Source organism: Porphyromonas somerae (assembly GCF_022845615.1).
Classification (GTDB): domain Bacteria; phylum Bacteroidota; class Bacteroidia; order Bacteroidales; family Porphyromonadaceae; genus Porphyromonas_A; species Porphyromonas_A somerae.
Window position 1 is genome coordinate 1,440,919 of the sequence record NZ_AP025559.1, and the last position, 57,671, is coordinate 1,498,589.

A 57,671-nucleotide genomic window follows, 5' to 3' on the forward strand; every position below is an offset into this window, starting at 1 on the left:
CGCTACTACTAGTTTAAGTTGAACTCTCATCTCTTGTACAATCATTAATTTAACATCTAAAAGCAAAGCTACAAAAAATATCACAGTTGCAGAGGCATAACTCCAACGCTTGCAGGAGTTACGCATTAGGAGTATATGTATAAGTTAATGACCCTATAAAATAGGAGGAAGTAGTGGTCCAAAAAGTCCATTTATAACAAACTGATATTCAATACTATATAAAAGATAAAACTGAGTTGCAACTAAGCGATCGGCGAGATGCAACTAAGCAAATGCCGAGATGCAACAAAGCAATTGCTTAGTTGCAACTAAACTTTTGGCCACTTAGCTGTTGCTTTTTTGGGCAGTTGTACGAAGACCAGCAGCCCCCTTATTTGTGGTATCGATTTATCCGTGGATGTTAATTATGAACTCAGAGTAACAATCTCCTTATTCATAGATACTCCGATAACTACCACTTACAAGACTATTCTAATGCGTAACCCCTGCCAACGCTTATGGGCGTTGGATTAGCCTACCTCATTTTATTTCTCTAAATTTGTAAAAAGTTTAGACCAGCAGGTCAATAGTTATAGAGATAGATAGAGCATGAACCCAAAAAGGATTTTAGTGACCGGTGGAATGGGCTACATTGGTAGCCACACTACGGTGGAGCTTCAGGCCGTGGGGTATGAGGTGATCATTGTAGACAACCTCTCCAACTCCAATCGTGAGGTACTGAATGGTATCAAAGCGATTTCGGGTGTGGAGCCAATATTTTACCAAGTAGACTGCAACGACCAAGCAGCGATGCGAGAGATATATGATCGTCACCGCCCAGATGGGGTGATTCACTTTGCTGCCAGTAAAGCGGTGGGCGAATCGGTAGAGAAGCCCCTCCTTTACTATCGCAATAATATCCTCTCGCTCATCGTGCAGCTGGAGCTGATGAAGGAGTTTGGCACCAAAGGGATCGTCTTCTCCTCCTCTTGTACGGTCTACGGTCAGCCTAAGGAGTTGCCCGTAACTGAGGAGGCACCTATCCTACCCGCCACTTCGCCTTATGGCAATTCAAAGCAGATCAATGAGGAGATCATTCGTGATACCATCCACTCTGGAGTGGACTTTAGAGCCATCTTGCTACGCTACTTCAATCCGATCGGTGCTCACCCATCGGCAGAGATCGGGGAGCTTCCACTTGGAGTCCCACAAAACCTCATTCCTTATTTAACGCAGACGGCAGCTGGCATTCGGAAGGAGCTGACGGTATTTGGGGACGACTACAATACACCCGATGGTTCTTGCATCCGCGATTATATCCATGTGGTGGACCTTGCGAAGGCACACGTGGTGGCAATTGATAGGCTACTAGAGGCTAAAGCAACTGAACCTCTGGAGGTATTCAACATCGGTACGGGGCGTGGAGCCAGTGTATTGGAACTGATCCATACCTTTGAAGAGGCAACCGGTGTAAAGGTGCCACATAAGATAGGGGCAAGACGAGAAGGGGACATAGAGCAGGTGTGGGCCGACCCAACTAAGGCGAATGAAGTACTTGGTTGGAGGGCACAGAGCACGCTCCAAGAGGCGCTAAAGAGTGCATGGAAATGGCAACAAAAAATCACTAAGCCATAAAACTAGAAAACAAAGAAACAAAACTACATAACAACACAACTTACAACAAGCAATGAGACCAAATGAATTTGCCGTTTTCTCGGGAACTAAGAGCCTATATCTTACCGAGGAGATTTGCAAGAGCTTAGACTGCGAACTAGGGAAAATGCGTGTAGATCGTTTCGCCGATGGCGAATTTGCGGTCTACTATGAGGAGTCGATCCGCGGAAAGGACATTTTCTTAGTACAGTCTACACAACCCACCACTGACAATCTGATGGAGCTCCTCCTGATGATTGACGCTGCCAAGAGGGCAAGTGCACACTATATTACTGCGGTTATCCCCTACTTCGGTTGGGCACGCCAAGACCGTAAGGATAAGCCTAGAGTATCTATCGGTGCCAAGCTCATCGCCGATCTACTCCAGACGGCTGGTATCTCTCGACTGATTACGATGGACCTACATGCCGACCAGATCCAAGGCTTCTTTGATGTGCCAGTGGACCACCTTTATGCCTCCAACATCTTCGTTGACTATGTAAAGGAGTTGATTGAGAAGAATGAGATTTCTCACGAAAACCTGGTGATTGCTACTCCTGACGTAGGAGGTACTAAGCGTGCCAACACCTATGCCAAGACTCTCGGGGTACCTCTCGTGATCTGTCATAAACTCCGTCTACGTGCCAATGTGGTAGCTGAGATGCGCATTATTGGCGATGTAGAGGGCAAGGACGTGCTACTAGTAGACGATATCGTAGATACTGCTGGCACAATGACCAAGGCTGCTAACCTGATGATAGAGAATGGTGCTCGCTCGGTAAGGGCACTCGCTAGCCACCCAGTGATGAGCGATCCTGCCACCTCCAGAATAGAGGAGAGTGCACTGAAGGAGATGATTTTCACCAATTCGATCCCTTACACCAAGGGTGGAGAGAAGATCAATTGTCGGTCAGTGGCTCCCATGTTTGCCGAGGCGATTCGTCGTGTGGTAGAGCATGAATCTATCAGTGACCTTTACTCTATGTAATCAATAGTGGCTTCAAAAGAAGTTCATAAGAATAATGAAGAGAGACAGTGCTCCCAACGATCACAGGGAGAGCTGTCTCTCTTCCGATTAAAGCTACTTGAGTGGTTTGATGCCCATGGGCGTATCCTCCCCTGGCGTGGCATAGACGACCCCTACAAGATATGGGTGTCGGAGATTATTTTACAACAGACGCAAGTGGCACAAGGGTGGGACTACTACCACCGATTTATCACCGCCTACCCCGATGTGCAATCCCTAGCCAAGGCGAAAGAGGAGGAGGTGCTACTCTTGTGGCAAGGATTGGGCTACTACTCTAGAGCCCTGAATATGCTCACTGCCGCCCGCCAGATAGTGGATGCATTTGGTGGCGAGTTCCCAAGAGAGGAGCGAGAGGTGGCCTCACTTAAGGGGGTTGGTCCCTACACTACAGCAGCGATCATGAGTATCGCCTATAATGCCCCTTTGGCAGTGGTAGATGGCAATGTATACCGCGTCCTTTCTCGTGTAGAGGCGTGTGAAACTCCAATTGATACCACTCCTGGACAAAAGTATTACCGTGCCCTTGCCCAAGAGTTTCTTGACCCTGAAAGAGCTGGGAAGTACAATCAAGCCATGATGGACCTAGGGGCTACTATCTGCACACCCTACAACCCTGATTGTGCCCAATGCCCTATAGCCCAACTTTGCCGAAGCAAAGAGAAGCCAGAGCTATTGCAACTACTCCCTATCAAGGCAAAGAAGACAGCTGTAGAAAACAGATACATTGACTACTTCCTACTCCTTGATGGCGATAAAATGTGGGTGGAGCGACGGGATAAGAAAACGATTTGGAAGGGGCTCTACCAATTCCCCATGCACGAGCAGAAGAAAGAGATTCTCACCGAGGAGCAACTTCATAAGCAGTATGGAGGAGAATGGAAACTGGTAGAAACGATAGATCTGCCAGACCATCGGCTCACACATCGGCTACTACATATCAAGGTACATACCTATCAATGGCAAGGGGAGCTTCCTCCATCACTTCCTGCACCACTAGAGCAAATAGCAATCAGCGAGCATCATCTGTATGCTTTTCCAAAGCCATTACGAGCCTTTCTGAATAGCCACTTCAAGTAAAAACATTTGCATTGAATTTGCATTGACGAGCAGAAAGTCTTATATTTGGTCATTAGATAATTAGTAAACACCGATCAATAAATCAAGTAATCTATGTCGACAACAGATCTAAGCCATTACGACCCGAGCCAAGTACCTTCGGGAGAGAAGAAGAAAGTCACCATCATTGTCTCTGAGTGGAATAGTGACATCACCTTTGCTCTAAGAGATGGGGCAGTGAAGACCCTCCGTGAATTTGGTGTGAGAGAGGATGATATCGTGGTACGCTACGTACCTGGTAGTTTTGAGCTACTTTATGCCACCGCCAAGACGCTCCAATTTGGCAATTGTGATGCGATCATTGTACTCGGGAGCATCATCAGAGGCGAAACCCCTCACTTCGACTATATTTCGGAGAGTGTGATGGTGAACCTGGGCAATCTTAATACCCATACCAAGCAACTATCAGGCTCCACCTATGTGCCTATTATCAATGGTGTGCTAACTACCAACGATAAGCAGCAAGCGCTCGATCGTGCTGGTGGCAAACTAGGCAATAAGGGGGTAGAGGCAGCTGTCACTGCCCTCAAGATGCTAAGATTCTAAAAGCTACTGACAAAAAAGAGGGACCTCGTCGAGGTCCCTCTTTTTTATCAGTAGTTTGGGTAATTATAAGTTGAGAGTGTTGCATGCGTGGCACGCATACAACACTCTCTTTCATATTAACTTATAACCGTAAAAGGCTCTAGCTGTATTCTAATTTCTCCTTGGAAGTCAATAAGTCTATTTTCACGAGTGGAAATGGTAAAACCTCCATCCTGACAGTAGAATAGGAACTCTGCAAGAGTCATCTTGACTTGTAGCTTTCCTAAACCCTCATGACCAGAACCATAGGCACCTGAGTGATTGAGCTCGAGATCAATTGTTACCTCTTGATTAAGTTTTCGCTCCATAGAGAGACGACTTCCAAACATAGGGATTTTTATCTCGGTAACTTTAGTGAAATCAAGGCGGCCACTAGGCACTACAAATTCATCCATTCCCTTCTCAAGATTGAGATAGGAACTCTGAGGAATATTCAAGAACTGCTGGCGTCCCCTTCCTGGAACAGAGATGTATCCCTTTCCATAGACACGAACTTTACCAATACCCTTAAACCCTGCTGTAGCACGGATACCTGAAGCATTCATCTTCACACGTAATTCCTTACACTTAGGAATGAATATGCTCTCCTTGGTATTGGCTGTGCCAGTGTAGTGGACCTGAGCAGGAGCATTGTTGTCCACGAAGTTGAGCCCTATAGCAATTGGCTCAGCAGCAGTAAGTGGAAATTGATTGGCTAGTGATTGCTTAAAGGCTTCCCACCCTTGTGCTATCAGCACACCATGATCAAAACTAGTACCGCCTACCATAGAGGCATTGACAATGGCTTCGTCACGGATCTTCTTGTAATAACTCTCGGAGAAGGCACTCCACATAGATCCTTCAGTAGCTCCCTTACCACTTAGATTAAAAGCAGCTTTGACCTCATCGCTAGAGTAGTTGCTAGAAATCATAATATAGTAGGCTCTTCCATACTCGATATTACTAATGTAGAGCGGACGACTACGATCTTTCAAATAGGCTTGTAAGTCGTAATCCATCACGAGACAACCATTGGGTCGGTCCATAGCAACGCTATAAGCCGATTGAATAAACTTCACCAATATATTGGTACGCCTCTTAATACGTGCAATTTCTAGCTTAAAGCCAATACTCTGCAGATATTCAGATAGCCCATCAATATTAAAGCCACTATTGGTACCACTCTCTTCTGAGATCTTGATATCTCTAATCTCAGTGCTAGTACGTGCTGCAGAAGGCTTAAAATCATTACTCATCCAGCCATTTACCACATCGCGGTACTGACTAAGCTTTGGCATAATAATCTGTGAGTGAATAGGATTACCTGTAGAGACAAGGGCTGTAGAGATAGTAATAGGCTGAGTAATGACCCCTGCTAGAGGGACAAAACTACCATCGGATACCGAACGGCCTTGCAACACATTTCCTAAGAAGATTTGATCGCTCTTACGATCAAATACGAACTGCTCAGAGTAGAGGAAGTCATCTCGATTGGCATTGCGCGTTCTAGAGATGGTCACCCCATTTCTATCGGACTGTAATAGCATTTGGCGGAATGCTGCACCATTATTATCAAATGTAATAGGTGGCACTCCTACTGCATAATCGTGGAATAGATTCATATCACTTCCACTGTTATAATTGAAGTAGGTGCGCTGACCGCCCTTAATCTCTTCAACTCCAGGAGCAGCTCTTAGGCCCTTAAGCCCAGCTGGTACAGGTATTGGATTGACAGGAATTTCAGGTTCCACACCAGGTGTATTGTCATTATTATCACCATTTTCTCCTGGGGTGTTACCTGGGTTATTCTCTGGGTTATTTTGCCCTTCACCATCCTTTGGCTCCTCTTTATTGACCTCCTCCTTCTTCTCTTCTGGAGTTACAATAATATTTTGAGTACAGCCAACGGACGAAGCTATAAGGGCACCTGTTAGCATCAATGCTAATATATTATTCTTTTTCATACTTTTCCAGTTATAATTGTTGGAAAAAAGATTGTGCTCGTCTATAGGTTGGATTACTGATAATTACCAGTAACTACAGGATCTAGCCTAATATCAAGGGCTACGCTATAATTAATGCCAGCACCAAGTCCCTTGGTCTCAACCTGAAGCACCCCATCCTGACAGTCGAAGATAAAGTCGCGCAGAGGCTTCTTGATATTGAGCTCTATAAGCTCCTTGCCATCAATCAGACCATTCATTCCGGCAAAGTTGAGCTTCACATGTATCTCGACAGGTTGATCGTAATAACCCGCCTTATCTTTATTGGCAAAGCTAGAAAGTAGGATACGGGCACTTTCCTTATTGGTACTATTGCGTACATCTCTAAAGCTATCACCCGTCTCAATGATAAGAGGATTTTTCTTGGTGTTGTTGAGCAACGTAATAGTTTTATGACCTACAGCTGTAGGAATCTTGATGGTCACCTCTCCAGCCACATTGGCCTTCTTGAACTTGGCGTAAGTAGCTTTGATACCAGTAAGCTGTGCTCCGAACTCAAGTGTATTTTGCTTGTTTGGAATAAAGATCGCCTCTTGTAGTGGCATCTCAGTAGCCTTCATCACACGAGCACGAGAATTATCATCAACGAATCTAAGATTAATAGCAATAGGAGCTGCATTACGGATATTGATAGGCTGTGCAAGGATGTTCTTAAGTCCTGTACCAGATGTCATCAATGCTGTATGATCTTGCTGGCTACCACCAATTACCACATATTGCACCTGTGAATTGTCCATAACATGGCTATAGTTGAAGCTACCACCACCTCCTTGGCTCATACCAAAGATCATCTTTTGCATTGCCTCGACACTAGCACGTAGGTCTACTGCAAGAGCATCGCTAGAGAAGAGTGCATAGCAAATACGTCCGTAGTGGATATCACTCACATAGACTGGCTTATAACCATTAAGCCCCTCAGTATTAATATTGTGCAGGAGACCAAACTGTGGTAAATCCATAGACACGGTAAATAGATTTTGCACAAAGCGCACTAAGAGATGGCTCTTATACTTTGAAACATTAGCATCAAGTTCGAACCCTAGATCCATCAAGGTCTTCTGATTATACTTTGCAGAGATACCCCCTTCGTGGCTGATATCAACCTCCTGAATATCAAGAGTAGTCTTTACAGCTGACTCCTCTGGGAAACCCTGAAACACATCAATCAAAGCGTCTCTATAAGTAGAGGTAGAAGGCACGTCGATCACCTTTGACTTGAGAGATGTAGCATCAGTCCCTTGAGTAGCAAGCCAGTTACCGGAGATCGTTATAGGATTCACTGCGTATTGTGCCACGGTAGCAAAAGCACCATTGGTGATCTGGTCACTCTTTAGTACCATACCTGGGTAGACACTCTCCAGGTACTGAGCTAGCACCAATGGCTCACTATAGGTAGCTTTTTCGTAGCGCTTCTTATTACGATATAGCTTTACGCCATCTAGCAGTTTATCACCTTCGTACCCGCTACCAGGCTCATTACCGATATTAGGGTCGGTAAGCACTCCATTATTATTGTAGATTTTGCCATCACCGGGCAGAGACTTTGTCTCCACCACTTTTTTGCCTTGGGTATCATCACCTGCAAACATACCATTAGGAACGGCATAAGTTCGTAGTGTGTTGATTATAGCATCACCCGTAAGGAGGTTAGGGTTGTTGGGGTTATCAGGATTCTCTCCAGGAGTATTAGGAGTCTCATCCTCAACTTTCTTCTCGTCGATCTTCTTCTCGACCTCCTCCTCAATCTCCTTTGTAACTTGAGTAGGAAGATTGGTACATTGCACTAAGCCCAAAGAGAGCGTTGCAGCCAATAGGGTCCATTTGAATGCTTTCATCTTTTTCAACATCTATCTATCAGTTAATATGAATATTGTTAGTATTACTCTGGTATTAGTATCCAAATTAATATCTTTGCATTTATTTTATGATGCAAATATTATAATTATTAATAACATAGCCAAGAAAAAGGCAGTAAAAATCAACTTTTGGCAACAAATAGGTCGGCAAAAGTCTGTTTTATTTAACTTTATACATAATATTAATACATTTAACCTACAGATGGTGCATATAGCAAATCTTAAGGCAACATATAATGGAACATAAATCACAAAACTAGAGAGCGTTCCACGTACGTTGTCATTTTGAGTAAGGATCTCTACCGAAGTACTAACTCTAAATGGTGTCCTTCGTTTCGTCAACAAACCCCTCTTGTATCAACCTCATATTCCGTATGCGTGCGGAATGGATTCCGCAGGGCTACGGAATACGTTCCGCACGCATACGGAATGCATTCCGCACCCTATGCGGAATATGAGGTCGGTATATTATCGCATTCCTGAAAGGGTAGACACTATGTCTCCTCTATTCCTGAAAGAGTAGACAAATTGGGAATGATGTATGAAGGGGCTATCTCGAACTTTTGGTCGAATGTGCTGAGACTTTGCACTAAGGCGATCAGCTTCGTTGCTTTCGTGAAACAGTCTCAACAAAAAAGGCGAAGCATAAGCCTCGCCTAACTTGTCTGGAAATATATATCTGGATTTAATTATCGTTCACCAAAGTAGAGTGGATAGAAGTACTCTGGGCGATGGAAGTCTGGTTTATCAGCCTTTACAGGCATCCAAGAGACGAAGTGTGGAGCTGCTGTCTTATCGCCACACTTGTAGAGATTAGCCAAAAGATGATTGGGAAATGGCTCTCTATTAATATCCAATCCCAGAATCTCGAATGGGATAAATACCGAAACCCAAAAAGTATGCACCCCCTGTGGACGGTCAAATATTAAGCCCATTCGCTCACTCGTTACTCGCTTGATAGAGCTATACTCTGCACTTGAAAGAGAGGAGCTGACGTACCGACTAGCTCTATGAGCCGCATCACAAGTACCGATACAATTGAATTCAAAGTTATAATACCGCTTCTCGCCCGGCACCTGTAAGAATATCTCTACACAGCTATCCTCGTGCACTCTATTGCCATCCTCAGCGTAGCTAGCCTTAAGACCTATCCCTTTGCTCCAAAAGCGACAGTAAATACCCTTAGTAGAATAGGCTAAATCTGCTATTGTCACTGGTTTATAAGGATATTCATCAGGCCAATTGGCTGTCATAATGGGCAGACGCAATGCTTTGGTCTCCATCACCATTTCTTGAGATGAAAGATCCAATGCATCCAATACGGGCAGAAAAGGTATGACATACTTAAATGAATCCATGGCAATATAAATATTATTTGATTATCTAAGATTTGCTCCAAATATACTTAAATATCCGACATCTCCACTATTTTATTCTAAAAAATAACTAACCACGAGATATAGGCGCCTAGTTACGTGTAATATATCACATTTGAAGAACCCAGTGGATAGCCATAGAATACCCTTCCCCAAAGATTTCCTCTTTTGGAGAAGGGTATTGTATCATTATTAAAATAGAGGGTGAGATCAGTACTCCTCTTCATTAAAGAAATTTATCCACATTGATTATCAATGTATTATGCAGTAATCAATGTAATTTGCGCAAACAAACTACACTGTCTGGGACGGGCTAGGGCGATGGGGGGGGGAAAATTTAGACAAACAAATACTATTCTTATTGTAAAGATGGAAACACACAACAGCTTGTCATTTTAATTTTGCCATTTCAAGTTTTCTTTGATTTCCGAAAAAGTCGTAATGAGTTATAATCGTCCACGTCTTTAGCATCTATTATCATTTCTATCGCATAAATACCAGATACTATTGGAAATCCAACGAGCCACTCTCCGTATTGCTTGGCAGATGTATTTCCCAGATCGTCAACCTTTGATACTAGTAAGGCCATAAAGTTCCAACTTTTGTCTTTAAATATGAAAATCAATAATCCTAGAACTATTGATATTAATAGGACAACTATCCAAATGACAATTTTTATTGTTTTCCACTTTTTCAATTTGTTCGTGTCAATAATTTTTCGCAAAAGAGCATTGTCTTTCTCTACTGTTTCTTTAGCACGCCTTTCTGAAATTCTTTGCTGCTCAATTTTTCTTAGTTCATTGGCGCTTGTTCTTTTTACTTCACTTAGAGTCTGTTGAGAATTTTTGATAATCTCATGGGTTTGAGCAAGTTGTTGTTCTTGCTCTTTTTGTTTTAACTCTAATTCCTCAATACGTTTTTCAAGTTCCGTCTTTGCAAATTTTTCTGCTTCACTCTCTAAATCGTTATCAGACATTCTTTCCATTTCATCAAAGGCATTTCTTTCAATGAAATTTCTGACAAGAGTCTGTTGTTGTTCTATGTCAGATGTCGCTTCTGCAATTCCGGATACAATAGCAGACAACATATCCAATGGTAGGGCTGATGTCCGAATATTAAGTGTTAAAAAACTAACAAAACTTTTATAATCATCTGCCGTTCTCTCGATATAATGCAAGACAATGTTTAGCCATTGATTAGGCGACATAACAACTGGCACACGATGCGTATTGCGTAAATAATCCCATCTTCTTAATTTATTATCTGACGAAAGAAAAAAAGCTTTTACTTGATAAATATCATCACCAGAACCTTTTCGTTTTTCTTCAATCCATAATACATTTTCCGCGTCATATTCAGCCGATGCCTCTTGTTTCTCCAAGTCTGACTGCATGATTCCGGACACATATTTGTTTATATTGCTTTTTCTCTCTTCTATATTGTATGGATAATTTCTATCGTGAATTATCTCATATTTCTTACAAAGTGAGTCGAACTCACTCATTATCCAATCCTTGAAATAACTTGTACTACGATTGGCTCTCCCTATACACCATTTATGGTAGTAGTGAAATACACTATCCTCGCTAATAAATTCAGAAATAACTTTAGGTTGAACTCTTGGCCGAAGTGAGTTATCAATTTTTCCAATATAGTAGTCTATTGTATCTATAAACTCCAAATAAGTACTTTGACTAATTACTAAAGATTCACCAACTTCCTTAAATTTAGACAAGAACAGATGCGTCCTTACTTTAAGGTTATCACTATTTAAACCTAACGCCCGATAAATAACATTTGTATCAATATAGAATGATTTTCCTTTTAAATTTTGGATGTTAAGGGAGGTGTTCTTTTGGTTTGTCATCATGCAGTATTCTAAAGAATATCCTGCTAGATCATAAATAGCTTTATCTTTCCCTTCATCTGGCCAAGCGAGGAAATTATTAATGATCTCCTTTTCCTTGTCCGTATAATTATTGTTTTTTACTTCTATAGCATCTATCTTCTCTTGTAAAATGAGTTTGTAACCTTCAAGATTACTCGTAAACATTTCATAAAGGAATCTCAATATTAGAGTCTTAGAAGACTCTTTTTCTATATCTAAAGAAATCAGATATTCATCTATATACTCATATAGTGTTTTCTGACCGCACACAAGGGAAAGTTTGTTCTTGTATTCACCGGTAAGGGATATTATTGTATCGTTATTTTCTGTATAACAGTAATACCGTTGGTCTGCATCACGCCCTTTAATAACGACATTATTTATTTCATCAACAGAAAATAGAAATCCATATTCCTTATTAATATAAACGATTAACTCTGTTATGGGAATAGATAATCTTCCACAACTATACAAAGCGTCATCTATTACTCTTTGGTATGATTTATTTAGAGAAATTCCATTATTCGACCGACCATATATAATGGCTGCCATTCTAAAAACATTTCTTTGTTGCTCTCCAGTCATACTCATAATTCTTTCTTTAATATCCTTGTGCAAATATAGAGGAAATAAATCTATTTATCGAATATAATTCCCTATATTTGCATTATTAAATCAAGACATAACATGAAACTAAATAGGATAAAAGCCGTATTGGCAGAAAAAGGCATTTCACAGACATGGTTGGCTAAGCAGCTTGGCAAGTGCTTCAGTATGGTTAATGCATATGCTTGCAATAGGATTCAACCGAATTTGGAGATTCTTCAGCAAATAGCCATTATCCTACATGTGGATTTAAAAGACCTAATAACTGATAAGGAAGAAAGGTGAAGCTTATGGAATACAAATTCAATGAAAATACACGAGTGCAGGTCCCGGCTGCCTTGCATTTATGTAGGCTTGGATATACATATTTGGACAATATAACAGAATATGACAACAAGACTAATATTCTGACGGATGTATTTTTGCGTAGCGTTCAACGTCTGAACCCAGAGCTGTCCAGTTTACAGGCAAAACAATTGCTGAGTGAAATCATATTGATACTTAACAATAATGACCTTGAGAGGGAGTTTTATAATAAACTGTCTTCCAACAGTAATATAAAACTGATAGACTTCCAAAATGCCGATCGTAACGAATGGCATATAACCACTGAATTTGAGTGTGAGAATCAGGATAGCGGAGATAGTTTTAGACCGGATATAACATGTTTTATAAGCGGACTTCCATTAGCGTTTATTGAGGTTAAAAAGCCAAATAACCATGATGGTATTTTGGCAGAAAGGGAGCGTATCAATATGCGCATGAGAAACGAAAAATTCCGGAGATTCCTGAATGCGTAGATTCAAATTACTAGTGCAATTTACTTATTATTTTCCAACTAGACAGCCATTGGGGTCTTGTACTGGTGTTTTTTCTTGGTCTTGAGTTGATTTTCTGTACATAATAAGCACTTGCTTATTGGTAATATCTTTGAAGGCCTCATTCTTTTTCAAGTATTGTCTAAGTAGTTTATTTGAGTATTCAATAGTTCCTTTTTGCCAAGAAGAGTAAGGGTCTGCGAAGCAAACTTTAACCCCGAGTTTTTCAGAGATATGCTTGTGGTTTATGAACTCAGAACCGTTATCAGTTGTGATAGATCGTATTTTCCCTTTACAATGAGCGAGCAGCGGTACGACGGTTTTAGAGATTTCCTTTGGATCCTTTGGTGTCCGATAAAACCTTAAATTTGCTACTTGACTGTTAGACTTCTCTTTATTTATGCGTGAGTAGCTTTATTTTTGAGAAAGTAAGCCCCCCCTACAACTGTAAGTCATCAAATGGTAGCCTTGGTTGCTTTATTGGAGGTGCTTTTGAAGGCGCTTTTTCTTGGTTCTTTAGGTAGCTTTTGGCTTTATCTGGGTCGTTTAGAAATGAAATAAAATCTATGTAGGTCATCACCAATATGCTTAGATCAGTAATCATTACAGAAAAGGCAACCTTCTTATCCACTTTTAGGTGAATTGTCTCCAGGAGGAGAAAGGCAATGAGAATGCACCATATCTGTATCTTAATGCCTTTTCTACTTTGACTTAAGAAGCTAGAGAGATTGAAGTTTTGCTTCAGCTTTTTGAATAACGTCTCTATCTTCCACCTTTTGGCGTATGTATCGTGAATTTCCTCACCAGTTAGCTCCGTGAGGGAGGTAAGATAAGCGTCATAGCTTTTTGTCTTAGGGTTGTACCAAGCAAGCAGTCGACAATGGTGTCCTCTTTCTTTGATTTCATATTCGTTCTTTCTGTCTATTGCAAGCTTTATTTCGTAATCTAGAGAGGTGTTGGGGTCTCTGTCTGTATCCGCGAGATCTTGTAGTGTCTCGTACCTAATGTTTTTCTTGATGCGTGTAATATAGTGAATACCTTTCTGATTGAGTTTTTCAAAGAGTGCGAAGTCATAATACCCCCTGTCTATCACCGCTGTGGACCCCTTTGGGAGATTGAGCAATGCACTTGCCTCTTGTGAGTCGTGACGTATAGTATCAGTGATATAAACAAATTGGGGAATGCTATCTACGGTGTCAATAACGGTATGAACTTTTAGTCCACCTTTTCGCTGTCCCTGCCTATTCTCCTTGGCTGTACCTTGGAAAATAGAGGTAAATAATGGCACCGTCGTGGAATCCATCGCATAGACTCTATTTCGCTTACTTTGCTCGCCAGTACTTAATCGGCTGTCCGACAAAACCTGAAGGTAGTTTTTCAGAACAAAGTTATAGACCTCTTCAAAGAACTTCGGTGTACGTCTACTATTAGCGTCTGAAAAAGTGCTCCTCGCTACAGACGACTCTATCCCAAGGTGTTTAAGTTTGATCTCGTGAGCTGCTAGAGCCGTATTCAGCTCTCGGATAGTGCAAACTCGTGACGCAACTGCAAATAGAAACGTATACAAGTGCTCAACGGCTGTAAACTTCTTTACATACCTATCGGCACCCTCTTTTTGGGCTAGTTCGCTAAGGATATCCCTTGAAGGTAGATAATTTAATACCTGTGAAAGAACTGGCTGTCCGAGAAAACGTGGATCTTTGCTCATGGCTTTGCTTATTGCTTTTAAAAGTGAATGAGTACGTAAAGCAAAGCTAATGAAAAGGGCTGGTATATCCGTGAGGAAACACCAACCCTATTTCATACCCATACAGATTTTTATCGGACACCAAAGCTTTGGATCCTTTCCCTTCTTCATTTTACAGGCAAAGATTTGACCAGAGTATCTCTCTACGATTGTAAGTATTACAGCCCTACTTTTCGCACTAATAATCGTGTCCATTTCAAAGTCTCCGAATGTTGATCCGTCAGCTTCTTTTGGTCTTTCGGGTATACTCACTCTATCTGGAATAAGCGTCCTACTTCCACCCCCTACGTACCTCTGTCTGCGTTTTAACTGGTGTCGGCAGTGTGTAAAGTTTGCCCCCTTCGGCCTTATCTTTTCGGATGTAGGCGTAGATCGTCTCGTGCGATATGTTAATCTCTTCCTCCTTTTTTAGCCAACCTGAAATTTGCTGTGGAAACCAGTCCTCTCTTAGCTTTTCAATCACTTTCTTCCACACCCCTTTCCTTATCTTCTTGTTACGCTTAACCCTTTCCTTATCCTCATTGGCCAGCATTTGGGCATGCTTTTGAGTATATCTTCCACTCTTGTTGGCATTCCTCTCAATCTCCCTAGTAATGGTAGATGGAGAGACTCCTACAAGCTCAGCGATCTCTTTTTTCAACAAACCCTTTTTTAGACCGCTCTCAATTGTGTATCTTTGGTCAAGGGTTAGATGTTTGTACTTTTTCTTTTTATTCATAAAACAAATATACTAATACTATGGGAGGTTTCGGCCTCCCATTTTTGTTTTATGAATCCACGCTCCCTTCTTTGCCCTTTTTCACGGCTTATTTGGTGGCCGATCGGCCACCAAATAAGCCGTGAAAAAGGTAGTCCCTAGTACCTCAAAAATTGCACTTCGGTTTATAACTTAGGCAATTTAGACAAACAAACCACACCATCAAATACCCTAAAACACCAGCGCGACAAACAAATTATTATTGTTTATCGCGCTGATATTTAATTATTTAACCTATCTGAAGGCTATCAGTACTCCTCTTCATTGAAAAAGAAATCCTCCTTACTTGGATAGTCAGGCCAAATCTCCTCAATATTATCGTAAATCATCTCATCATCCTCTATCTCTTGAAGATTTTCAATCACCTCCATAGGAGCACACGTACGCTGTGCGTAGTCGATCAATTCATCTTTAGTCGCCGGCCATGGGGCATCGTCGAGCTTAGAGGCTAGTTCAAGTGTCCAATACATAGTTGATACTCTAAAATCATTAATATTAAAGCATTTTGCAATTGCGAGTGTAAAGATAACACTTTTCTCCACAATTACAAATAGTACAACCGCCAAGAAGTAATCTCCCAAGGAATTGTTATCTTTGTCTATTACCAAAACATAAATAGGATATAGAGATATATGGGTATAGGGAACTTTTACAAACAACCGAAGCCAAGTAAATTTAGGTACGTCTACCGCTACTACGACCCCAAGAAAGAGGAGGATGAAAAGCGACGTCGTCGCATACGGAGAGAGCTCGGCCTCACCGACGAAGTGAATGCCGAGGATATTAAAGAGGAACTCAAAGGCTCCTTTCGCCGGCAGTCAGAGGTACTCCAAAAGTACGGCAAGGAGGGGGTGCGTAAGAAGTCCTTTGCCGAGGCCAATCGCACACCTATCATACTCCTGATTTTAGGAGCGGTATTACTCTTGTCATTACTCCGCAATTCCGACTCAGGATTGATGCGATACATTTTACAAGGATTTCAACAAATAGGTAGCTTACTAGGCATCAATGGATAGTCTCATCAAACTTTTACCCGACAATATCGCCAATCAAATCGCTGCTGGCGAGGTGATTCAGCGCCCAGCCTCAGTCATCAAAGAGCTGGTGGAGAATGCGGTTGACGCTGGTGCCACTGAGATACAAATTGAGATCAAAGAGGCTGGGCGGACGCTTATCCAAGTCATAGATAATGGCAAAGGGATGGCACCGATAGATGCACGAATGGCCTTTGAGCGACATGCCACGAGCAAAATACGCAAAGCCGACGACCTCTTTGCCCTCACCACAATGGGCTTTAGAGGTGAAGCTCTTCCCTCAATTGCAGCGGTATCGCATGTGGTACTACAAACTCGCACCGAAGGCTCTGAGCAAGGGATACGGATAGAGCTAGAGGGCTCTAAAGTGGTGAGTAGCGAGCCGGTAGTCTGCTCTGTAGGTGCCAACTTTGCCATAAAGCACCTATTCTTTAATGTACCAGCCCGCCGAAAGTTTCTTAAAACTGACGAAACGGAGTTCCGACACATCATCAATGAGGTGCAGAATATCGCAGCAGTGAGGCCGCGCATTGCCTTTACTCTTCGGCACAATGAAACGATTACCTTACGCCTCGACCCTACTTCTCCAAAGCAACGGATCATTGATATCTTTGGCAAAAGGCTACAGGATAATTTGCTCACCATTGACATGGAGACGCCACTCGTGCAGATTCGTGGTTTTGTTACAAAGAATACTGCGGGGCGTAAAAGAGGGGCACAGCAATACTTCTTTGTCAATGAGCGATACATGAAGCACCCCTACTTCCATCGGATGGTGCTCAATGCGTATGGAGGCCTAATGCCCGAGGGAGAGAGCCCCGAGTACTTCATTTTCCTCACGGTAGATCCCGCCTCCATTGATGTCAATATTTCCCCGACCAAGACAGAGATCAAGTTTGAGGCAGAGACAGATATCGCCTCCATCCTCTACTCCTCCATCCGAGAAGTACTGATGATGGGCGCAGCAGTACCTTCACTAGACTTCGACACACATAATCCTCTGGATATTCCTGTAGCAAAACAACGGAATGATAGCGACTTCTTCCCCGAGCCCCCTACCATCTCACCCGAGGTAGAGGTGTCGAGCAAGATGAATAGCAGAGGCGATACGGCACAAAATATACAGCTCCTAGAAAGCGACTTCAAGATGCCCGACCTATCGGATTGGGATAAGTTTTATGAAGAGTTTGAGTCCCAACGATTGCACACCAAGTCACAAGCACCCCATCAAAACCCGCTGATCACGGCACCTACCGAGGAGAGTACCACCTCCATTGAGGTGCCTAGACCAATGATCTATGGCAAGTATGCGCTATTTAGTCACCCTATGGGCTTAGCCATTGCCGACCTCTCACGGGTGCGCTACAAGATATATTATGAGCAGGTCAAGAGAGGCTACAAAGCCGGCGGAGCTACGTCACAGCGACTGCTATTCCCATCACTGATAGAACTAAGTGCCAAGGAGACCGACCTCCTCAAAAAACATCAAGAGCTTCTCGCACGCATTGGCTTTGACATCTCCGATATGGGACAAAATGCCTTTACTATCAATGCGATCCCCGATGGCATCTCGGCTGGAAGTGAAGAGCTACTACTCATACAGTTACTCACAGAGTGTAGCGGTGGCAGTAAAGGACAAGAGGAAAACATCCTCGAGGCACTACTCCGACAGCTCATTCACTTTAGGGTAGAGCAAAGCCCCTCCAAGTTTACTCCCGAAGAGGCTCAAGAGCTACTCACACAACTTATGGAACTGCCCGAGCACCTCGTCACTCCCGAAGGAAAAACCATCATCTCCATCCTCACCCACAAGGAACTAGACCAGCGCTTCTAAGTCAGCTAATAAATAGAGTACGCCTCGGAATCGGTATTAATTGATTCCGAGGCGTACTCTATTTAATGACCAATCATTTCTTCTTTTGTTGCTCACGGAGCATCTGCTCCTGTTGCTTCTGCATCTCCTCTAGGCGAGCCATCCACTTGGACTTCTTCTTAGGCTTCTTCTTATTAGCCTCTAGCTCAGCTAGTAGCTTCTCATCATTAGTGGTCCACTTAAATATCTGCGTCTGCAGTATCGAAATCAGCATCGATAGTAGCAGGTAGTAACTAAGTGCCGCCGCATTTTCATTGAGGAAGAAAAAGAGCATAATACCCATAATCCACGGCATCAACTTCATTCCTGGCATACTCTGACCCGAAGCACGCTGCGTCATATTCATATAGAATATCTGCACCACCGTCATGATCAAGCAGAATAAGCTCAAGTGGTCCCCAATCAAAGGCACATTAAAGCCCCAGCTCAGCACATCATCGTAGGTCGAGAGGTCACTTGCCCAAAGGAAGCTCTGCCCCCTCAGGTTGATACTCGTAGGGAAGTACTGGTACATCGCCATCAAAATAGGCATCTGTAGAAGCATCGGCAAGCAACCGCCCATACTGCTCACCCCCACCTTTCGGTAGAGTGCCATCGTCTCCTGCTGTCGCTTCATCATATTCTCCTCACCAGGGTACTTCTCATTGATCGCATCCACCTGCGGACGTAGCACCCTCATCTTGGCTTGCGATTGGTAGCTCTTGTAGGTAAAGGGAAGCACCAATAGCTTAATAAAGATAGTGAGTAATAAGATGATAAGACCATAGCTACTGATAAACTTCTCTAGGAAGTTAAAGACCGGCTGAATAATCCAGATATTGATGAATCTAAACCATCCACCCATCTCCACCACCTTAGAGAGGTGCGTCTCACCACCCAACGTCTCATCTAGCCCCTTTAGCAGGTTGTAGTCATTAGGTCCCACATAGATCTTCATCGAAATACCCTCATTTCCTACTGGGATCACATACTTCGCCTCCATCTGCTTTAGGATACCACTGCCTCCCTTCGCATCCTTTACATCGCTAATGAGCTCCACCGACTCCAGACCATTCGGACTGTAGAAGATCGTAGAGAAAAACATATCTCTAAAGGCGACCCACTTAGCACGTCCACTGATATTTTCCTCCACACTCTTAGAGGTGCTCAGCTTCTCCACGCTGCCCGATGCGGTCTCGTACGAGATACCAGAGTACCGTTGCTCCGTCTTCGCTGCCTTTTCATTTTGGTAAATAGGCATCTTCATCATCGCATCTAGGTAAGGGGCATTCGGAGCCACCACTTGGTCAAAACCGTTACTCTCAATCTGCACATCTAGGAGATAGTTAGGCTCCAGGGTATAGATAAAGCTCAGCGTTGCCCCGCCCTCACTATGAAGCGTCATACGCAATCGGTTCGACCCCATCTGCTCAGGATCAAAATAGAGATCCTTCGTGCTCACCACCCGATTGGTACGGGTAATAAAACTAAAACCAAACGACGCCTCATCGGGACGAATCAACCGAATAGGCTGCTTCTGATAATCGGTGTAGGTCTTCAGCTCACTACCCACCAAAAAACCGCCCTTCGTGCTAAAATGGTAGGCGACACTATCATTTTCCAGCACAAAAGTCCGCTCCTCGCCAGTAGTAGCAGCAGCTAGCTCCCCATAGCTCATCTTCGCCTTGGCGAGTAAGAGAGAATCCCTCTCCTCCTCCGTAAGCCCAGCCACCTCTAGCTCATCACTCTCCACAGGCTTGGCAATAAGAGCCTCTGCCGCCTCCATCTCTGCCTGATGCACGGCAGCAATGGAGTCATTGTATCTACGCTGTGCCTCTATCTCCGCCTGTGATGGCCGTCCTAAATAGGAGAAAACCACCAAGACCAATCCCATCAGCACAATCGCTGCAATCGTATTTTTATCCATCAATAAAACTTATTTACTTCTATTCTCGGCATGCTTAATCGCTGCTCTCATAAACGACATAAATAGTGGGTGCGGATTGAGTAGCGTACTAGAGTACTCAGGATGAAATTGCACCCCGATAAACCAATCCAGGTCGGGACGCTCCACCACTTCTACCAGCCCAGTGTCACTATTCTTACCCGATAGCACATAGCCTGCCTGCTCAAATGGCTCCTCATACTTATTATTGAATTCATAGCGGTGTCTATGGCGCTCACTGATCTCCTGCTTGCCATACGCTTCAGCCACCTTGCTACCCTTCTTCAGATGGCACTCATACGCCCCCAGACGCATTGTACCCCCAAGGTTCACCACCGACTTCTGCTCATCCATTAGGTCAATCACAGGGTGGGCAGTATTGGGCTCCATCTCCGCCGAATTGGCATCCTCCAATCCCAGCACATTTCGAGCCCCCTCTACCACCATCATCTGCATTCCTAGGCAGATGCCAAAGGTAGGCATATTATGCTCTCTACAATAGCGGATGGCTACCAGCTTGCCCTCCGTACCTCTCGCTCCAAAGCCAGGGGCAATGATTACTCCATCCACCTTAGATAGCTGCTCCGCCACATTCTCCTCCGTCAGCGTTTCCGACTGCACATGCACTAGGTTCAGCTTCCGACCATTGTAGATAGCCGATTGCTGAAGCGATTCATCGATTGATTTATAGGCATCCTGTAGCTCCACATACTTACCTACTAGAGCAATATTAATGTGCTCCTTCGCTTTATTCATCAGGTCAATAAAGGCACGCCACTCCTTCATCTCAGGCTTAGGCCCCACTTCCATGCCAAACTTCCGAAGCAATACCTCATCAGCGCCCTGCTCCTGCATCACCAGAGGCACTTCGTAGATCGAAGGCACATCGTAGCTCTGTACCACCGCACGCTTAGGCACATTGCAGAAGAGTGCCACCTTATTCAGAATGCCCTCATCCAGCTTCATCTCCGTCCGAAGCACCAGCATATCGGGCTGAATACCCTCCTCCTGTAGCTGTTTTACCGAGTGCTGAGTTGGCTTGGTCTTCACCTCGCCCGCCGCCTTGATATAGGGCACATAGGTGAGGTGCACCACCATACACTTATCCTCCAGCTCCCACTTCAGTTGTCGCACACTCTCCAGGAAAGGCAAGCTCTCGATATCTCCCACCGTACCACCTATCTCAGTGATCACAAAGTCATACTTCCCGGTCAGGCCCAGTCGCTTCACATTACGCTTAATCTCATCGGTGATATGAGGGACCACCTGCACCGTCTTCCCTAGAAAGTCACCCCGACGCTCCCGCTGTATCACATTCTGATAGATTCTACCTGAAGTGACATTATTGTCTCGAGAAGTACGAATATCTAGGAAGCGCTCGTAATGCCCGAGGTCAAGGTCAGCCTCATGACCATCCTCAGCCACATAGCACTCACCATGCTCGTAGGGGTTGAGCGTGCCAGGGTCCACATTGATATAGGGGTCGAACTTCTGGATCGTTACACTATAACCACGGCTCTGCAAGAGCTTCCCAAGCGAAGCCGCCACAATACCCTTCCCAAGCGAAGAGACCACACCACCTGTCACAAATATATACCTCGCATCACGCTTCATCATCTCACTAGAGACCTCCTATCTCTCTATTACTTTTGGTAAAAACAAAAAAAGGGAAGCAGGAGGAGCTGATGCCCCCTACTCCATCAGGTGCAAAGGTAATGAAAAAATAGCGAACCTCTGAAAGATAACACAACACGATGCAGGGGTAGTGCACCCCCACACGGAGTGATGGAGTTGGTGAAAAGGCTCTTACACCCACTAAGACAATGTTGTGCCAACATCGGTCATTTCAAAACGCCAAAGACTTATCTACAATTTTAACCCCTTGAGGCGTGTAGTATTTCCACAAGCCCACCTCCTCTCCTTCAGCTTCTACATCATCTCCATATATCCACCATCCTTCGGAAGTCGGTTGGCCATCGGTATCATAATTCAGAATATAGCACTGCCATGTAGCCTCTGGATCATAAAATCCAGCAGCTCTTGCCTCTCCCAAAAAGTGAGTATTCCTGGAGATCTCGGTTTGGGAAGTAGCCACCATACCATTAGCATAAAAAAATAGCCATTGATTCGCCTGCCTATCATTATGGTAATATCCTGAAGCTTCAAGATAATATTTATCTTGTCCCACCTTTCTGTATACTTGAGCAAAGCCGTTTTTAACTCCACCAGCATAGAGACATAGTGTAACAATATCATCAGAAACTTCACACCAATACCCATCTTTATTACCCAAAGAGTCTGTTTGATTAATATGCTTCAAATTGATATTCAAAGGGACTATGGGCAAGCTTACTGATTGCCCCCAAATATTGGAGCAAACAATAAGTGATAATATTAACATAAATAGCCTCATACGCAATTATTTAGGTCTATATATTGGAGACATAAGAATACTCAAAGGTACGATAATTTTCCTTGATAGCCAGCAGTTACAACGAAAGTAGGCCGATGACCAATGCCTCTGTAAGTACAACTAGAATCTTGGTTACAGCACTAACAGCTCTTAAGCTTCTAAACCCACATAAAGATGATAAACGCAATAGGATAAACTCCAATAAAAAGCATACCACCAAACCGAGTAAAAAGGTCATCGCAATCCTCATGACTATAAAGGAGGGCTCTCTCATCGCCATCAGCCAATCCTCTTTTGTGCCAAGCCAAAAGTTGAACACCCGAATCATTAAGAGAAAAGTGACAACAAAAGAAAGAATTGAAGGGAGCCTATTGGAGGCTTTATTTTGCTTTTCCATATATCTTATTTCAGCATCAAGCAAACTCTCTATTTAAGTACACTTCCTCAAAGTTATATCCCTTTGGGGCTCGCCCTAGCTTAAAGAGATCATATTGAAGCTGATAGGGAAAGCTTCCTCTTATATACTTTTTATTGAACAGACATTGTGTATCCACACTGCTATACAAGACAACTCCTTCTTTAAGGTATAATTTTATACCTTCCCCATCAAGCATATGCCAAAAACACTCAACATCTTTATCAAGTGATCTATCGAAATAATCTACACTATCAGAGTGGAGAGTAAACTTTTCAGCTGGTATTGATGGATACTTTTTGGCATGATAGGGCTTAATCATATATGCTTGTATTGAATTCCCATGATGAAACCAGAGCAAGTTGTAATTATTAAATGCTACCGAATAGACATAGACAGAATCGTTACTCAAAAGAAGTTTATCAACCAATCTACTAGTCCTCTTTTGTAAACATAATTGAGGACTGCAACTCAAACACAACAAAGCCGTCAATAAGACGAGCACCATACTCATATAACTACTTTTCATTTGCTATTCTTTTTCCGATAATTCAAAAGGAACCATAGATTCAAATTACTAGTGCAATTTACTTATATTTTTCCAGTTATATAGTTATTGTTTTTTACACTGGTGTTTTTTTAGGGCCTTGGATTAATATTCTGCACATAATTTAGAGCTTGTTTATTGGTTGCATCATTAAAAATCTCCACTAGATATGGGCCATTTTCCGAACTTTTATAACCAACTGATATCCAACACTCTATATTATCGTCTGCCGAGATGCAACAAAGCAATCGGTTAGTTGCATCTCAGCAAATGCTTAGTTGCATCTCGGCAATTGCTTAGTTGCATCTCGGCAAATGGCTTGCAGTAGCGGGTCTATTTACCCCTTTCTTTTACCCACATAATGGGGCTCTTACAGAGGGTTGGTGATAGCTGATTCTGCCTCGTAGTTTTGACGCTGTGATGGTATATTTACCGAAAATGAGGTTCATTATTGCATCATATCAAATAAATAATGTAGATTTGCCTTTACAAAACACATTATATTTAAATCTCAAATAGCAACTAGAGACTTTTGTGTGAAGTAACTAACATCATTAAGACAACTCTACTATGAGCAAAACAACCAATGTGAGCACCATCAACGATGTGGTGATTCGCTTTGCTGGAGACTCGGGGGATGGGATGCAGCTATCGGGCTCTATCTTCTCGGATGTTGCAGCAATTCTGGGAAATCAGATCTCTACTTTCCCCAATTACCCTGCGGAGATCAGGGCACCCCACGGGAGCTTGGCTGGGGTCTCGAGCTTTCAGGTAAGGATTGGCACCGAGGGGGTCTATACCCCTGGCGACTATTCCGATGTGCTGGTAGCGATGAACCCTTCTGCCCTCAAGGTGAATGTAAAGGCGATTAAAAACAATGCGACGATTATCTACGATAGTAGCGCCTTTGATGCCAGTGGGCTGAAGAAGGGGGAGTACACGTCGGAGGATCCATTCTTGGAGCTTGGGCTAACGAATAATACCATTATCCCCGTGGCAATCACGGAGATGACCCGAGAGAGCCTAAAGGAATTTGATATGGATCTGAAGTCGGTAGATCGATGCCGAAATATGCTAGCACTGGGCGTGGTGCTTTGGCTATATAATAAGGACATCTCTCCGGCAGAGGAACTGCTGAAGAAGAAGTTTGGCAAGAAGCCAACTATCCTACAAGCTAATATCAAGGTGCTGACCGATGGCTACAATTATGGGCACAACACCCATGCTTCGGCCACCACTTATCATATCGAGGGGCGAGATCAACGACCTGGGCACTATACAGAGATTACGGGAAATGAGGCGACTGCCCTCGGTTTGGTGGCGGCTGCTGAAAAGTCGGGCCGACAGCTATTCCTCGGGAGCTACCCCATTACTCCAGCAACAGACATTCTGCACACCTTGGCAAAGTTCAAAGCACTCGGTGTGAAGACGGTGCAGGCGGAGGATGAGATTGCTGGCATCACTACTGCTATCGGGGCTTCGTATGCCGGTGCCCTTGGGGTGACTAGTACCTCGGGACCTGGACTAGCCCTCAAGAGTGAGGCACTAGGGTATGCGGTGATTACGGAGCTACCATTGCTACTGATAGATGTGATGCGAGGTGGCCCTTCTACTGGTTTGCCTACCAAGAGTGAGCAGACTGACTTGATGCAGGCTCTCTATGGACGTAATGGTGAGAGTCCGCTGGTGGTAATGGCAGCGACCACGCCAACCGACTGCTTTGATACCGCCTTTGAAGCGGCTCAGATAGCCCTTGAGCATATGACACCTGTGATCCTCCTCACCGATGCCTACCTAGGTAATGGTGCTTCGGCTTGGCGGATTCCCGATCTGAGCACTTATCCTGAGATCAAACCTCCATACGTAGAGAGCAACTACCAGGGGGAACAACCTTGGAAACCTTATTTCCGTGATCCTGAGAGCTATGTCCGCTATTGGGCGATCCCTGGTGTGGAGGGCTTTACCCACCGCGTAGGAGGCCTGGAGAAGGATAGTGAGACGGGTGTGATTAGCACCGACCCACGCAACCACGCACGTATGGTAGGGTACCGTAAGGAAAAGATTGCACGCATTGCCCATCGCCTTCCTCAGCAGGAGGTCATAGGTGATGAGGATGCTGAGCTACTAGTGGTAGGCTGGGGAAGCACCTATGGGCATATTCTTTCGGCAGTAGAGGAGATTCGTGCTGCTGGACGGAAGATTGCGATGACGCACTTCAAGTACATCAACCCACTACCTAGCAACACTGCTGAGCTGATAAAGCGCTTTGAAAAGGTGGTGGTAGTGGAGCAAAACTTGGGTCAGTTTGCCGCTTACCTCAGTGGTCAGATAGGTGGGCTAGACCTCTATAGGTTTAATAAGGTGGAGGGTCAGCCGCTCAAGGTACGAGAGATCGCAGACTATCTACTGCATATACTGGATGGTGAAAATGTAAAGCAAGGAGGGCTATAAAATATGAAACTAAATCAAGTAATAGGGCCACAGCCCTCAGGACTCACATATACGGGAAAGGACTTCCACAGTGGTGGACAAGTGAAGTGGTGCCCAGGGTGCGGTGACCACGCTGTATTGAATTCGCTACACAAGGCGATGGCGAAGATAGGCATTGCCCCACACAATACGGTGGTGGTGAGTGGTATCGGTTGCTCTTCTCGCCTACCCTACTATATGGGGACTTATGGAATGCATACCATCCACGGACGTGGAGCTGCCGTGGCTACTGGAGTGAAGGTGGCGAATCCCGACCTTTGCGTATGGCTTACCTCGGGGGATGGCGATAGCATGGCGATTGGGGGCAACCACTTTATCCATATGATTCGGCGTAATGTGGATATCAATATGGTGCTCTTTAATAATAAGATTTATGGGCTCACCAAGGGGCAGTATTCGCCTACTAGCGACCGTGGCTTTGTCTCGAAGTCGTCGCCTTTTGGCACTGTGGAGGATCCTTTTATCCCTGGAGAATTGGTCTTTGGAGCAAGAGGGACCTTCTTTGCCCGTACCATTGATGTGGACATGGGTCTTTCAGAGGAGATCATGATAGAGGCGGCTAAGCACCGAGGCACTAGTGTGGTGGAGAGCTTGGTGAACTGTATGATTTTCAATAATGGCACCCATTTAATGTACACCGACCGTACTATTCGTGCCGATGTGACGATTACGCTCCGCCATGGAGAGCCTATGATCTATGGCAAGGAAAAGAATAAGGGGCTAGTGCTGGACGGTCTGCAACTGAAGAGTGTGACGATTGGTGAAAATGGGGTGACGGAGAAGGATATCCTGGTGCACGATGCCACCACAGAGAGCCCCGTACTCCACTCGATGTTAGCGATGATGCACACGACACCTGGAATGCCACTAGCACTAGGTGTCATCCGCAATGTGGAGGCACCCACATATGACCGTGAGGTGACTCGCCAGATCATTGGGGAGCAGGAGAAGAAGCCCGAGCTAACGCTCCAAAGTTACCTTAATAGCCTTTCGAGCTGGGAGGTGAAGTAACCCTTTTCACAAGTAAAATAGCTCTTTTCACAAAAGGGAGGCGCCAGTAATGGTCACCTCCCTTTTTAGTGCTCTATTTTTCGGGAAGTCTCGTGAAAAATGAGTACATTTGTGTGCAGGAGGAGAGGGGGAAGGTATTCATTTATTAAGCAATCGACAGAGACTATGGCAGACCTACACTTATCGGACAAGGACCTAAAGCAATTGCAGGAGAAGGGCATCTCACAGACTCAACTTGAAGGGCAGCTACGGCGATTTGCCCAAGGATTTCCCTACCTACATTTGGTAAAAGCGGCCTCGGAGGAGGAGGGCATCGTGACACTAGAGGGCGATGCACTAGATTCAGCACTCAAGGAGTGGGAGCGGACGCTATCCTCCCCCACCTCGGTAGTGAGCCGATTTGTGCCGGCTAGTGGTGCTGCCTCGCGAATGTTTAAGGCGCTCTTTGCCTATCTTCACACGGAGGAGATGAACGATGATACCCGTGAGGTGCTAGACCACATCACCGACTTTGCCTTTTTTGATAGTCTCAATCGTGCTTGTATGCTGGGTGAGGGTGGCAAGGGATGTCTGAAGCTGATCCAATCGGGCAAAGAGCATACGGTGATTGAATACCTTTTGACGGAAAAGGGGCTTAACTACGGGCATTTACCTAAGGCGTTGCTTCAATTTCATCGCTACCCCGAGGGAAGCCGCACAGCTATGGAGGAGCAGCTGGGAGAGAGTGCTAAGTACGCACGCAATGCCGATGGTACGGTAAAGATACACTTCACCCTAAGCCCTGAGCATATTGAGCCTTTCCAGACGCTCCTCAAGCGAAAAAGGGGTGAGATAGAGGAGCGCTACTCCTCTGTACTGGAGGTGACCTATTCTATTCAGAGAAGTAATACGGATACCATTGCTGTGGATATGGATAACCAGCCGATGAGGACTAAGGAGGGGGCTTTGCTCTTCCGTCCAGGAGGGCATGGGGCTCTGATCCATAACCTTAACGAAATCGATTCGGACATTATCTTTATTAAGAATATTGATAATGTAATCCCTCAGCCCTACTGGTGTGACACGCTGATCTACAAAAAGGCAATTGGAGGCTATCTAGTACAGCTCCGCAATAAGGTCTACAAGTATATGGCGCAATTAGGGGAGGATAAGAAGGTGAGTAATAACCTTATCAGCGAGATCAAAACCTTTGTGGAGGAGAACTTCTGCATCGAGACCTCGGCACTTGATGAGCTATCTTTGGAGGAGCAGACCAACTTCCTAAGGCGGATTCTCAATCGACCTATCCGCGTTTGTGGCATGGTACGTAATACGGGCGAGCCAGGAGGCGGCCCTTACATTGTGAAGAATGAAAATGGCACTACGGGTCTGCAGATCTTGGAAAGCACTCAGATCAATATGAATGACCCTGTGGATAAAGAGCTATTTGAGACAAGTACTTACTTCAATCCTGTGGATCTAGTGCTTTGCGTGAAGGATTATCGTGGCAATAAGTTTGACCTCCTTTCGTTTGTAGATGAGGAGACTGGATTTATCAGCCACAAGAGCCAAGAAGGGCAAGAGCTAAAGGCTCTTGAGCTTCCCGGCTTGTGGAATGGGGCGATGAGCAATTGGCTCACGGCGTTTGTGGCGGTACCTGGAACCACTTTCAACCCAGTGAAGAAGGTGAATGACCTACTCCGCCCAAGCCACCAACTATCATAAGAAAGAGATAATAATCAATAGATATTAAGCAATATGAAAGAAAATATCAAGGAGCGACTACAAGCACTGAGAGGTGCGATGAAAAGGGAGCAGATAGATGCATACATTGTACCTAGCTCAGACCACCATCTGAGTGAATATACACCTACTTGCTGGAAGCATAGGGAGTGGATTACAGGATTTAATGGCTCGGCAGGTACCGCCGTGGTAGCAATGGATGAGGCTGGTCTTTGGACCGACTCACGCTACTTCCTTCAGGCAACTCAGCAATTGGAGGGGACAACCATTGACCTACGCAAGGAGGGACTTCCAGAGACGCCCTCTATCGCCGACTACCTTCGCACGAAGAAGGGGGTGAAGCGAGTAGGATTCTTTGAGAAGTCGATGAGTACGGCGGAGGCACTTCGCTACAAGAAGGTGCTGGATATCGCTGGTATTGAGATGGTGACGGAGAAGGATCTGATCTCGGAGGTCTACACAGATGCCCCTGAGATTCCACGCAATCCTTTCTTTATCATGCCTACGAAGTATGCGGGCCTCACCACGAAGGAGAAGGTCGCTAATGTTCGTGCTGCACTAGAGGCAAAGGGGGCCAATGCTATCATCATCAATATGCTGTGTGAGCTGGCTTGGCTATTTAATATCCGAAGTAATGATGTAGCCTTCAACCCTGTAGGCATCGGATATGGTCTACTGACTAAGGACCAAGTGACGCTATATGCTTTCCCCGAAAAGTTGCCAGACGAGGTACGCCAGCATCTTAAGGAGAATGGCGTGAACATCAAACCATACGAAGCAGTTTATGCCGATGTGGCAGCGCTTCCTAAGAAGACGGTGCTCTCTTTTGACCCAGCTCGAAACAACTACGCTTTCTACAGAGCGATCCCTGAGGGCGTAACTATGATTGAGCAATTGAGCCCTATCACGCTACTTAAGGCGGTGAAGAATGAAACAGAGCACCAAGGCTATGTGAATGTAATGAAGCGTGATGGTGCTGCCCTCACCCGCTTCTTCATTTGGCTTGAAAAGACACTAGAGAGTGGCGAAACACCTACAGAGTATGAGGTGGGTGTCCAATTAGCAAAGTTCCGTGCGATGGATGAGCAGTATGTCAATGATAGCTTTGCCCCTATCGCTGGTTATCGCGACCACGGAGCTATTGTCCACTATAGTGCTACCCCCGAGAGTTCGCACAAGCTGCAGCACAATGGGATGTTCTTGCTGGACTCTGGTGGTCAATATTACGACGGTACCACAGATATTACCCGTACCATTTCGCTGGATGGCAAGCCTACAGCAGAAGAAAAGGCCGACTATACGCGTGTACTGAAGGGACATATTCAGTTGGCAACAGCTATCTTCCCTGAGGGGACGCGAGGCTCGCAGTTGGATATCCTTGCGCGCAAAGCCCTTTGGGATAATAGTCAGAACTATGGACACGGCACTGGGCACGGTGTGGGCTACTTCCTCAATGTTCACGAGGGACCACAAAACATCCGAATGGACGAGAATCCTACTGTGCTTCAGCCAGGTATGGTTACATCCAATGAGCCAGGTATCTACATCACGGGTAAGTATGGTATTCGTATTGAGAACCTCATCTATACCAAGCCATATTCTGAGGGAGACTTTGGCAAGTTCTTCTGCTTCGAGACACTCACCCTCTGCTATCTAGATAATAGCTTGGTAGACCTTCCACAGCTTACCGATAAGGAGCTGGAGTGGTACAATAACTATCAAGAGCGAGTATACCGAGAGGTATCACCACTTCTTAATAGCGAAGAGGCTGCTTGGCTCAAAGCCAAAACAGCACCCTTGAGTAGGTAATTTTTTAGACTAATAGTAGGAGGTACTTCCTAGAGTACCTCCTACTTTTTTTCATTTTTATATGGCAATAATTCAAGAGGTGAGGGGTTTTACACCCAAGATCGCTCATAATGTTTTTCTCGCTACTAATGCTACCGTGGTGGGAGATGTAGAGATAGGCGAAGGGAGCAGTATATGGTTTGGTGCTGTGGTGCGTGGCGATGTCAATAGCATTCGCATAGGCAAAAACGTGAATGTACAGGATGGAGCTGTCATACACACCCTATATCAAAAGTCGGTCTCAATACTAGAGGATAACGTCTCAGTCGGACACAACGCTATCATTCACGGTGCTAAGATCGAAGAGGGAGCCCTAGTGGGAATGGGGGCAATTGTGATGGATCATGCCGTGGTAGGGAGAGGAGCGATTGTAGCTGGTGGAGCGGTAGTCCTCTCCAATACGGTAATAGAGCCGGGTGCACTTTACGCCGGCGTCCCTGCTAAGTTTGTGAAGATGCTAGACCCTGAGCAACAGCAAACCATCAATAAGCGCATCTCCGATAACTACCAAATGTACGCCTCCTGGTACCCTCCACAGGAGTAACAGGAGGCTTTAGGCTTGGTTATCTGCCGAAAAAAGGGTAACTTGCTGAAGATTTTCAAACCAATAATACAAAAGACTGTAACAACATGAAGAAAACTCTATGTAAGGTGGCTATGGCACTAGCTATCGCCACTCTAGGAGCGGGAGTCTCAGCAGAGGCTTGTACCGACCTAATTGTAGGACCCAAGGCATCTACAGACGGGAGCGTCTTTATTAGCTACGCTGCAGATAGCCACACATTATATGGCGAGCTATACCATTGGCTTGCCGCCACTTGGACCACGGGTAGCATCCTTAAGGTAACTGAGTGGGATTCAGGTATTCCAACAGGTGAGATTGCACAGTATGTAGGACGCACCTACAATGTGATTGGCAACATGAATGAAAAGCAAGTAGCCATCACAGAGAGTACCTGGGGCGGTTGCGACAAGTGCCAAGGCACAGAGGGTCTTATGGACTATGGTAGCCTAATCTACATTGCACTTCAAAGGTCTGCAACAGCTCGCGAAGCTATTGACGTCATCACAGGTCTAGTAGATCAATATGGCTACAGAAGTAGCGGTGAAAGCTTTACCATTGCCGATAAAAACGAAGTATGGGTAATGGAGATGATCGGTAAGGGCAAAGGCGAGAAGGGTGCCGTTTGGGTAGCTATTCGCATCCCCGACGATGCTATCTCAGCACACGCCAACCAAGCTCGTATCCAGCAGATTCCTTTTAATGACAAGGAGAACTGCCTCTACAGTCCCGACGTTGTAGAGTTTGCTCGCAAAAAGGGTCTCTACAAGGGAAGTGACAAGGACTTTAGCTTCCAAAAAGCTTACAACCCCTACGACTTTGGTGGTCTACGTGGCTGTGAGGCAAGAGTTTGGTCTTTCTTCAATCGCTTTGCCGATGGCATGGATAAATACCTACCTCTAGTTATGGGATACGAGCCAGATGCAGAGCCAATGCCACTTTATGTAAAGCCTAATCGCAAGCTCTCACTTGCCGACGTGCAGAATATGATGCGAGACCACTACGAGGATACCCCAATGGATATGACCAAGGATCGTGGTGCAGGTGCTTATAAAGTTCCCTACCGCTGGAGACCTATGGGCTTTGAGGTAGATGGCCAAGAGTATGTCAATGAACGTGCTATCGCAACACAGCAAACTGGTTTTGTACTAGTGGCTCAGATGCGTAAAGACCTACCCGATTATGTTGGAGGTATCCTATGGTTTGGTGTGGATGACGCAGATATGACCCTCTTCAAGCCTATGTACGCCTCTATGACCCGCGTACCTCATAGTTTTGCACCAGGCAATGGATCTATGACTAAGTTCTCTTGGACCTCAGCCTTTTGGATGCACAACTGGGTAGCCAATATGGCCTATGGCAAGTACAGCTATATGATTAAGGATATCCGCAAGAAGCAGCAAGAGATCGAGGGGCAATGGCAAAGTATTCAGCCAGCCATCGAAGCAAGAGCCATGGAGATTGCTAAGAGCCAAGGCGAAGCAGCTGCAGTAGAGTTCCTTACCAACTACTCCTGCCAGATTGCCGACCAATCAACAGCTGAGTGGAAGCAACTCGGAGAGTACCTACTAGTGAAGTACATTGATGGCAATGTTAAGCTAGAGAAAGATGGTCAATTCGTAGAGGAGCACGGACTCGTAGCCTTCCCAGAGCAACCAGGCTATAGCGAAGACTTCTACCGTCACGTAGCAGAGGGTGATAATGTAGAGCACCTCAAGGTACCAGCTAAGAAGTAATCAACTTACAAACAAATATAAACTAAAATAGAGTGATGAGCTGAAAAGTCAGTTCATCACTCTATTTTTATATCCACGGAAACCATTGTAACAATCAAGAATCATAGAAGGACCTCGGCAGAGGTCCTTGTTAAATAGGCACAGGTCAAGGCACGTAGTGCCGAAGACCTGTGTATATAAGTATGCACATGTACGTTACGACCCCGGTCGAGGGGTCGGACGACCTTATCCTGGTCTGACCCCTCAGCCGGGGTCATGAAGTTGCGGAAATACCCTTGTACACAGGTCGTTCGGGGCAAGCCCCTCCGACCTGTGCCTATTTAAGAGGGACCTCTGCTGAGGTCCTTCCAATCCATGAGAAGCCTTGACAGATATAAGCATTTTATCCTTCATACGACAGCCTCATCCAATACGGAATTCCGACGCTCAATAACAGGGAAAAAGTATATGGTATCGGTACAATTCCATAGGGAGTGTCTACTTATTTAGGAATAAACCTTTGTCGGTGTCTACATAATGTCCTCTCCTGAAATAGTAGACACACAAACCATGCGAAAATATGGCAGAAAAGAATCGCAAGAGTAAAAAGAGAGAAGCATATGATGATGCTTTTAAGGTCAAGGTGATACGTGAATACCTAGACACAGGAGAGAACATTAGTAGCCTTGCTACAAGATTTAACATTTCAGTTTCGGCATTGTACTCTTGGTTGAGTAACTTTGGCATAGAAACATCACCAACTAATATTCTTAGTAGCATGAGTAAGAGTAATGTCGATTTAATCAAAGAGATCGCTGAACTGAAGCGAGCACTGGAAAAGTCGAAGCTAGAGACTTGGGAGGCGCAAGTGGATGCTTTAGCCCATAAGAAGCTGCTTGAGCACATGGAGAATAAGTACCAGATAAGCGTAAAAAAAAAGACAAATTCTCAGTGATTGCCGAGCTAAAAGACAAAACACTAGGGGAAAGGTGCATTGGTATTAGCCGACTTTGTGGCTTTTTTGGGGTAAGCAGAGGTGGCTTTTACAAGTATATTCCCTCTGAGATTGATCTTGGTCTCAAAGCCAGTGCAGTCCTGTACAGATGCCGTTATATTAGAGAGAGTTTACCTAAAGCTGGCACTGAAACTCTTCTGAGTCTCTGCAACGAATATTTCGCTGAAGAGTTCACGATAAGCAGAGACTGGCTTTATGATTTGCTTAGGGCGAATGATATGCTACTAACTAGGAAACGTCATATTCGACCACCACGTACCACGAATGGTATTGTTGATCACGAATTTGACGATCACCTTAATACTATTCCCAAATACATTCCGACTGACCACTGTAGACTAGCGGTCTCAGATATTACCTACATTAAATGCAAAGAGGGGTTTGTGTACCTTTCTCTCACGATGGACGGTTATAGTCGGATAATTACAGGATATAGTCTTCAGCAGACTTTATCACGAGAAGGACCACTTGATGCACTTACACAGAGTGTTGAGTTTTACAAGAAGTACAATTATGACGTTAATGGGCTCATCTTTCATAGCGATAGAGGGTGCCAGTACGTATCCAAAGAAATGACAAGCTACGAAGCAAAACTTGGAATGATAACGAGTGTCACACAAACAGGAGACCCCCTCCACAATGCTATGGCAGAGAGACTAAATGGAACCATTAAAAATGATTGGCTATACGACTATGAAGCTATGACTTTTGAAGAAACAAAAGAGGCGATAGATAAGGTGATCCAGCTCTACAATAATGTCCGTCCTCATCGCTCCTTAGGGATGAGAACGCCCATGCAGACGTTGGATCCTAGCCATCAGAATCCACTCGTCAAAAACGAGGGCTTTGCTTGATTATATGACGCACGAGCTGGCTGCCCCCTATGAAGGGGGGCGCCGCTCGTGTTTATCGCCCGTCATCTGTGCAATTATTTGTATATTTGTGTACACTTTCAGGAATAGAGGACACGAAGTGTGTACACTTTTAGGAATAACAAATAACCAGTGTATACAATAACAGGAATACTTAACCACGTGTATACTATTTTCAGGAATACCATATAATTAGGAATACTACGCTAGGGGGCACCAATATTCCGTATGCGTGCGGAACGCATTCCGCAAGGCTACGGAATGGATTCCGCACGCATACGGAATGAAGCTTTGATGCATCGGACTAAATATCGAAACGCATAACCACTTCATCAAAGACGTCATCGGGATTGATACCCATCTCGGCAAAGATCGCTGAGATACGTTCTGCCTCCCAAGGACGCAAAGGCATTTCGCCTTTACGTAGCTGATAGAAGCGTGTTTTTTGTATGCCGAGCTCTTGCATACAGCGTCGGTTAAAAGTAGTTAGCAGTTTGGCGGGGACTTGACCAGCACCCTTCATAAAGCCTACATAATGAGGGATTAATCGATCCTCCACATACGCTTGGCAGTTAGCACCCAAATCGGGTTTATTAGGGTGGTAGCAAAGGATAGGCATATTACTAGGTGGCACCTCCTGCCCTTTGAGAAAGTGCAAGCAACTCTCCTTCTTGGAGCAATGATTGGCAAAACAAAGTTCAAAACTATCTGGAAGTGTCTGTGTCATTGAATCATTTGACATAATATAAGAAATTAGGTATTACTGAATTCATCATTTGAATTGCAAACTTACCAAATTGAGGAGATGATATCAAGTTTATGATTTATTAAATAGCCATATTGTGGCGATATGATATCTTTGCCGCTGATTTATTTTCAACAACAGAAAGAAAGATTGAATGAATATGGAAAAGAAGATTTTATGGTCCCTAGTAGCAGCATTGGCTGCGGTTTTGATGGTAAGTTGTGGTAATGGTGATAACCTTCCGAAGGAAGGCTCTGTCAATGACTACGAATACATCTTTACGGTGACAGCAGAAAAAGGTGAGATGCATATATTCTACACCTTTGACACTGATGCCAAGGCAATCTTATGGAGTGAAGAGCACCGCCCAATAGCGAATAAAGAAAAGACATTCACCAATATCAAAGAGGGTGAGACTAAGACCTACACCTTTAGAATCAAGGAGGCAAGGCGAGTATCGGTCAAAGGAAAGATCGAGGCACCTAATTCAATTGGGACCAAGGGCTCCTACCAATTTGAGGAGCGACTTAATGGCAAAAAGGCTAGAGATAAAAAAAGCACTATCGAGCTTGAGCACAATGGAGTAACTCAAAGCTTCGAGTTCACCAGTTCCTCCCTCTAATTCTCAATAAGCGACTGTTGCACGAAGGCGACCTGCTGCGTTGCTTTCGGAATTCAGCCTAGGTCACGTACGTGAGTACGCTCCCTTCGGCCTCGTCCTCAGCGCCTTGCATCTCATCCTTCGTTCAAAGTCTCAGCACATTTGGCTCAAATGTGCGAGAATGGCACTTCGTGCAACATTCTCTATAAAAGTAAGCGACCGTGGATGGATACCGACATTGGTACCTTTCCACGGTCGCTCTAGTTTATGTGCCTTCCTACTTAATCTAGCAATGCACGGAGAGAGGTAGGGAGATAAAACTGATTGGTTTTATCGACGTAAACCACAGGCATTGGTAGCTCCTGTAGCTCTTTATTGAGATAGAGTTGGTTGGTAAAACTCTTGATCTGAAGCGTCTTACGCCCCTTCTTTACAGTCAGCACCTTATTCTGTGGTTCATCACCACTTATGGTCACCTTGAGCCCACTGAAGACTTCACTGTGTGGGGTGAAGTATTGATGGGTCAGCTCAAGCATGGTAGGCTCTAAGCCAAGTGAGCGACGTAAGTAGTCATGGAGCTCCATATTATTATGGACACCCATGAGTCTCTGCTCCTCAGTTGGCGCATAACTAGCTAGGAATACATCCTCAGCGGTATGCCCATGGGTGGTAAATGCGAGGTACATCCTGTCGCGGTAGATGGATGCGATGAAGTCGGATAGCCCGGCAGTATAGAGGGCACCTTCGCCTGAAATGTGGAGGGCCTTTAATTGCTGCTTAATGGCTACACGCTCGGCATCGGGAGCGAGTTCTAGCTGACGAAGCAACTTAAGTGCCACTAACTCCTCCTCTGTAGGGGCGAAGGTGGTCACCTCTTCAAAGATCTTTGCCAACTGGCTCTCCTCGGCCGCCTTGATCATTTCGGCCAGTCCGACGGAGCTCTTTTTTATCTTGATGAGTGGTCCGAAGAGGGTCTCTTTGGAGGCACCGGCATAATTGGGAAGGTCACCTCGCCCAAGGCTCAGTCCACTATTACCATGGTCTGCGGTAACAACTACAATGGTATTTCCATCGGTCTTTGCGAAGTCGAGTGCCACCTGCACGGCACGGTCGAAGGCGAGAAACTCTGTAGCCATCGCCACGGGGTCATTGGCATGTGCCGCCCAATCTACTTTGGAGCCCTCAACGAGCAAAAAGAAACCATTAGGATTATTGCGATCAAGCAAAGAAATTGCCGAGGAGACCATCTCGCTCAGCTTAGGATCTTTTCCAGCCACCCCATCCATATCGTACGGGATATCACGATGAGAGAAAAGGCTCCACATACGATCCTTTTGGTTGGAGGTAAGTGAGGCGTGGTCATTGAGGTAGACGCCATAATCCTGACTACGTAGGTAATTCACCTGCTCTTCACTGATCAAGCCTGCCCCACCCCCAATCACTACATCAAGGTGATTGTGTACCATTTGTGGGATAATCCAATCGTAGCGCTTTCTACTGTAGCTATGTGCAGTGGCATCGGCGGGCGTTGCGTGTGGAAATTCACAAGTAACCACTACCCCAACCTTACGATCTTGTAACACCCTAGTGGCCTCCATCAGTGAAACGACTGGTCGGTACCCCATGGTGCTATCTACGGGGATAAGATCTTGGGAAGTGGCATAAGGATAAGTGCCAACCATTCCTTGAATGGAAGGCATACCATTCATATAGGTAGAGGTGGTAGGGGCGGAATCACCAATAGGGGCATCGGAGCAAAAGGTGAGCACGGTACCACTTATGTAAGGGTCAAGGTGCAGTTTGGTAAGTGAATCGGCCTGTAGATTTTGATACCAGCGTGCTAGTGAGATGGTGCTGAGCGATGTACCATCAGAAATCATAAAGATGACGTTTTTAACTGGTTTGGTTGGTTGCTCTGCTACCAACAACTGTGGCAAAGCGAAGAGCAAGGTAGCGAGTACACAAAGAGTTCGTTTCATTGTCAATATTTATTTATCAATTATATGCTAAGGTCGTCCTGGCACAATGGGGTCAGCTCCTCGGGTAGAGGGGTAATATTCTCCGCTCCTTGTGTGCCAATGATATAACTATTCTCCAATCCTACCGCCCCCACTTCAGGAAATACAAACTTCGGCTCAAGGGCAATGGTCATACCGCTTCTGAAGGTATCTCGAGAGCGCGCGGTGAGCACTGGAACTTCATTGATCTCAATACCAAAGCCATGGCCAACAAACTTCACCTTATTGGCGTGTCCCATAAAGTAATTGGAAAGCCCCTCATCTTCGGCACGAGCGGCACAATGATTAAAGACTTCGGCAACTGGTGCCCCCTCCTTGGCATAGGTCTGAAACCACTTATGAAGCTCCATAGAAAGCTGGTGGGCTTTATGCACCTCCTCTGGCAGTGTCCCTAAGTAATAGGTGCGGGTGATATCGGTTTGGTACACCCCATAATTGCCCGACATATCTACCATTACCGTGGTATTGGGGGCTATCTCCTGATTGGACGCGCCCATAGGCATGGCAAAGGTGCCTTTTCCTCCCATTGTAAAGTCGTAAGGGGCAGGGTTATCGGCATTGCGACCAGATATCACATTGCCCATAAATATCTCCGACCTAGCTCCGAAGGAACGGAAGAGGCCTATGGAACCGCGACGACGCATCTGATACTCTAGCTGATGCTGGAGATCGAGCTCTGACATTCCACTCTGATAAAGCTCTGGTACCAGCCGATAGATCTCCATGTGCACCTCTGCAAGGTGGCGTATGGCGGTGAGCTCTTGCTCGGTCTTGATGCTCCTTACGCTCCGCATAAGTGATGAGGCATCCACACTACTCACTCCCTCGGGAGAGAGTTTGGAGAGTCTCTGATAGTCGGTCACGGGGAGGTAGCCTAGCTCTAGGGCTGTGGTGGAAGATATAGCGAGCCCCCTACCCTTAAGTAGATCGGGAATCAACTCGGGCTTGCGCACATTAAAGATAAGCTCCTCGGGATAGCCCTCTAGCACGTAGGTGGGGCGCTCCAAAAAGAGTAGCGGTAGGTCCTCATCTTTATGAATAAAGATATACCCTTGTGCCACGCTCCCCGTGAGATACAAGAAGTTGGGGACACTACCGAGTAGCAAGCTATCAATGGACGCTGCCTGAAGGGCTGCTTTTATTTTGTCTGTTTTGAGAATGATTTCGTCAATTGTTGTATTCATACGTTCGGGAAATGGATTAAATAGCAGGTAAACTCATTCCTGTAAACTTGCGATAAAGGTCGAGGGCATAGACATCGGTCATTCCACTTATATAGTCTAGGGCACTCTGTATCTTGCCGTACATGGTGTCGCGGTGCATATCGTATTGCTCGGGAATACGCTTAAACCATAAAAGGCTATAAGCATTATCTGGCTTGGTCTGTGCCTCTATCAAGGTATCTAATAGGTACTCAAAGATGCGGAAGCCGGCGAACTCAATATCTAGCACCTCTTTGGTAAAGTAGATCTTATCAAAAGCTATTTCACGAGCATGCTCAAAGGCAGTACGTTCGCGATCTGGCAAGGAGTGGATTAGCGACCCTTCAAAAGTGCCCTTTAGGATCTCCTCTTCGTGATCCAAGAAGGCAGCGGTAGTGGTAGCAACCAAGCGACCAATAGCCACCGAACGAAGGTAGGCAACTTGCTCATTGTGGTCGGTAACCTTGGAGAGAATCTCATCCACATACTTATGCTGGTCGGTGGGGATAAAGGCTTGCATCAACTCCATGCACTCCTCCCTGCTGATCAGCTTTAGTTTGTAGGCATCTTCGAGGTCCATAATCTGGTAGCAGATATCATCGGCTGACTCTACAAGATAGACAAGGGGATGACGTGCATAGACTGGTGGCTCACCTTTCTTGGACTTCAAGATCAAGCCTAAGTGGTCAGCGATCTTTTGATAGCTAGCTTGTTCGGTCTCAAAAAAACCGAACTTTCCCTCGGAGCTGAGCGATGTATAAGGGTACTTGACCACGGAAGCAATGGTACTATATGTGAGTACGAAGCCCCCTTTTCGACGCCCTTTGAATCCATGTGTGAGTAGCCGCAGAGCATTGGCATTGCCTTCAAAGTGGGCAAAGTCTTCCCAACGGCCACCCTCATCTAGCACTTGTTGCTTCCATCGAGTCCCTTTGCCTTCGGTAAAGTAGGCACTGATAGCCCGCTCTCCAGCGTGCCCAAAGGGAGGGTTACCCATATCATGAGCCAAACAAGCAGCCGATACAATGGCGCCGAAGTCGGCATGATCGGGGAGTAAATCGGGGTATCTTCGGCAGACCTCTCGCCCTATCTGTGTGCCGAGAGAACGCCCAATACAGGAAACCTCTAGGCTATGAGTCAATCGGTTATGAACGAATACCTTCCCTGGTAGGGGGAATACCTGAGTCTTATTTTGCAACCGTCTAAAGGGTGGAGAGAAGATAAGTCGGTCGTAGTCTCTTTGGAAATCGGTTCGATTTTCCTGCTTTTGGCTGTGTGACTCAAGTCCAAATCGCCTATCGCTTATCAGCCTCTCCCATTGCATCATTTCGCTACTCATTGCTCAAGAATTATGGAGCTTATTGATTAACTCTGCCATACCTTTGCCTGCTCCCATCTTGATATGAACGAACTGGCTTGATCCGGGCACATCTTTAGGGTCAATGAGGTAGATAGGTGTACCTCTTGGTACAAACTGTACTAGCCCAGCTGCTGGGTAGACGTTGAGGCTTGTGCCAATGATTACGAAGATATCGGCGGTTTCAACCTCACGAACGGCATCCTCCATACGGGGGACAGGTTCACCGAAATAGACGATGAAGGGACGGAGGCGATGGCCTTGGGCATCTCTATCCTCGGTGGTCATCCTTAGCCGTCCTTCTGGTAAGGGAAGCGGAGTGGAGAGGTCATTCTCACTACAGCACTTCATCAGCTCTCCATGAAGGTGAATGATGTGGCTACTCCCAGCTCGCTCGTGGAGGTCGTCGATGTTTTGGGTAATGACGGTAACGTCATACTCCTTCTCCAGCTCGGCAAGTAGCTTATGTCCTTGATTAGGCTGAGCATACACACACTGCTCACGACGGTCGTTGGCAAAGTCAATCACCAACTTAGGATTTCTCCGATACCCTTCGGCCGAAGCAACCTCCTCCACTGAGTAGTGCTCCCAAAGTCCATCACTATCTCTAAACGTGGCGATGCCACTCTCCGCACTTATTCCAGCTCCTGTAAGAGCTACTAACTTCTTCTTTTTCATCTTCACCTTAAATTTACCAATCATGTGGTGTGTGACCCATCTGTATCTCAAGGTTACCTCCCTTAGCAATCTGCTCAAAGGTAATATACCGCTCATTCAGGGGCTCGCCATTAAGTCGAATGCTTTGGATATAGATATTTTCACTGCTATTATCCAGCACTTTGATCTTAAAGAGGCCATCACGCACCTGAAGCTCTGCACTATCGATCATAGGAGTACCAAAGTAATAACGTCCACCGCAAGGCTCCATCTGATAAAAGCCCAGTGCCGACAAAATGTACCACGCACTCATCTGCCCAGCATCTTCATTGCCCGACAGACCATCGTAATCGGCATGATACAGCTCGGTCATCACCTGTCTGAGCAAAGGAGCGGCCTTGCTCTGCTTCCCTAGCATACTATACATATAAAGTATGTGATGGCTTGGCTCATTGCCGTGGGCAAACTGGCCAATCAGACCTGAAATATCTGGAGATACGTCATCGCCCTCAATGACTGAGGGGAGAATAAAGAGACTATCCAACTTGGAGAGGAACTGCTCTTCGCTACCAAAGCACTCTACCAAGCCCTTCACATCGTGAGGAACGAGGAAGGTGTATTGCCATGCATTTCCCTCACAATAGTCATCATTGCGGTGGGTAGAGGCCAGTGGATTAAAGTCGGGGTTAAAGTTACCCTTTTGGTCCACGCCACGCATAAAGCGTGTCACTGGATCGTAGTGGTAGTGGTAGCTCTTGCTACGCTTGAGGAAATAGGTATAATCCTCCTCGTACCCCAGTGCTTGCGCCACCATAGCAACCGACCAATCGGCTAGTGCATACTCGAGGTCATAAGCTACACTCTCTAGCATACTATCGTAAGGGATATAGCCGTACTGGATACGATACTCCTGTCCTCGCTTGGGCACCATAGCCGATGCCTTAAGTGCTTCATAAGCCTTCTCCTTATCAGTGACGTATCCCTTGAGGATAGCATCTGCCAGTACTGGAATGCCAGGGGCACCGACCATGGTATAGGTCTCATTACCCACTAAGTGCCAGATAGGCAGCTCACCTTGCTCCTCATAGATCGCCATCATCGTTGCCACTATGTCGGGCATCATTTCGGGGTGAATCAGCGTCATCAATGGATGTGTTGCCCGATAGGTATCCCATAGTGAGAAGATCGTATAGTTAGTGAAGTCGGCCTTTTCGTGCACCTTTTGGTCAGCGCCATAGTAGCTACCATCAACATCAGAAAAGAGGCTAGGTGCTATCATGGTATGGTATAGGCCAGTATAGAATATCTTCATCACATCAGGTAGGTGACTTTCTATTCTCACCTTGCTGAGCTCTTGATTCCATAGCTGATTAGCCTCAGCACGGACCTCATCAAACTGCCATCCTTTTTGCTCAGCTTCCATGTTCTTCCACGCTCCCTCTATAGAAGTAGGTGAAAGGGAGACCTTCATCATTACCTCTCTATCAAGCTTGGGGTCTAAGTCAATTCGACCATAGACAATCTCACCACGACCCTCCTTCTCACGTGGCTGACCATCGGTTATCACTGTCAGATCCTCGATAGGTTGAGATAGCTCTACTGCGAAGTAAACCTTCTGATCCTTTGCCCAACCAGTAGAATAGCGATACCCCTCTAGTTGCGTATCATTAACCATAATGATGTATCCCTCTGTAGCCTTATCCCAGTTGCCTCCATTCTCTAAGTCAAAGACAATGGCACGCTCCTCTGACCCTTCTGGGAAGGTGTACTTGTGGTAGCCAATACGACTAGTAGTGGTCAGCTCTACATCAATGCCATATCGCTCCAAGTGGGTAGAGTAATAGCCCGGCTCCACCTGCTCTACCGAGCGACGGCTATAGCTCCAAAGCCCACTCTGTGGGTCATCGTGATTACCACGTGCATAAGTCACCTCGCCAGTGACGGGCATCACGGTGATATCTAGCAAGTCACCAATTCCAGTACCACTGAGATGAGTGTGTGAAAAACCTATCACCGTAGAGTCGCTTACGTGATAACCGCTACACCAATCCCACCCAGTGGTGACACTGGTGGGACCCAATTGAACCATTCCCCAAGGGACAGAAGCTCCAAGGAACACATGTCCATGACCTCCAGTACCGATCCATGGGTCTACATAATCTGTAGGGATCAATTCTGCCACTACCTGTTGCTTACTCTCCTTGCAACCAACCATCAAAAGTGTAGCTAGCAAACCTAGCATACACATCAGCTTTTTACTCATCTCTATTATCCTCAATTATTCTCTACTTAATTCCTGTATGTCCAAACCCTCCTGCTCCACGCTCAGTCTCTTCTAGTGCTTCAGTCACATGCCATGTCACATGAGCATGCTTCGCCACTACCATCTGACAGATTCGCTCGCCTGGTTCAATCGTATACTTGGTATCCGAAAGGTTGGCAACGATTGCCTTAATCTCACCTCTATAGTCGGCATCGATAGTACCCGGTGCATTGAGCAGTGTGAGACCGTGCTTCAGTGCCAATCCACTTCGTGGCCTTATCTGTGCCTCATACCCCTCTGGCAATGCAATATAAAGACCCGTAGGTACCGCCACTCTCTGCAGTGGCTCTAGCTCTATTGGCGACTCTATATTTGCCCGAATATCAAGGCCCGCCGATAAGGGTGTGGCATACTCAGGAAGTGGGTAAGAACTTTGATTGATTATTTTAATCTCTACTTGATTATTCATATATTCTATCTATAGTGGTAAACCATTGTACTTGATTGCTTTCTTAGCTTTTTGTAGCAATTTTATCTTATCCTCCAAAGCAATGTCAATAGATATTGGCAATATCCATATTCTACTCCTTACCTCCTTTGGAATCCATTGCTGGCAGGTGAGCAGGCGCATTCCATCCTTCTCCGTTGTGAGAACAAAGAGATCCTGGTCACTTTGGAGGTCATCCACTAGCACCTCTACCTCCTCTTTAGTAAAACGATGATGGTCGGGGTACTCTATGTAATCAACCACCTTAGGGAAAGTGGCATTGCATGTCTGCTGAAAAGCAGCCGGACGTGCAATGCCACTCACCACCAAGATTGGGCTATCTTGTGTTAGCCTATGACTTGAAGTAGCATCTGTCTCAGTAAAGAGTGGTCTTGGTTGCTCATATCTTACACTGGTACAGAAGACATCTTGATAGGCCATAGTCCCGAGATTGTCCATCTTTAGGCGCATCTCAGTTACATTGACCTGTCGAGGAGTTCCAGTAAGGATAATTGCCTCAGCTCTAGCTGCCTCCTTTCTACTCTCACGTAGTCGCCCATACGGCATCAAATAATCGTCATAGTAAGGTTTGCAGTAAGGAGTCAGTAGTATAGAAAAAGATGGGGTCACTTTGCGGTGCTGGAAACCATCGTCCATGAGCACCACGTCGGGACGCTCCTCCTCTGACATCGCCTCCATCGTCTTGAGAGCGCGCCGACGGTCTCCATCAATATAGACCATCACCTCTGGATGTTTTTGCTTGATTTGGAAAGGTTCGTCACCTATTCTATCTGCGTTATCCTCCAGAGATGCGATGATAGGCCTACGCGTGCGACGACCATAACCACGAGAGAGGACAGCGACCTTATATTCTCGCTTCAAGAGAGATATAAGCAACTCAATATGAGGGGTTTTACCACTTCCTCCTACGGATAGATTACCGACACATATAGTGGGTATTTCCGACTTCCAAGAGGAGACTAGGCGGTGATCATAAGCAAAATTGCGGATACCTACAGCCATCGAATAAAGGGCTGTGGGTATCCACAATAAAATATTTTTACGCTCTGGTCTCCCCATGCTTAAGTCATCTCTATTTTACATCATGCCTAGAGTCGTCTGAGTAGTCTCACATGCGGTAGCCCCTACTCTAGTAAGATCATAGGGAGGTAGTGCCTTTACCCCGCTCATCTGCTTAATGTACTGCTCGGTTCGCCTATAGAGTTTCTCCTCATTGGTGAGGGTGAAATACTCATAGAGGGTCTGTACACTGGCACCAACATTGATTCCAAATATTTTTTGTAGCCAATCAACCTCCTCCTTACTCTCCACAACGGTATAGCTATCTAGTTCGGCCAATCTGGCTGCCTCTTGAATAGCCACATCAAGACCACCCAACTGATCTACTAGCCCAAGCTCAATGGCTTTAGCACCGAGCCATACACGCCCTTGACCAATAGAGTCGACAGTCTCTTTTGATAAGTCACGACCTGTTGCCACGCGCGTAATAAACTGATCGTAGCCACGCTCGATCATCTCCTGAAGTTTACCAGCTACACGAGGGCTTAGTGGCTTAGTAACAGAGAGACTACCAGCAGTAGAAGTGCTTACTTGCTCCTCTTTTAGCCCCAACTTCTTCATAGTGCCTTCAGCATTAGGAATGATACCAAAGATACCGATAGAGCCCGTGAGCGTATAAGGGTTAGCAACAATGGCACTAGCATGTGATGAGATATAATAGCCACCCGATGCAGCGTAGTCACCCATAGAGACTACCACAGGCTTCTCTTGCTTCAACTGTGCCAGTTCATGGCAAATCAATTCAGAGGTCGTCACTGCACCGCCACCCGAATTAACTCTCAAGACTACCGCTTTCACGTCATCGTCCTCAGCTGCTTCACGAAGTTGCTTCACCACACGCTCCGTAATCACACGTTCTGAAGACCATAGGTCATCAGAATCCTCACCAGTACCTATCACGATATTACCCTCGGCATAGATAACAGCAACCTCATCACTACCACTACCTGAATCATAAAGTGGGAGAAGGTCCTCCACATGGAGGTAATCCATCTCATATTCACTATCTCCAAATAACCTCTCGGCAAGTGTCTGATCTAGATCCACACGATACACAAGGGTATCAATCAAACCTAGTTGCTCGGCAATGTCCAACTTATCCATAAATTGAACATTATCGGCAAACTGCTGGAATACACTAGCATCTACCCCTCTACTCACTGCCATCTCAGTGGTAGTTCCTTGCCATAGACCCTGAAGATACTCCTCAATTTGCAAACGATTAGCTGGGCTTAGACCGTCAAGGATATAGGGTTCCACAGCCCCCTTAAAGGTACCTACCTTAAAGACCTGCATCTCCACACCGAGCTTCTGAAGTAGCCCTTTGGTAAACACTGTAGAGCTAGTAAGTCCAATAATATTTAGGCTCCCCTCAGGACCACCAATCACTTGGTCGGCAACGCTACTCACGTAATAATTAAGGAAGCTATAATTATCCGAATAGGCAATCACCTCTTTTCCCGACTCTTGAAAACGCTTCAAAGCATCTCGCAACTCCTTGGCAGTTGCGAAGTTGAGACCTGTATTCTCTAACTTCAAAACCACTGCTTCGATATCCGAATTTTCACGAGCCACCTCAAGAGCCTTTAGGATCTCAGGTAGAGTGTAGTTTTTACGTACCTCTTTACTCAAGAAGTCAAAAGGATTCTCCACGGAAGTATCGGTCACAACACCATTCATATCCAGGAGTAGTACACTCTCCGCCTTTACCTTCTTTGTCTCTTTTTCTCCATTAAAGGCACCCATTACTCCACCAACTGCAGCACCCAACATTGAGAAAAAGATAATAAATACTATTACACTTGCTAAAATGACTCCAAGACAAGAGCCAAAAACTACTTTAAGAAAACTTTTCATCCTTCAATAATCTATAATTACGCTATCCGTGCTATTATTCAAGTAAAAACATTGAGCCAAATACCCTCTTAATCGCATAAGGTATTGACCTAACCTCCGACATTGCAAGATACCAATTTATCACCACATACACTAATGAGAATTCCCACTAATTTCACATTGAGAGAGAATGTAGCACAAAGTGCCATTCTCAGACACTTGCATAAAATCATGTTAGGGCGTTTCATGGGGGAGGGGGTTAATGGCATTGAATTATTATGAAATATAGACCGTTAGAAGCGTTTTTGTAAACGTCTGATAACCAGGTGTATATTTTAGCGGTTTTCGAGTTGCATCTAAGCGATCGGTTAGTTGCAACTAAGCAAATGGTTAGTTGCATCTCAGCAAATGCTTAGTTGCAACTCAACTTTTGCTCTCCTAACTAGGGCGTGAGACATCGTGCAACAGTCTCTTTTTTTTGCTTCCCAGAGCTATGGTATCTCTAGAAAGTATAAACTCCGACTCTCTGTGACTGCTTTTTCAAACAAAGCTAAGCCCCATGCACACAGCGTTGCATGGGGCTTAGTATAACACGGTCTTCCACCTCAAATAATAGTAGTGTTACTTAATGAGGCTCATAAATTCCTCTCGGGTCTTAAAGTCCTGAAAGGCTCCTGTAAAGTCGCTAGTAGTAGTAATAGAGCCCTCCTTTTGAACTCCACGCATCTGCATACACATGTGCTGCGCCTCAATAACCACCATCACGCCCAAAGGCTTAAGGGTATCTTGGATACATTCTTTAATCTGTGTGGTCAGTCGCTCCTGAACCTGCAATCGACGGGAAAGAATATTAACGATTCTAGGGAGCTTGCTCAGTCCCGTAATGTACTTATTAGGGATATAAGCAATGTGGACCTTACCGAAAAAGGGCAACATATGGTGCTCACACATAGAATAGAAACCAATATCCTTGACAATCACCATCTGCTTGTAGTCTTCTCTAAATTTAGCAGACTCCAACACTGCTGCTGGGTCTTGATGGTAACCTTGGGTTAAAAAACGTAGGGCTCTTGCAACACGCTCAGGCGTCTTTAGTAGCCCTTCTCTTGTAGGGTCTTCTCCGATAAGCTGAAGTATCTCTTTATTATGTGCTGCCAAATCGGCAATCAATTGACTCTCCTCTTCTTGGTCAATCTTCTCTGTGTAATAAGGGTTATCGTGATGTGACATATTCTTGATCTACTAATTTATAAGTCTTGAGGATCTAGACGCACCTGTGACCTGATTATGTACATTTCTCTAGCAAAGGCAGGAAATGATTTCTTGAGCTCTTGCATCTTAGTATGCGCTTCACTCTGGTCTACAAAGTTACCCACCCTCACTCTCCAAAAGGGAGCATCATACTCCACTGTTGGAAGTAGCTCAGGGTAAAGAGCATTAATCTGATTGCGTCGCTGCGTTGCGATCGCCTTACTATTCCGCAGGTTGCCACTATAAACCTGAATTCGAAAGCCCGAGATAACCGCAAGGCCATTCACGATGCGTGCATTATCCAACAAACTAGCGGACTTCATCCCTACAAGGGATTCGATTTCAGGACTTTGAGTTACGAGCACTACTCCAGCACCTGGCTCCATCGCCTGAAGTGCCTGAAAGATAGTGGGGCGAGTAGGCTGCTGTGCCATGGTCGCTGACGAACATAGCCACAATAGCAAGCCACATAATAGCCATTTATCTAGACGTATTCTTTTCATATGCACAAAGATAGCAAATAAGTCAGATATATTTTGCCTATCTAGTAGCTTTTAAGTAGCTTTGAAAGGAATAATAGAGTATTAACGCTAAAGTATTGGATGAATAAATGAAATATTATAGAGTAACACTACCTACTCCAGCCGATGAGTGGGCGACAGATATATTGATGCAAAAGCTAGGGGATATCGGTTTTGACTCCTTTGAAAATGACGGCAAAGAGTTACATGCTTACATACCAGTTAGCTCCTACAACGAAGCAAGTGTAGAAGCAACACTTTCTGAGCCCCCTTTTGAAGCATTGCAGATGCAAACCAAAGTTGAAGAGGTGGAGGATAAAAACTGGAATGAAGAGTGGGAGAAGCACTATTTCGACCCTGTGGTAGTGGTGGAGGGAGAGCTAGGGATACGGGCACCATTTCATCAACCTATTGAGGGGGTAAAGCACGAAATCGTTATTGAACCCAAAATGGCCTTTGGCACAGGCAACCACGCCACCACACAGGCTATGCTCACACTCCTCAGCCAAATTTATCTAGAGGGCTGCTCAGTGATTGATATGGGATGTGGCAGCGGAATTCTCGGCATCTATGCGATGATGAGAGGCGCAAAGGAGTGCGTGAGCATAGACATTGACGATTGGTGCATAGAGAATGCAGAAGAGAATGCACGCCAAAATAATGTAGCACTCAAGGTGCTTCAAGGTGATGCCAATATACTACAGAAGATACCACGTGCCGATATATTCCTAGCAAATATCAATCGGAATATTATTCTGCAAGACCTCGAGCGATACGTCTCGCGTATGCACCCAAGTGGTATCATGCTCCTTTCAGGATTTCTTGATGAAGACCTACCACAGATTATGGATGCCGTTTCAGCCCATGGTCTCACCCACTCTGGGCACATTGAAATGCCAGGTGGCTGGGTAGCCATGAGAGTTACCAACCAAATGCCCTAAGTAGAGGCTCTTACACAAAGGCGATTTGCAATACTTAGTCCTCCGTAAGGATATCTAGGTAGTGCAGATCGCCTTTGTGTAAGAGCCTTCATTAAATATATTATGGAAAAGTTTTGGCAATTAGGAATAAATTCATACCTTTGCTTTTGAAAAGGTGATCAAAGGACATTGCCTATGTGTTTTGATTGAAAAGGGAACTCAGTGAGAATCTGAGACTGGACCCTCAGCTGTATGTTCTGTATACAGCTTTGCCCTCTAGAAAATGTCACTGTAGACAGCTCTTCCGAGTGCGGGAGAAGTCTATGGGAAGACCGCAAAGCAAATGCCAATAAGCAACAGAATGAGTCAGAAGACCTGCCTTTTCACTGATAGTTTTTTGTTTCTGGGGAATTTGGGAACAAAGGACGGACATTGTTACTAAGATAGACTATTTTTTACCCATAAAAGAGGTGTATCCTCTTTATTTGGTGTACCCATAGTTGCTCCACAGATAGGGGCATCTTGCCCTATGGTATAGTTAGAATAGAGATAGTGCAATGTACCTTCTCAACTTTCTCTTCAGCAATAAAAACAATAGTGGAAAAATAACAAGTAAATACAACTAATACAAACCACTAAAAAAAGTAGTAAATGAAAACAAGAGAAGAGTACATCGAGAGCCTAAGGAAGCTCAACCTAAATGTATGGTTTATGGGAAAGAAAATCGATAATCCTGTGGACCACCCTATGATGAGACCATCCCTTAACTCTCTAGCGATGACCTATGAACTGGCACAACAAGAGGAGTACAAGGACTTGATGACTGCTAAGTCCAACCTCACAGGACACACCATTAATCGCTTTTGCCACATCCATCAGAGCACTGAAGATCTCGTAAATAAGGTTAAGATGCAACGCCTATTGGGACAAAAGACAGCTTCATGCTTTCAGCGCTGTGTCGGTATGGATGCTTTCAATGCTGTATGGAGTACGACCTACGAAATGGACGAAGCTCTAGGCACAGACTACCACCAACGCTTTAGGAAATATGTAGAGTATGTACAGGAAAATGACCTAGTAGTGGATGGTGCTATGACCGATCCCAAGGGTGATCGTAGCTGCTCTCCATCCCAGCAAGAGGATCCTGATCTTTACGTCCACATCAATGAGATTCGCCCTGATGGCATCGTCGTAACAGGAGCCAAGGCACACCAGACGGGTTCGGTCAATTCTCACGAGCACCTCATAATGCCCACCTGCACGATGAGAGAAGAGGATGCCGACTACGCTATATCATTTGCAATACCAAGCGACGCCGAGGGTGTGACCATTATCTATGGCCGCCAATCTTGCGACACCCGAAAACTAGAGCCAGGGGCAGAGATAGACCTCGGTAATGCCACCTTTGGTGGTCACGAAACCCTCTTTGTGATGGATCATGTATTTGTCCCTAATGAGCGCATCTTTATGTGCCGTGAGTACCAGTTCACTAATATGCTGGTTGAGCGCTTTGCTGGCTACCACAGACAATCCTATGGTGGTTGCAAAGTAGGTGTAGGTGACGTATTAATTGGTGCTGCAGCACTAGCTGCCGACTACAATGGTGTACCCAAGGCTTCTCACATCAAGGATAAGCTCATTGAAATGGTACACCTTAATGAAACTCTCTACAGCTGTGGCATCGCTTGTTCGGCTGAAGGCAAGGCCACTTCATCTGGCAACTACCTGATAGATATGTTGCTTGCGAATGTTTGCAAGCAGAATGTAACACGCTTCCCATACGATATCACTCGCCTTGCTGAGGATATTGCTGGAGGTCTTATGGTGACGATGCCATCCGAAGCAGATCTAAAGCATGCTGAGATTGGTCCTATCGTAAAGAAGTATTTGGCTGGTGCAAAGGGGACCGATACTACCAACCGTATGCGAATACTGCGCCTCATTGAGAATCTCTGCTTAGGGACAGCAGCTGTAGGCTACCGCACAGAGAGCTTGCATGGTGCTGGCTCACCACAAGCTCAGCGCATTATGATTTCTAGACAATGTAATATGGAGGGTAAAAAGGAGCTTGCTAGAACTATAGCAGGTGTAGATACCACATTGGATCGCAAATAATAAAAAAGGAGAGTATAAGATGCTCTTAAAATCCCAAATAACAACGGAGAAGGTCTCCCGTGTACTTGAAGAGGTCATCAAGCCTCAGCTCCAAGTACACGGGGGTGACCTCCACCTCCTTGATATCAAAGGTAATACCATTCGCCTTAAGGTCACGGGGACATGCCAATCTTGCCCTTCCCTTAACGACACTATCGAGGAAATTGTTTTACAATCCCTGCAGGACGCTCTTAACGACACCACCATTCAGGTAGAAGTGGATAGAGGGGTAAGCCCTAGCTTAATCCAAGAAGCACTCAAGATTATTCGTAAATAAGTAACCATCATATTTCCAATCACTTGTATGGACTGGAGTAAATTGTATAGTGTTCCGCAGATTTCTGCGGAAGAGGCTGTTACACACATTAAAGACAACGACCTCGTAGTCGTAGCACATGCAGCCGGTGCACCTCAATTGTGTGTGGATGCTCTGATAAATAACTACCAAGCATACCACAATGTACGCGTTTTTCATATGCTTACACTGGGCAAGGGAATCTGCAACCCACCAGAGATGGCAGGCCACCTACAACATATTACAAACTTCATAGGAGGCAATATGCGTCAAGCCATGAAAGAGAATAGAGTGGACTTTTTCCCTGGATATTTCTCAGAAGTGCCAGCGATGATGAATCCAGGTGAATTATTGCACCCTGATGTCGCACTGATACAGGTCTCCTACCCTAATGCAGAAGGGTACTGTAGCTTTGGAGTCTCCTGCGATTATACTAAGCCCGCAGCCGAAAAAGCCAAGGTGGTTATCGCCGAGATGAATGCACAAATGCCATTCATAGGGGGAGATAACCTCATACATATTTCCAAGATGAATTACGTAGTCAAAGCAGACTATCCGCTCCATTACATCGCACCTACAGAAATCAAAGAAGTAGAGGAGAGCATCGGGAGATATTGCGCTAAACTAGTGGATGATGGCGATACACTACAGCTCGGGATAGGAGCTATTCCAGATGCTGTCCTGCTCTTCCTAAAGGATAAGAAGGACCTTGGAATTCACTCTGAAATGGTCTCGGATGGAGTGGTCGAACTAGTCAATTCGGGCGTTATTAATGGTAGTCGTAAGCAAATAAATAAGGGGAAGATAGTAGCAACCTTTCTCATGGGCACTCAAGTACTCTACGACTTTGTACACAATAACAATGACGTGGAGATGTATCCCGTGGACTATGTCAATGACCCTTGGGTTATTGCTCAAAACGATCACGTAGTTAGCATCAATAGTTGTGTAGAAGTGGATCTAATGGGGCAGGTAGTCTCTGAGAGTATTGGAGCTCGTCAGATCAGTGGAGTTGGCGGGCAAATAGACTTCGTGAGAGGTGCGGCACGGTCTAAAGATGGCAAAAGTATCATTGCTATGCCCTCAACAGCTGGACACGGTAAACTATCTCGCATCGTACCTATTATCTCCGAGGGAGCTGCCGTTACTACTTCTCGCAATGATGTGGACTACATAGTGACAGAGTATGGCATCGCAAAACTAAAGGGGAAAACCCTTCGCGAACGTGCAGAAGCACTCATTGCTATCGCTCACCCTTCATTCAGACCTGAACTTGAGGCGGTTTACAGAGAAAAGTATTCACACTAATCTATAACAATACTGATATGCAACTATTTAAACTTAAAACAACCATTGACCAGTTTGATACCTTTGCAGACTTTGCCAAGGCATTTAATCTGGGTGAAAAAGACTTGGTAATCACCAATGATTTTCTCTATGAGCCTTTTATGAAGGCTTGCCACCTCAAATGCCACTTCGTGATGCAGGAGAAGTATGGCTTGGGCGAACCATCCGACGAGATGATGAATAAAATTCTCCTCAATGTTCAGGGGAAAGACTTTGAGAGAGTCATTGCCATCGGGGGAGGCACTGTTATCGATATTTCCAAGCTCTTTGTCCTCAAGGGGCTAAAGGATGATGTCCTCAGAGCATTTGACCGGCAGATCCCTCTCGAGAAGGAGAAACAGCTGATCGTGATTCCCACTACCTGTGGCACCGGTAGCGAGGTGACTAATATCTCTATTGCAGAGATTAAGAGTCGGGGGACCAAAATGGGTCTAGCGGATGATGCAATTGTCGCAGACAATGCTGTGATTATTCCTGAGCTACTGAAAGGACTCCCCTTTAAGTTTTACGCCTGTAGCGCTATTGATGCATTGATCCACGCAGTAGAGTCCTACGTCTCACCTAAGGCCAATCCCTATACCGAGCTATTTAGCGAAGCAGCTTGGCGAATCATTATTGATGTATTCCGCCAGATCAAGGAAAAAGGTGAGGAATATCGATTTGAGGTAATGGGAAAGATGATTATGGCGAGCAACTTTGCTGGCATCGCCTTTGGCAATGCTGGAGTTGGTGCAGTCCACGCTCTCTCCTACCCTCTCGGAGGCGCTTACCATGTCCCTCATGGCGAAGCTAACTACCAATTCTTTACCGAGGTATTTATGGCTTATGAGCGTAAGAACCCCAATGGGCGCATCGCAGAGCTAAAGCAGAAGTTATCTAAGGAACTACAGTGCACACCAGAGGAGGTTTTTGCAGAAATAGATCACCTTCTCTCGGCACTTATTTCCAAGAATCCACTACACACTTATGGCATGAAGGAGGAGGAGATAGAGGGCTTTGCTGATGCTGTCCTCGCGACCCAACAGCGACTACTTGCCAATAACTACGTGGCACTCAGCAGAGATGAGATCAGAGATATTTATAAGAAACTATTCTAAGAACTATAACTCACTAATCACAATACATTATGGAAATAAAAGAAATGGTGGCACTTGCTAAAGTGGCACAGCAAGAATTTGAGCGGAAGTTCGATCAAAAGAGTACTGACAGCGTAGTTAAGGCACTCTGCAAGGTAATCTATGACAACGCCGAGATACTTGCACGAGAGGCAGTAGATGAGACCGGCATGGGACGTTACGAGGACAAGGTGGCAAAGAACCGCAATAAGTCCAAAGGCGTATGGCAGAACCTCCAAGGGAAGAAAACTATGGGGGTAATAGACATTGAGGAAGGCACGGGATTAATTAAGATAGCAAAGCCGGTAGGGGTAGTAGCCGCTATCACTCCTACAACGAATCCTATCGTGACCCCTATGGCCAACATTGCTTTTGCACTCAAAACAAAGAATGCTATCATCGTATCTCCACACCCACGCTCCAAGAACTGCTCTGGACATGCTATTGAACTAATCAAAGGGGTACTGAAAGAGCATAAAGTCCCTGAAAACCTAGTACAATACCTAGCCGAACCTGGTCTAAATGAGACTCAAGAACTGATGTCGCTTGTAGACGTAGTAGTAGCTACTGGTGGGATGGGTATGGTACACTCCGCCTATTCTTCTGGCAAACCTTCATTCGGTGTTGGTGCTGGAAACGTACAGGTTATTATTGATGAAAACATCAATGACTTTGATGAAACCGCCAAGATCATCATCAAGGGTAGAGCCTTTGATAATGGGATCATCTGCTCTGGAGAGCAGTGCTTCATCTACCCAAAGAAGTATAAGGAGGAGATTTTTGAGGCTTTCAAGCGCAATGGAGCCTACTTCGTACCCGAAGAATACCACGATAAAATGGTCAATACCATATTTGTAAATGGGACTATTAGTAAAGATGTAGTGGGTAAGGACGTAGAGATCATCGCCAAAATGGCTGGCATCGAGATTCCAAAAGACACCCGTATTTTAGTAGTACCTGCAAAGGGAGTAGCTCAAGCCGATCTTATCTGCAAGGAGAAAATGTGTCCAGTAATGACCTGTCTTCCTTACGATCACTTCGACGAAGCAATAGCTCTTGCCAACGCCAACCTTAATATGGAGGGAAGCGGGCACTCAGCTGGTATTCACTCCAATAACCAAGGTAATATCATCAAGGCCGGTAACGACATCAAGGTTTCTCGACTCATCGTCAATGCCCCTTGCTCTATCACTGCTGGTGGTTCTATCCAAAATGGTCTATCTGTAACCACTACTCTAGGTTGTGGCACTTGGGGGAACAACTCAATCTCAGAGAACCTGACCTATAAGCATCTACTCAATATCACACGTATTGCACGGATGTCCGATACCATCCACGTCCCTACTGATGATGAAATCTGGTCAATGAATTGATTAATAGAGTGTGTTGCACGAAGGATGAGATGCAATGCTTAAGCAACACCGCAGCTCACCTTCATGTAACACTCACATATTGGACCAGGGGTTACGCATATGCGTAACCCTTGTCGTTTTTCTGGAGAGAATAGTTTAGTATGTCATTGCAGATGAGCTTTGAGTGATTTTCTCACCTCTTCAAAAGGCCTTGCAATCAGAGATAAGTCACAATGGATATTTGGTCAAAAGTTTAGTTCGTAACTAAGCAATCATCAAGTTCGAAACTTAACAATTGCTTAGTTACAAACTCAATGTTCACTTAGTTCCTAACTCGTCGAGGTCCGAGATACGAACTCGACAATGCATCAAATCCATAGCTGAGATAGGTATCTTATCTTACGAAAATGAGGAAGAAAATAGGAATTACACACAGAGCCATTACGATGAAACTATGGCATAGAATAAGGAAATCAATCCAAGTGCCTACAGGTAGGAGCACATGACACTGCTGTTTACTCACATGATCGTGCGGAAGGATCTAAAGTAATACCACTGATTGGCGTCGCACAACGGTCTCAAAACATATGGATAGTTACGCTCGTACTATCTCCACAATCGAGTAGGTCGGGAAACGAAAGTTTTCTGACCTACTTTCGTTTCCTTCCCTCTCACACCACCGTACGTGCCGTTCGGCATACGGCGGTTTAATTCGTTTTCAAAGAGAGACTAATCATATTCGATTAGTTTCATCTCCCGTCTTTCTTAATTTCCGCTTCCAATGCATACGTGCTTAGCTCTATGTGGGCGCTCGCATTGACGTTTTGAACGTTGCCACTCGTCAGCAAAGACATCGGAACATACATTCTTGATTAACGTTACGAATTATTCGGTCCTTCGCCTTGTCCTGCACGAGAACGGCTACTTCGACCTCTGCTGACTCCTCGACATTCGTTGTTACTATCCTATAGGACTGCCGAGGCCTCACGGGATAAGCCATACATCTTTCATCGTTTACCTGCCTAATTTACGCATCAAGGTTACGGTTGCCTTTTGGAACTTCACTGTCTTAGGCCAGCTTGTCCGCTTGATACGCCTTGGTATTAGGTTTCTGTTCGTCAGGCCACGAATTCGCTATTGCTTCTTCTCTCCCAAGGGTCGCCCCTTGAAACTTGCAAGTCGCTATGGGGTTCGTTGGCAACTACGCCCCGAGTGGACTTCCACCACAGATGTATGACATGCCCGTCATACATAATAAGAAGATGGGTCGACTGCCATACGGCAATCGACCCATCTTCATTGCATCCTAAAGTAATTAGACTACAACAACGGTATTCAGAACACCGCAAGTCACAATCTCAATTTACTTTGCAGGTGCATTCTCAGCAGCACCCTCCATCACTTGCTCAGCAGCCTCAGCGCCTTCCTTTACCTCGTTCTTAAGGGAATCAAGAGTATCAACCACTTGGTCAGCACCTTGTTCAACACCTTCCTGAACAGTCTCGATAGCCTCTTCAGCTTGTTGTTGCTGGTCGTTATTGTTAGACTCAGACTTGCATGAAGTGAAAGCGAGAGCAACTGCTACAGCGGCTGCTGCGATAAATAACTTCTTCATAATACAATCTCTAAAAATGTTGTG

47 protein-coding genes, 2 pseudogenes and 1 riboswitch (1 of these 50 running past the window's edge) are annotated in these 57,671 nt (G+C 45.3%); of the genes and pseudogenes, 23 read left to right on the top strand and 26 right to left on the bottom strand.

Annotation, left to right across the window (positions count from 1 at the left end; translation table 11 throughout):
- Nucleotides 1–45, bottom strand: partial view of a DUF5020 family protein gene (locus MWL85_RS06290; protein WP_244400089.1) — the start only. It extends 696 nt beyond the left edge of the window; 45 of the gene's 741 nt are visible here — the first part of the coding sequence; it begins with the start codon at nucleotides 43–45; its stop codon lies off the left edge, out of view.
- Between the two features lie 543 nt (nucleotides 46–588).
- On the opposite strand from MWL85_RS06290, the gene galE reads away from it, so the two are divergent.
- The 4 genes from galE to ribH all read left to right on the top strand — a co-directional run bounded on the left by galE (nucleotide 589) and on the right by ribH (nucleotide 4,321).
- Nucleotides 589–1,614, top strand: a complete 1,026-nt coding sequence (gene galE, locus MWL85_RS06295; protein WP_244400090.1) for a UDP-glucose 4-epimerase GalE — start codon at nucleotides 589–591, stop codon at nucleotides 1,612–1,614.
- Between the two features lie 52 nt (nucleotides 1,615–1,666).
- Complete coding sequence (locus MWL85_RS06300) at nucleotides 1,667–2,620, top strand: ribose-phosphate pyrophosphokinase (protein WP_244400091.1); 954 nt, start codon at nucleotides 1,667–1,669, stop codon at nucleotides 2,618–2,620.
- A 6-nt stretch (nucleotides 2,621–2,626) separates the two neighbouring features.
- Entirely contained in the window at nucleotides 2,627–3,736 is a 1,110-nt protein-coding gene (gene mutY, locus MWL85_RS06305) for an A/G-specific adenine glycosylase (RefSeq protein ID WP_244400092.1), read from the top strand.
- Between the two features lie 93 nt (nucleotides 3,737–3,829).
- Nucleotides 3,830–4,321, top strand: coding sequence for a 6,7-dimethyl-8-ribityllumazine synthase (gene ribH / locus MWL85_RS06310; protein ID WP_018027550.1), 492 nt, complete (start codon nucleotides 3,830–3,832; stop codon nucleotides 4,319–4,321).
- A gap of 116 nt (nucleotides 4,322–4,437) precedes the next feature.
- Here ribH and MWL85_RS06315 read toward each other — a convergent pair whose 3' ends face one another.
- The 4 genes from MWL85_RS06315 to MWL85_RS06330 all read right to left on the bottom strand — a co-directional run bounded on the left by MWL85_RS06315 (nucleotide 4,438) and on the right by MWL85_RS06330 (nucleotide 12,053).
- Entirely contained in the window at nucleotides 4,438–6,303 is a 1,866-nt protein-coding gene (locus tag MWL85_RS06315; protein WP_244400093.1) for a thiol-activated cytolysin family protein, read from the bottom strand.
- A gap of 53 nt (nucleotides 6,304–6,356) precedes the next feature.
- Nucleotides 6,357–8,177, bottom strand: a complete 1,821-nt coding sequence (locus MWL85_RS06320) for a thiol-activated cytolysin family protein (protein WP_244400094.1) — start codon at nucleotides 8,175–8,177, stop codon at nucleotides 6,357–6,359.
- A 710-nt stretch (nucleotides 8,178–8,887) separates the two neighbouring features.
- Nucleotides 8,888–9,556, bottom strand: coding sequence for a carbohydrate-binding family 9-like protein (locus MWL85_RS06325; RefSeq protein ID WP_021903826.1), 669 nt, complete (start codon nucleotides 9,554–9,556; stop codon nucleotides 8,888–8,890).
- A 427-nt stretch (nucleotides 9,557–9,983) separates the two neighbouring features.
- Complete coding sequence (locus MWL85_RS06330; RefSeq protein ID WP_244400095.1) at nucleotides 9,984–12,053, bottom strand: hypothetical protein; 2,070 nt, start codon at nucleotides 12,051–12,053, stop codon at nucleotides 9,984–9,986.
- Nucleotides 12,054–12,149: 96 nt separating this feature from the next.
- Between MWL85_RS06330 and MWL85_RS06335 the strand changes: the two genes are divergently transcribed.
- Nucleotides 12,150–12,353 carry a helix-turn-helix domain-containing protein gene (locus MWL85_RS06335; RefSeq protein ID WP_244400096.1) on the top strand — a complete coding sequence of 68 codons (204 nt, stop codon included), beginning with the start codon at nucleotides 12,150–12,152 and terminating at the stop codon, nucleotides 12,351–12,353.
- A 5-nt stretch (nucleotides 12,354–12,358) separates the two neighbouring features.
- Nucleotides 12,359–12,868, top strand: coding sequence for a type I restriction endonuclease (locus MWL85_RS06340; RefSeq protein WP_244400097.1), 510 nt, complete (start codon nucleotides 12,359–12,361; stop codon nucleotides 12,866–12,868).
- A 38-nt stretch (nucleotides 12,869–12,906) separates the two neighbouring features.
- Here MWL85_RS06340 and MWL85_RS11635 read toward each other — a convergent pair.
- From MWL85_RS11635 to MWL85_RS06355, 4 genes and pseudogenes are all read right to left on the bottom strand, one after another.
- Nucleotides 12,907–13,231, bottom strand: a pseudogene (locus MWL85_RS11635) (IS30 family transposase); the annotation flags it as partial.
- A gap of 94 nt (nucleotides 13,232–13,325) precedes the next feature.
- The gene (locus MWL85_RS06345; protein ID WP_244400098.1) at nucleotides 13,326–14,594 is read right to left on the bottom strand and encodes an IS4 family transposase; all 1,269 of its coding nucleotides are present in this window, start codon (nucleotides 14,592–14,594) and stop codon (nucleotides 13,326–13,328) included.
- 126 nt (nucleotides 14,595–14,720) lie between these two features.
- Nucleotides 14,721–15,351: pseudogene (locus MWL85_RS06350) on the bottom strand (IS30 family transposase); the annotation flags it as partial.
- A gap of 287 nt (nucleotides 15,352–15,638) precedes the next feature.
- Nucleotides 15,639–15,860: a DUF2795 domain-containing protein gene (locus MWL85_RS06355; RefSeq protein WP_018027555.1), complete on the bottom strand. Its 222-nt coding sequence runs from the start codon at nucleotides 15,858–15,860 to the stop codon at nucleotides 15,639–15,641.
- 162 nt (nucleotides 15,861–16,022) lie between these two features.
- On the opposite strand from MWL85_RS06355, the gene MWL85_RS06360 reads away from it, so the two are divergent.
- Entirely contained in the window at nucleotides 16,023–16,406 is a 384-nt protein-coding gene (locus MWL85_RS06360) for a hypothetical protein (RefSeq protein ID WP_018027556.1), read from the top strand.
- Nucleotides 16,399–18,258, top strand: coding sequence for a DNA mismatch repair endonuclease MutL (mutL, locus tag MWL85_RS06365; protein ID WP_244400100.1), 1,860 nt, complete (start codon nucleotides 16,399–16,401; stop codon nucleotides 18,256–18,258). The genes MWL85_RS06360 and mutL overlap by 8 nt, the downstream gene beginning before the upstream one ends.
- Before the next feature lie 73 nt (nucleotides 18,259–18,331).
- Here the strand turns inward: mutL and yidC are convergent, their stop codons facing one another.
- The 5 genes from yidC to MWL85_RS06390 form a co-directional block, all read right to left on the bottom strand.
- Nucleotides 18,332–20,203, bottom strand: coding sequence for a membrane protein insertase YidC (gene yidC / locus MWL85_RS06370; protein WP_244400101.1), 1,872 nt, complete (start codon nucleotides 20,201–20,203; stop codon nucleotides 18,332–18,334).
- A 9-nt stretch (nucleotides 20,204–20,212) separates the two neighbouring features.
- Nucleotides 20,213–21,838, bottom strand: a complete 1,626-nt coding sequence (locus MWL85_RS06375; RefSeq protein WP_244400102.1) for a CTP synthase — start codon at nucleotides 21,836–21,838, stop codon at nucleotides 20,213–20,215.
- A 229-nt stretch (nucleotides 21,839–22,067) separates the two neighbouring features.
- Entirely contained in the window at nucleotides 22,068–22,541 is a 474-nt protein-coding gene (locus MWL85_RS06380; RefSeq protein WP_244400103.1) for a hypothetical protein, read from the bottom strand.
- Nucleotides 22,542–22,710: 169 nt separating this feature from the next.
- A complete protein-coding gene (locus MWL85_RS06385; RefSeq protein WP_244400104.1) occupies nucleotides 22,711–23,031 on the bottom strand; it encodes a hypothetical protein in 321 nt (106 codons plus the stop codon).
- A gap of 16 nt (nucleotides 23,032–23,047) precedes the next feature.
- The gene (locus MWL85_RS06390) at nucleotides 23,048–23,371 is read right to left on the bottom strand and encodes a hypothetical protein (RefSeq protein ID WP_244400105.1); all 324 of its coding nucleotides are present in this window, start codon (nucleotides 23,369–23,371) and stop codon (nucleotides 23,048–23,050) included.
- Nucleotides 23,372–24,166: 795 nt separating this feature from the next.
- Here MWL85_RS06390 and MWL85_RS06395 point away from each other — a divergent pair.
- The 8 genes from MWL85_RS06395 to MWL85_RS06430 all read left to right on the top strand — a co-directional run bounded on the left by MWL85_RS06395 (nucleotide 24,167) and on the right by MWL85_RS06430 (nucleotide 34,813).
- On the top strand, nucleotides 24,167–26,047 hold the full coding sequence (locus MWL85_RS06395) for a 2-oxoacid:acceptor oxidoreductase subunit alpha (protein ID WP_244400106.1): 1,881 nt from the start codon (nucleotides 24,167–24,169) through the stop codon (nucleotides 26,045–26,047).
- A 3-nt stretch (nucleotides 26,048–26,050) separates the two neighbouring features.
- A complete protein-coding gene (locus MWL85_RS06400) occupies nucleotides 26,051–27,097 on the top strand; it encodes a 2-oxoacid:ferredoxin oxidoreductase subunit beta (protein WP_244400107.1) in 1,047 nt (348 codons plus the stop codon).
- Between the two features lie 165 nt (nucleotides 27,098–27,262).
- On the top strand, nucleotides 27,263–28,801 hold the full coding sequence (locus MWL85_RS06405; protein WP_244400108.1) for a DUF4301 family protein: 1,539 nt from the start codon (nucleotides 27,263–27,265) through the stop codon (nucleotides 28,799–28,801).
- A 33-nt stretch (nucleotides 28,802–28,834) separates the two neighbouring features.
- Nucleotides 28,835–30,628, top strand: a complete 1,794-nt coding sequence (locus MWL85_RS06410) for an aminopeptidase P family protein (protein WP_244400109.1) — start codon at nucleotides 28,835–28,837, stop codon at nucleotides 30,626–30,628.
- A 61-nt stretch (nucleotides 30,629–30,689) separates the two neighbouring features.
- Complete coding sequence (locus tag MWL85_RS06415; protein ID WP_244400110.1) at nucleotides 30,690–31,211, top strand: gamma carbonic anhydrase family protein; 522 nt, start codon at nucleotides 30,690–30,692, stop codon at nucleotides 31,209–31,211.
- Nucleotides 31,212–31,297: 86 nt separating this feature from the next.
- Nucleotides 31,298–32,965, top strand: a complete 1,668-nt coding sequence (locus tag MWL85_RS06420) for a dipeptidase (RefSeq protein WP_244400111.1) — start codon at nucleotides 31,298–31,300, stop codon at nucleotides 32,963–32,965.
- 559 nt (nucleotides 32,966–33,524) lie between these two features.
- Nucleotides 33,525–33,899: a transposase gene (locus MWL85_RS06425; protein ID WP_244400112.1), complete on the top strand. Its 375-nt coding sequence runs from the start codon at nucleotides 33,525–33,527 to the stop codon at nucleotides 33,897–33,899.
- Nucleotides 33,896–34,813 carry an IS3 family transposase gene (locus MWL85_RS06430; protein ID WP_244400113.1) on the top strand — a complete coding sequence of 306 codons (918 nt, stop codon included), beginning with the start codon at nucleotides 33,896–33,898 and terminating at the stop codon, nucleotides 34,811–34,813. The genes MWL85_RS06425 and MWL85_RS06430 overlap by 4 nt, the downstream gene beginning before the upstream one ends.
- Before the next feature lie 322 nt (nucleotides 34,814–35,135).
- Here the strand turns inward: MWL85_RS06430 and MWL85_RS06435 are convergent, their stop codons facing one another.
- Nucleotides 35,136–35,558: a DUF6078 family protein gene (locus MWL85_RS06435; RefSeq protein WP_244400114.1), complete on the bottom strand. Its 423-nt coding sequence runs from the start codon at nucleotides 35,556–35,558 to the stop codon at nucleotides 35,136–35,138.
- Nucleotides 35,559–35,736: 178 nt separating this feature from the next.
- Between MWL85_RS06435 and MWL85_RS06440 the strand changes: the two genes are divergently transcribed.
- Nucleotides 35,737–36,198: a hypothetical protein gene (locus tag MWL85_RS06440; protein ID WP_244400115.1), complete on the top strand. Its 462-nt coding sequence runs from the start codon at nucleotides 35,737–35,739 to the stop codon at nucleotides 36,196–36,198.
- A 260-nt stretch (nucleotides 36,199–36,458) separates the two neighbouring features.
- On the opposite strand, the gene MWL85_RS06445 is transcribed toward MWL85_RS06440, so the two are convergent.
- From MWL85_RS06445 to MWL85_RS06490, 10 genes are all read right to left on the bottom strand, one after another.
- Complete coding sequence (locus MWL85_RS06445; protein ID WP_244400116.1) at nucleotides 36,459–38,156, bottom strand: alkaline phosphatase; 1,698 nt, start codon at nucleotides 38,154–38,156, stop codon at nucleotides 36,459–36,461.
- 20 nt (nucleotides 38,157–38,176) lie between these two features.
- On the bottom strand, nucleotides 38,177–39,379 hold the full coding sequence (locus MWL85_RS06450; RefSeq protein ID WP_244400117.1) for a M24 family metallopeptidase: 1,203 nt from the start codon (nucleotides 39,377–39,379) through the stop codon (nucleotides 38,177–38,179).
- 16 nt (nucleotides 39,380–39,395) lie between these two features.
- Nucleotides 39,396–40,721 carry a dGTP triphosphohydrolase gene (gene dgt, locus MWL85_RS06455; protein ID WP_244401861.1) on the bottom strand — a complete coding sequence of 442 codons (1,326 nt, stop codon included), beginning with the start codon at nucleotides 40,719–40,721 and terminating at the stop codon, nucleotides 39,396–39,398.
- 18 nt (nucleotides 40,722–40,739) lie between these two features.
- The gene (locus MWL85_RS06460) at nucleotides 40,740–41,456 is read right to left on the bottom strand and encodes an SIR2 family NAD-dependent protein deacylase (protein WP_244400118.1); all 717 of its coding nucleotides are present in this window, start codon (nucleotides 41,454–41,456) and stop codon (nucleotides 40,740–40,742) included.
- The gene (locus MWL85_RS06465; RefSeq protein WP_244400119.1) at nucleotides 41,446–43,674 is read right to left on the bottom strand and encodes a GH92 family glycosyl hydrolase; all 2,229 of its coding nucleotides are present in this window, start codon (nucleotides 43,672–43,674) and stop codon (nucleotides 41,446–41,448) included. Before MWL85_RS06465 ends, MWL85_RS06460 begins: the two co-directional genes overlap by 11 nt.
- A gap of 22 nt (nucleotides 43,675–43,696) precedes the next feature.
- The gene (gene dut / locus MWL85_RS06470; protein ID WP_244400120.1) at nucleotides 43,697–44,143 is read right to left on the bottom strand and encodes a dUTP diphosphatase; all 447 of its coding nucleotides are present in this window, start codon (nucleotides 44,141–44,143) and stop codon (nucleotides 43,697–43,699) included.
- A 9-nt stretch (nucleotides 44,144–44,152) separates the two neighbouring features.
- A complete protein-coding gene (gene lpxK / locus MWL85_RS06475) occupies nucleotides 44,153–45,241 on the bottom strand; it encodes a tetraacyldisaccharide 4'-kinase (protein WP_244400121.1) in 1,089 nt (362 codons plus the stop codon).
- Nucleotides 45,242–45,259: 18 nt separating this feature from the next.
- On the bottom strand, nucleotides 45,260–47,098 hold the full coding sequence (gene sppA / locus MWL85_RS06480) for a signal peptide peptidase SppA (RefSeq protein ID WP_244400122.1): 1,839 nt from the start codon (nucleotides 47,096–47,098) through the stop codon (nucleotides 45,260–45,262).
- 600 nt (nucleotides 47,099–47,698) lie between these two features.
- Entirely contained in the window at nucleotides 47,699–48,307 is a 609-nt protein-coding gene (gene folE / locus MWL85_RS06485) for a GTP cyclohydrolase I FolE (protein WP_018027581.1), read from the bottom strand.
- A gap of 17 nt (nucleotides 48,308–48,324) precedes the next feature.
- Nucleotides 48,325–48,831, bottom strand: a complete 507-nt coding sequence (locus MWL85_RS06490; protein ID WP_040575675.1) for an SPOR domain-containing protein — start codon at nucleotides 48,829–48,831, stop codon at nucleotides 48,325–48,327.
- A gap of 107 nt (nucleotides 48,832–48,938) precedes the next feature.
- Here MWL85_RS06490 and prmA point away from each other — a divergent pair, with 107 nt between their 5' ends.
- The 6 genes from prmA to MWL85_RS06520 all read left to right on the top strand — a co-directional run bounded on the left by prmA (nucleotide 48,939) and on the right by MWL85_RS06520 (nucleotide 56,053).
- Nucleotides 48,939–49,790 carry a 50S ribosomal protein L11 methyltransferase gene (gene prmA / locus MWL85_RS06495; RefSeq protein ID WP_244400123.1) on the top strand — a complete coding sequence of 284 codons (852 nt, stop codon included), beginning with the start codon at nucleotides 48,939–48,941 and terminating at the stop codon, nucleotides 49,788–49,790.
- A 135-nt stretch (nucleotides 49,791–49,925) separates the two neighbouring features.
- A riboswitch (cobalamin riboswitch) is annotated at nucleotides 49,926–50,166 on the top strand.
- Between the two features lie 254 nt (nucleotides 50,167–50,420).
- On the top strand, nucleotides 50,421–51,884 hold the full coding sequence (locus tag MWL85_RS06500) for a 4-hydroxyphenylacetate 3-hydroxylase family protein (RefSeq protein ID WP_018027584.1): 1,464 nt from the start codon (nucleotides 50,421–50,423) through the stop codon (nucleotides 51,882–51,884).
- A 19-nt stretch (nucleotides 51,885–51,903) separates the two neighbouring features.
- Nucleotides 51,904–52,200 (top strand): NifU family protein, encoded by a 297-nt coding sequence (locus tag MWL85_RS06505; RefSeq protein WP_018027585.1) that lies wholly within the window; start codon nucleotides 51,904–51,906, stop codon nucleotides 52,198–52,200.
- 27 nt (nucleotides 52,201–52,227) lie between these two features.
- Nucleotides 52,228–53,526: an acetyl-CoA hydrolase/transferase family protein gene (locus MWL85_RS06510; protein WP_244400124.1), complete on the top strand. Its 1,299-nt coding sequence runs from the start codon at nucleotides 52,228–52,230 to the stop codon at nucleotides 53,524–53,526.
- A gap of 17 nt (nucleotides 53,527–53,543) precedes the next feature.
- Nucleotides 53,544–54,662, top strand: coding sequence for a 4-hydroxybutyrate dehydrogenase (locus tag MWL85_RS06515; protein WP_018027587.1), 1,119 nt, complete (start codon nucleotides 53,544–53,546; stop codon nucleotides 54,660–54,662).
- 29 nt (nucleotides 54,663–54,691) lie between these two features.
- Entirely contained in the window at nucleotides 54,692–56,053 is a 1,362-nt protein-coding gene (locus tag MWL85_RS06520; protein ID WP_021902811.1) for an aldehyde dehydrogenase family protein, read from the top strand.
- Between the two features lie 1,342 nt (nucleotides 56,054–57,395).
- Here MWL85_RS06520 and MWL85_RS06525 read toward each other — a convergent pair.
- Nucleotides 57,396–57,647 carry a hypothetical protein gene (locus tag MWL85_RS06525; RefSeq protein ID WP_018027589.1) on the bottom strand — a complete coding sequence of 84 codons (252 nt, stop codon included), beginning with the start codon at nucleotides 57,645–57,647 and terminating at the stop codon, nucleotides 57,396–57,398.
- Nucleotides 57,648–57,671: the final 24 nt, after the last annotated feature.

What these genes read in the sequence shown, in the direction of transcription:
- MWL85_RS06405 (WP_244400108.1), top strand. Translation starts at nt 27,263, where the DNA reads ATGGCAGACCTACACTTATCGGACAAGGACCTAAAGCAATTGCAGGAG.
- MWL85_RS06450 (WP_244400117.1), bottom strand. Translation starts at nt 39,379, where the DNA reads ATGAATACAACAATTGACGAAATCATTCTCAAAACAGACAAAATAAAA.
- MWL85_RS06500 (WP_018027584.1), top strand. Translation starts at nt 50,421, where the DNA reads ATGAAAACAAGAGAAGAGTACATCGAGAGCCTAAGGAAGCTCAACCTA.
- MWL85_RS06490 (WP_040575675.1), bottom strand. Translation starts at nt 48,831, where the DNA reads ATGAAAAGAATACGTCTAGATAAATGGCTATTATGTGGCTTGCTATTG.
- MWL85_RS06435 (WP_244400114.1), bottom strand. Translation starts at nt 35,558, where the DNA reads ATGACACAGACACTTCCAGATAGTTTTGAACTTTGTTTTGCCAATCAT.
- dut (WP_244400120.1), bottom strand. Translation starts at nt 44,143, where the DNA reads ATGAATAATCAAGTAGAGATTAAAATAATCAATCAAAGTTCTTACCCA.
- MWL85_RS06335 (WP_244400096.1), top strand. Translation starts at nt 12,150, where the DNA reads ATGAAACTAAATAGGATAAAAGCCGTATTGGCAGAAAAAGGCATTTCA.
- MWL85_RS06395 (WP_244400106.1), top strand. Translation starts at nt 24,167, where the DNA reads ATGAGCAAAACAACCAATGTGAGCACCATCAACGATGTGGTGATTCGC.
- MWL85_RS06355 (WP_018027555.1), bottom strand. Translation starts at nt 15,860, where the DNA reads ATGTATTGGACACTTGAACTAGCCTCTAAGCTCGACGATGCCCCATGG.
- MWL85_RS06440 (WP_244400115.1), top strand. Translation starts at nt 35,737, where the DNA reads ATGGAAAAGAAGATTTTATGGTCCCTAGTAGCAGCATTGGCTGCGGTT.
- prmA (WP_244400123.1), top strand. Translation starts at nt 48,939, where the DNA reads ATGAAATATTATAGAGTAACACTACCTACTCCAGCCGATGAGTGGGCG.
- MWL85_RS06520 (WP_021902811.1), top strand. Translation starts at nt 54,692, where the DNA reads ATGGAAATAAAAGAAATGGTGGCACTTGCTAAAGTGGCACAGCAAGAA.
- MWL85_RS06460 (WP_244400118.1), bottom strand. Translation starts at nt 41,456, where the DNA reads ATGATTGGTAAATTTAAGGTGAAGATGAAAAAGAAGAAGTTAGTAGCT.
- MWL85_RS06505 (WP_018027585.1), top strand. Translation starts at nt 51,904, where the DNA reads ATGCTCTTAAAATCCCAAATAACAACGGAGAAGGTCTCCCGTGTACTT.
- MWL85_RS06465 (WP_244400119.1), bottom strand. Translation starts at nt 43,674, where the DNA reads ATGAGTAAAAAGCTGATGTGTATGCTAGGTTTGCTAGCTACACTTTTG.
- dgt (WP_244401861.1), bottom strand. Translation starts at nt 40,721, where the DNA reads ATGCAATGGGAGAGGCTGATAAGCGATAGGCGATTTGGACTTGAGTCA.
- MWL85_RS06515 (WP_018027587.1), top strand. Translation starts at nt 53,544, where the DNA reads ATGCAACTATTTAAACTTAAAACAACCATTGACCAGTTTGATACCTTT.
- MWL85_RS06390 (WP_244400105.1), bottom strand. Translation starts at nt 23,371, where the DNA reads ATGATTAAGCCCTATCATGCCAAAAAGTATCCATCAATACCAGCTGAA.
- MWL85_RS06385 (WP_244400104.1), bottom strand. Translation starts at nt 23,031, where the DNA reads ATGGAAAAGCAAAATAAAGCCTCCAATAGGCTCCCTTCAATTCTTTCT.
- MWL85_RS06400 (WP_244400107.1), top strand. Translation starts at nt 26,051, where the DNA reads ATGAAACTAAATCAAGTAATAGGGCCACAGCCCTCAGGACTCACATAT.
- MWL85_RS06300 (WP_244400091.1), top strand. Translation starts at nt 1,667, where the DNA reads ATGAGACCAAATGAATTTGCCGTTTTCTCGGGAACTAAGAGCCTATAT.
- MWL85_RS06415 (WP_244400110.1), top strand. Translation starts at nt 30,690, where the DNA reads ATGGCAATAATTCAAGAGGTGAGGGGTTTTACACCCAAGATCGCTCAT.
- folE (WP_018027581.1), bottom strand. Translation starts at nt 48,307, where the DNA reads ATGTCACATCACGATAACCCTTATTACACAGAGAAGATTGACCAAGAA.
- MWL85_RS06330 (WP_244400095.1), bottom strand. Translation starts at nt 12,053, where the DNA reads ATGAGTATGACTGGAGAGCAACAAAGAAATGTTTTTAGAATGGCAGCC.
- mutL (WP_244400100.1), top strand. Translation starts at nt 16,399, where the DNA reads ATGGATAGTCTCATCAAACTTTTACCCGACAATATCGCCAATCAAATC.
- MWL85_RS06510 (WP_244400124.1), top strand. Translation starts at nt 52,228, where the DNA reads ATGGACTGGAGTAAATTGTATAGTGTTCCGCAGATTTCTGCGGAAGAG.
- MWL85_RS06375 (WP_244400102.1), bottom strand. Translation starts at nt 21,838, where the DNA reads ATGATGAAGCGTGATGCGAGGTATATATTTGTGACAGGTGGTGTGGTC.
- MWL85_RS06340 (WP_244400097.1), top strand. Translation starts at nt 12,359, where the DNA reads ATGGAATACAAATTCAATGAAAATACACGAGTGCAGGTCCCGGCTGCC.
- MWL85_RS06315 (WP_244400093.1), bottom strand. Translation starts at nt 6,303, where the DNA reads ATGAAAAAGAATAATATATTAGCATTGATGCTAACAGGTGCCCTTATA.
- MWL85_RS06420 (WP_244400111.1), top strand. Translation starts at nt 31,298, where the DNA reads ATGAAGAAAACTCTATGTAAGGTGGCTATGGCACTAGCTATCGCCACT.
- MWL85_RS06410 (WP_244400109.1), top strand. Translation starts at nt 28,835, where the DNA reads ATGAAAGAAAATATCAAGGAGCGACTACAAGCACTGAGAGGTGCGATG.
- ribH (WP_018027550.1), top strand. Translation starts at nt 3,830, where the DNA reads ATGTCGACAACAGATCTAAGCCATTACGACCCGAGCCAAGTACCTTCG.
- MWL85_RS06320 (WP_244400094.1), bottom strand. Translation starts at nt 8,177, where the DNA reads ATGAAAGCATTCAAATGGACCCTATTGGCTGCAACGCTCTCTTTGGGC.
- MWL85_RS06325 (WP_021903826.1), bottom strand. Translation starts at nt 9,556, where the DNA reads ATGGATTCATTTAAGTATGTCATACCTTTTCTGCCCGTATTGGATGCA.
- MWL85_RS06445 (WP_244400116.1), bottom strand. Translation starts at nt 38,156, where the DNA reads ATGAAACGAACTCTTTGTGTACTCGCTACCTTGCTCTTCGCTTTGCCA.
- MWL85_RS06345 (WP_244400098.1), bottom strand. Translation starts at nt 14,594, where the DNA reads ATGAGCAAAGATCCACGTTTTCTCGGACAGCCAGTTCTTTCACAGGTA.
- MWL85_RS06360 (WP_018027556.1), top strand. Translation starts at nt 16,023, where the DNA reads ATGGGTATAGGGAACTTTTACAAACAACCGAAGCCAAGTAAATTTAGG.
- yidC (WP_244400101.1), bottom strand. Translation starts at nt 20,203, where the DNA reads ATGGATAAAAATACGATTGCAGCGATTGTGCTGATGGGATTGGTCTTG.
- galE (WP_244400090.1), top strand. Translation starts at nt 589, where the DNA reads ATGAACCCAAAAAGGATTTTAGTGACCGGTGGAATGGGCTACATTGGT.
- MWL85_RS06425 (WP_244400112.1), top strand. Translation starts at nt 33,525, where the DNA reads ATGGCAGAAAAGAATCGCAAGAGTAAAAAGAGAGAAGCATATGATGAT.
- MWL85_RS06525 (WP_018027589.1), bottom strand. Translation starts at nt 57,647, where the DNA reads ATGAAGAAGTTATTTATCGCAGCAGCCGCTGTAGCAGTTGCTCTCGCT.
- lpxK (WP_244400121.1), bottom strand. Translation starts at nt 45,241, where the DNA reads ATGGGGAGACCAGAGCGTAAAAATATTTTATTGTGGATACCCACAGCC.
- sppA (WP_244400122.1), bottom strand. Translation starts at nt 47,098, where the DNA reads ATGAAAAGTTTTCTTAAAGTAGTTTTTGGCTCTTGTCTTGGAGTCATT.